Source organism: Bradyrhizobium sp. LB8.2, assembly GCF_040548035.1.
Taxonomy (GTDB): domain Bacteria; phylum Pseudomonadota; class Alphaproteobacteria; order Rhizobiales; family Xanthobacteraceae; genus Bradyrhizobium.
Window position 1 is genome coordinate 401996 of record NZ_JBEPQV010000002.1, and the last position, 41950, is coordinate 443945.

Genomic DNA, 41950 nt, shown 5'->3' on the forward strand with positions numbered 1-41950 from the left:
CTCATCAGGGGAAATGTCAAGGTCGTCGTCGTGCCGCTTTCGTTACTTTCCTGGTTGATAGCGCCTCCTATCTGCCTGGCAAGCGAGGCGATCAACTTGAGCCCAGACCCATTCTGGTGGGCGCCTTGGATCCCATGTCCGTCATCTGAGACCGTCAAGCGGGCCTCGCCGTACCCGACCCCTCCAACCAATCGGACCCTGATGGTGCCGCGGCTGGTGCCAAACGCATGCTTGATGCTGTTCATCGCAGTCTCGTTCAAGATAAGCCCGACCGGCAACGCCCGATCAATGCTCAATTCGAGTTCGTCGCATTCAACGTCGAGTTCAACCTGATCAACCTGCTGGCGGATCGCGCTGCAAAGAGCCCGAATGTATTGGCCAAGCCTGACAACCTGACCTTCCTGTCGAGGGGCGAGCTGATCGTGCGCGAGAGAAATTGCGGTGATGCGATTTGCAACTTGGTCGAGGGCCCGGCGGGCCTCGGGGTCATTGTAACGGCGCTTCTGGATAGATATCGAGGATAGAACGAGCTGGAAATTGTTCTTCACACGATGCTGCATCTCGTTAAGCAAGACCTCGCGATTTTGCGCTTCAGCGAGAGCCTCTATCAGCCTAGCCTCTTGATCCGGCCGAGCCGTATAACGCAAAACAATAGCTATCAATGCAGCCGCCGCCGTTAGAAACTCAGTTGTATCCTCGCTGAAGTCGCGCGGCGTCGTGCTGTCTACTTCCAACACCCCCCATGCCGCGCCATCAATCAGAATCGGCACGTTGCTCAAGGAGACGATGCCGTGTTCCTTTAGGAAATCGGAGCGGAGGTAGTCATTGTCCTCACCAAATTCCTTGATGCTGACCGGCTCTGCTGTTTGGTAGGCTCGCCCTGGCGCAGAACGCAGGCCGATCGAGAACGTAGCTGCGCCGACCGCACCGTCCTTCCATCCGACACCGGCGAGAAGGAGGAGATCGGACGTCTCAGGACGGTATCGAAGGATCTTGACGTGATGAATCTCGACCGCGCGGGCGATCTGGACAACGATTTGGCCTAAAAATCGGTCAAAGTCGCCGGTCTCACCCGAAAGTCGTCCAATGTCGACCAGAATACGAATGTGACGCCGGAGCTTCTCCAGTACCCACTCCCCGCCTTGTTCACCGGACGCGCCCTTCATGATCCCTCAACGCTTATATCGAGGAAGGGTGCCGAAGACACGATCGCGCTGTCGGCTTAATTTGAGCAGCGAAGTTCGAACGGCACAGGTCAAGTTCATCTTGTTGGAACTGACGTACCTACTGTCCGTTTCGCAGTGCCCCGCGCGCATTGCACACCGACGACCAGCGCGGACTGATCGGGAAGCTCCGCAAGCTGAATAGGCCGCATCTTAACTTGTGACATGGCCGATTCGGTGAAAAGCTGGCCTATGCTTGAGTCCGTGCACGATCGCGCCCAACTTGCCATCGACGAAGCCTGCCAGCTGAGAGATCAGCGGCAAGAGCTTGTGCAAACGGCCGAGGTCGTGCGGAGTGCTTGCCGACTAGCCATTCTCGAAAGCGCTAGCATGCGCGCAGAACTCAGAGCTTATCGGAACGACAACGAGTAAGGCCGGCTTTATCGGCGGCCTCCATTTTATTCCAGCGCTGGATTGAGCCCGGCTCGCGGGACGCTATTGCGCTCCCGTTTGCGGCTGTGGACCTACTGAACCAACGTCAGAAGCCGCCCAGCATTCAATGTCACCGCTGCGGCGCGAATCTTAGGCTCTTCCACAGACTTTTCGAGGCTCGGCAGGGGCGGCACGGCTTACGTCCACAAGGCACGGGCGCTGCCCGACGCACTACCGGAGGTGGCCGTAATCCTTCTCGCAAAACCTATTTGGCGTACCAGATGATAGGGCCCTACCCAGAAGGTGGAAAGCTTCTTCCGGGGAGTTTCGGACCATTGAGATCGGACCTGCCGCGACAGCGAAGATGGATGTGACGAAGGCGCAACGGGACTCAGGACTAACCTGGCTTGTCCGGTTATCTGGGTTGGCCGGCCAACCCAGGACCTGTGAAGGAGGAGTTCGGATGGCAGCATCCCTTGAGATCGCAATCCTTCTCTATCAGGGGGTGACGGCGCTCGATGCGGTCGGCCCCTGGGAAGTGCTGTCGCGCCTCCCCGGTGCGAAGGTGCGGTTCGTCGGCAAGGAAGTCGGACCTGTCGTCGCGGAAGGCGGCAGGCTTCTGCTCGGAGCCACCCACTCGATCGCGGAGACAACCGCTCCAGACGTGGTGGTTGTTCCCGGAGGCTCGACAACGCCGGGCCAGATGGTCGACGACGAGGTCCTCGAGTGGCTGCGTAAGGTGCACCGGAGGGCCAGGTGGACCGCCTCGGTCTGCACCGGGGCATTGATCCTTGGCGCGGCGGGAATCCTGAAAGGGCAGCCCGCGACCACGCATTGGTACAAGATGGGCGTGCTCCGGACCATGGGTGCGAAGCCCAGGCCCGACGAGCGCGTCGTGCGCTCCGGGAAGGTCGTTACGGCGGCCGGCGTGTCGGCCGGCATCGACCTGGCGCTATGGCTGGCCGGCGAGATCGCCGGGGCCGAACAGGCTGAGGCTATTCAACTGGTTATCGAATACGATCCGCGTCCGCCCTTCGATGCCGGTCACATGAGCAAGGCCTCCAAAGAGGTACAGCGCCTGGCCAAAAAAATGATGGACGACAGCATCCCCGCCGACCAGCGCCGGCTCGTTCCCACGATCGCTTGGAATCGGTTCATCGACCTCATCCGCACAGGGCGATAGTGCCCCGACCGGAGGTGCCGGCGGGAAGTGCCTTACCGACGTTCGTCCCTGCGTAGGTGCGTCTCGGGCCGACGATTGGCGAATTGACTGCTCCCAGCCCATCGGTGAAATCTGCACCAGCATTTCTCCTGATTTTTGCTTGGTGCGATCGCAAGAAAAAGTGAACGCTTCGTCCTTTCCTCCGTTGAGGCGGGTGGCCTACCCGTCGTGAACTGCGGATGCCGTTTTGATAAAGAATGCGATAGGATGCACCTGAGCAACTCTCCCGGCCCCGCAGAAAGATCGACCATTCTTCTGGTGGAGGACGAAGATCTTCTCCGCGAGATGCTGGAGGAGACCTTAGTCGAGGCAGGTTATGGCGTCCTAAGCGCCGCATCCGGCGAGGCGGCGGCCGATCTGCTAGTCGGAGCGCCTCTGCCGCGGGCACTCGTCACCGACGTCAACCTGGGTCGCGCTGGGATCGATGGGTGGGCGCTCGCCCGCCTCGCACGGGAACACGATCCAAGCTGCGCGATCCTCTACGTCTCTGGCGGCAGCGCTCATCGCTGGGCCTCCAACGGCGTGCCGCGCAGCATCATCCTGCCCAAGCCCTTCGCGCCGGCGCAGTTGGTCGAGGCTCTGTCGGATCTCCTGATCCGGAACTCCTGATCCCTGCCCGCCCGAAAAAGGGTTCCGCTCAAGTTGACGCTAGGCTTGTCAAAAGAATGATAATCGCCTGAAGCGAAGGAGAATCGGGTGTCAGTCGAATTCCGCAACAACGTGCAGGTCCGCGGCCGAGGCGAGCGGGCCATGATGTTCGCTCATGGATTCGGATGCGACCAGAACATGTGGCGCTTCGTGGCGCCGGCCTTCGAGTCGGATTTCAGCACGGTGCTGTTCGACCACGTCGGAGCGGGACGCTCGGACCTCACCGCTTATGATCGCCAGAGGTATTCCAAATTGTCCGGCTATGCCGAGGACGTCGTCGAGATTGGGCAAGCGCTGGGGCTGAAGGGCGCGGTCTTCGTAGGGCACTCCGTCAGCGCAATGATCGGGGTCTTGGCCGCGGTCAAGGACCCCACGTTGTTCGAAAGCCTCATCCTTGTGGGGCCTTCGGCGCGCTACATCGACGATGGCGACTATTTCGGTGGCTTCAGCGCCCAGCAGATCGAAGAGCTTCTTTCGTTTCTGGAGGAGAATCACATGGGGTGGTCGGCGCAGATGGCGCCTGCCATCATGGGCAACCCGGAGCGGCCCGAACTTGGCGAGGAACTGACTAACAGCTTCTGCCGTACAGATCCCGCGATCGCCAAGGAATTTGCCCGGGTTACGTTCCTCTCCGACAACCGCGCCGACCTGGCCAAGGTCAAAGCGCGCACACTGATCGTCCAGTGCAGCGAAGACATCATCGCCGGACAACAGGTGGGTGCGTACGTCCAGCGCAACATTCCGAACAGCAAAATGGTCGTGCTGAAGGCGACCGGCCATTGTCCCAACCTGAGCGCGCCCGACGAAGTCGTGGCCTCCATCCGAGAATTCGTCTGAGTGAACAACAATCATCCCGCCGACAGCGATTTCGAAGACCTCTACGAAAACGCACCCTGCGGCTACCTGTCCGTTCGTCCGGACGGTCGCATCGATCGCGCCAATCGGACTTTGGCGGACTGGATGGGCTACCCACCCGATGACCTTCCCGGGATGCGGCTGAGCGACTTGCTCACCATGGCGGGACGCATATTCCTCGAGACCCATGTCGCGCCGCTGCTGCGCATGCAGGGCTTCTTCGACGAGTTCGCGCTCGATCTCCTGACCAAAAACGGAACGCGGCTGCCTGCGATCGCCAACGCCCGCGAGCGGCGTACCGACACAGACGCGCTTCTGTTCACCCGCCTCACGATCATGCGCGCGGCGGACCGGCGTCGCTACGAGCGCGAGCTCATCGACGCCCGCAAGCAAAGCGATGAGCTCAAAACTGTGCTCGAAGAACGTCTGCGCCAGGAGCGCGAGAACGCGGAGCTGCGTGAGCAGTTCATCGCCGTGCTCGGTCACGACTTACGCAATCCTCTCGCATCGATCGCAGCCGGTGCACGGCTGATGCTCAAGGCCAAGACTCCGGAAGACGCGCTGCGGCTCGAGGCCATGATGCAGAGCAGCGTGGGCCGCATGGCCAAGATGATCGAAAGCGTCATGGATCTGGCGCGCGGCCGCCTCGGAGGAGGCATCTCGCTGTCTAAGGCCATCACCGCCGTCGAACCCGTGCTGGACCAGGTTGTGGCCGAGTTGGTCGCGGCCCATCCGGAGCGCCGCATCGAGACCAATTTCGAGGTCGAGAGGCCGGTCTTCTGCGATCCGGCCCGCATCGCCCAGTTGTTCTCGAACCTGCTCGGCAACGCGATCAGCCACGGCGCGCCAGACCGGCCCGTGCGGGTCGAAGCTACCGCCAAAGCAGAGATGTTCGAACTCTCGGTGGCTAATGGAGGCGCGGCTATTCCGGAGGAGGCTCGCAAGCGCCTGTTTCAGCCGTTCTACCGAGGAAAGGCGCACGGCCCTTCGCAAGGACTGGGACTTGGTCTGTACATCGCGTCCGAAATAGCGAAGGCACACGGAGGTTCAATCAACGTTGACTCGACCGACACAGAAACCAAGTTCACGTTGCGAATGCCCCTTGGAGGCGATGGCTCGCTCCCGCCGCATTCCGCGCCATAAAGCGAGCGGTCTTCGGCGGGCATCGTTCACAAAATGTGATCGAGGCAGGGCGGCGAATCCAAGGCAGCAATCGGCGTGCATCGAGCATTAGGAACGCGCGCGGGCTTCTCGGCATCTTCCATTGCCATTTCGTCGTCACTGCCGCCTTTCAAAAATGAACGAGCGATTGTCGTGACTGGTTCTCATTACCTCAGGATTTATCGGCGGCGGGCGTGCGGGACTTTCTACCGAAGCTGTCAGGAGGAGAGGCGGAGAACGGGCTTGCGCCTGCTCCGCGGCTGGCTCACTGCGCAGCAGCGCGCACAGTTCGATCGGAAAGGCTATTTCGAAGTGGTCGGGTGCGATACGGGTACGCGCTATCGCATCCGTCGGGGCACGTCGGCCAATGTCCGCGAGATTGATGCATCCGGCCGGCTGGGAATGGGATGGTGCTTTGTACCGGTTGGCGAGCTCGTCGAGGGAGACGTGATGCTCGTGCAAAAGATAGCCTTCGAGACGAGCGAACTTGAGACGCTGGCGATCGCCAAGAACTTCTATGGATGGTGATTGTCGGCGGTCTGAGACGCTCCGTTCACCAGCGTATCGCCGATGCGTGGCGCAACCACGTTCCGTGTTCACTTGTGCACAAAGTGTCTAATCGTTAAATCACGGTTGCTGTACCAACGATCGCGCTACCCGCCAACAGCAGGAGTTGCGCCGTGGCCTACAACAAACCTTTCAATATTGCCATCATCGGAGCTGGCGCAACAAAGCTGTCGGTGGTCGCTCTCGATCTGGAAAATGCGGATGAAGCGTGCGCGCTTGCGAAGCGGATGGCTGAGATGACTGGGCGAACTGTCACCGTTCGCGATGCACATGGCGAGGTCCTCGGCATTTTTCCGGAAGCCAAGAAGAACTAGGAACAGCCAACGGCAATCGGTGTACCTGATGCCGACGCTCTTTCGACTCCAGTAATGAGGGCGCGCCCGTCCGGACGGGCATGGTGATGCATTGAACGAAGTCGACAGGGGTGAACAGCATTCTTGACGTAAGCGAGCCAGAGAGCACGCAAGGCGACGTACTTAAAGAGTCTCCGATCAGCAGCAGAGCCGAACTTCAATCGCGGCACCTTGCCAGCTTGAAAGCATCAGCTTCATTCCTCTCGCTCCGATGATGGGAGCGGGAGTCGGATTCATCAGCTATTGAGGAACCGTACTACGCAGCGCGATGCTGAAGAAGCCATCCGTGAAGAGCGCCACGCTATCGAAGTCCTCAACCGTACTGGTTCGGCCTTTCTTGCCGGCGATGGCATCAGGATTCCGTGCCGCGCGGGGCGTGTACTCATGGCATGGATGTCCGCTTCTGACGGCCGATCGGAAACGTCACATTGAGTCAGACCCTCACCGTGACCCGCAACGGACATTGTTCTCACCCCATACTTGAAGGGACGCCAATCGGCATTTAAAGAAGGCCGACCGGTCATCCCGGCAAGGCCGTGCACGCCGTCAGGATGGAGAAGCGTTTCCATTCTGGTGCAGATAAGCTGCATCAAATCCGCCCTCAATGAGGACTTTCTCGACGTCGATGAGCCTGACCATCTTATTCTGCAAATCAAGAACGCCATCTGCGCGCAGACCCTGAAGAACGCGATTGACGTGGACTACGCTCAACCCAAGCGCCTCCCCTAATTCGGATTGCGTAACAGGAAACTCGAACTCGTCATCGCCGACGAGTCCGACCGCCGCCAAGCGTTCGCGCATTTCGGCGAGAAGATGCGCCATACGGGCCGGTGCTTGGCGCACCGCGACGTTGACGATCCACTCTCGGAAGATTGCGGCATCGATCAGCGTCTCGCACCAGAAAGCGCGCGCGACTGCGGGCCGTTGCTCGATCAGCGCCGAAAGAGCGGAATGCTCGACGAAGCCCAGTGTCGCCGCAGATATTGTAGCGAGATCATGGTCCATGACCTTGAGAAAAAGGCTCTGTAGGTCCGGAATGTCTCCCGGAATGTGGAAGGACAGGATCTGACGCTTGCCGTTCTCGGCAATCTTAGACCGGCAGAGGAAGCCACTCTGGACCAAACAGCTACGTTTCGGGCAGTCGCCTTCGCGAATGACGTAAGTGTCCGCTGTCAACCGCCTTACATCGACGGGCAGCGCCTCAATCGCGGAGGCGTCCTCGTCGGACAGCCGAGTGTTCGCACGCAATCGTCGGATCAGGATTTCTGTGGGATGCATGATGAGTCTCCTGATGGCCGAGGGCAAGACCATCCGTTGAGGTCGGTTCACAGATGCAAAGAACACCTAATCCAAGTTGCAGGGCCAGGTGCAATTCGGACGCTACGACGAAAAGCCGAATCTCTCCGGAGTAAGGAACGAGTAACAGGTCCGAGCGGTCCTCATATCCTCTTATTCAGTTTAAGGAGATGAACTGACCGTGCGATTGCTTCCTGGCTGTACGCGACGAGTTCGGTTGTTGTCGAAAGCGTCTCCTTCGTGTGTTGAATACGTTCGGATGTATTCGTCATGCAGCGCACAATTTCCCGCCTAAGGCAGTCCATGCGCGCGTAGAAAGCGCTATTTTTGGCAAGTTTGATCCGATGCCGGGATGAACTCTGCCCGAATCAGGCCGCCTTGACCGTCGATGGAGGGATTCAGTTGATCTTGGGTGAATCGCGCCATAGAGCGCACTATTGGACTAGGGCGCGAGCACGACACTAAACTAGATCAAGGTCACGATTGTGCAATTGAGGTACAGGAGGCACCAAAAGTGTCGTCCGGCGTTCTCCCCGCGGAGGAAACCCATGGACAGCCCGCTAATCAGGAAACTGGAGCAGTTCGCGCCGTTCAGTGACGAAGACCGTCAATTGCTGAACCGTATTAGCTGTGAGCGGCAGCGACAGTATGGTCCGGGACAGGACATCATAAGGGAGGGGGAGCATTCTTCTGATATCCACCTCGTCATCACCGGCTTGGCATGCCGCTACAAACACCTTGAAGATGGCGCCCGTCAGATTATGGCGTTCCTGGTGCCCGGCGATCCCTGCGATTCGGAAATCTTCATCCTCGATGAAATGGATCACAGTATCGGGACATTAACGCCGAGCCTCGTCGCATCCATCTCCGGCGAAATCATGAAGGATCTCCTTCTCAATCGACCAAGCATCGCGCTGGCGTTCTGGTGGAACACCTTGCAGGACGAAGGCGTCCTGCGTGAACGCATCATCGATGTGGGCCGTCGCGACGCATACGCGCGAATCGCGTTTCTGACCTACGAAATATTCCTTCGGATGCGCGCCTTCGGAGTGGTGGACGACCAAAAGTTCGAATTTCCCGTGACTCAGACGGATCTGGCCGACGCGACCGGCCTCACACCAGTGTATGTGAACCGAATGCTGGGACGCCTCCGTCAGGAGAATCTGATCAGCATTGAGGGAAATACCTGGACGGTGTGTGATCCTGCCGGGCTGCGCAATGCGGCACGTTTCGAAAGCAATTATCTGCACCTCGATCGGGCAAAACGGGAGCCTGACAGCGAACCCGCCAAGCGAATGCGTGGGCTGATCTGATGTCTACTTTTCTGGATGCGCGGTCGTCTCCCGCTGAGGGCACTCCGATCAACCTGACGGAGATCGCGTCAGGTATGAGCTGGAGGGAAGCGTGCGAAACCTTGCGCGTTTGCTACAGGTCCGAAGCGTCTTCTCTCAGCATCCTGCCTTTTGACCGCGTTGAAAGCGGAGCACCCGACGACGGTTCCGCTGATGCCATCTATATTATCGTTTCGGGCTATGGGAGTTTGCGCCTGGACGGCAAAGAGATGGAATGCACGGCCGGCGATTTGCTGTTCATCCCGCGGGGCCACCCGCATCGCTTTGAACGCACGGATGGAGAGATCCGGATTTGGAAGATCAGTCTCGCCCGAGATTCTGCTGACAAGTCCTAGCTCGGTCACACATAGCCGTCGCGCCGCCTGCAGAGCGCTCGGCCTATCGAGTTCCGGTAATGCGCATCGCATCGTCCGCGCGTGGAGATTCCGACGCTGCAGCGGGCCAGCCTCTCGACGGCCTGGCGGAGATTATAGATTATGATGTCGCGCACCCGGCGTGCAGCGACCCTAGCCGGTCCGGGGGCTCCTCGCTTCACATGGCGAGACCAAGGTTTGTGCTTCGCGAGCGCGGCCGAGAGATAAGCCGAGTATATTCGACGATCTCGTCAGCCTCCCGAGCAGGGTGAGCGGCGTATCGAGCCCAAGCGCTTGGGCGGCCTTGAGGTTGACGATCAATTTCGAGCTTGTCGGATCGTTGGACCGGCAGATCGGCCGGCTTTTCACCTTTGAGGGTCCGGCCAGCATAGATCCCCGATTTGTTTGGTGGCGAAGCCTCCCAGGAGGCTCATCGAGCGGCGCCGACGCGCTTACCGTCGGCGCGGGTCCGAACTCCGCAGCTCTAGATTTGCAGGAGCCCAACATTTTAGCCTTGCCCTTCATGTCACCTCATTTGATAGCACTTGCGTTCGCCCTCCAGTTGCGGTTGAGTTAGCGTTTCAGGATTACAGGTCCAAATGGCCATCCATTTGATTGTGGCAAAAATTCTCAGAGACGAAGTTGCATCGCTTGGCATCCAGTCATCCGCCAAAGACTCGGAGGCGATCGCCGCTCGTATCTTTGAACGGATCACCGATCTTGAGTTAGAGCTGGCCGCGCGCAACTTCAACATCATCACGAGCCGCGAGCCGACGTGACGCGTCGAAGGGCTACGTCTGCTTACGATCCGCTACGGCGGAAGCTGGGAAGCATGCGGGGGCAAGCTGTTCGGCTGACATTTCCCGAAATCGAAGAGATTCTTGGAAGGCCTACCTGCCTCCGCGTATAAGTTCAGCGCGTGGTGGGGAAATGAAAGCTCGCGAAAAGCTGGTCACACGCAAGCTTTGGCGTGGCTGGACGCTGGGTTCACGGCCAGGGTATCTCTGAAGCAGCGAGCGGTTGAATTTCGTCAAACTGGTCCTTGCGCGCGCCCACCAGTCACGGATTCTTAGCGCGGGAGGACTCGCAATGATGACAAAAGTTCTGCGTGATGACCGTGCAGCAGGATAACTGCTTGGCTTAGTGCCTTAGAATTCGGTGGAGCATACGCTAAGCTCCTAGCCCGCATCTACTCGACCATTGAGTAGTGCGGGCCGAATTTGGATGCAATCAGCTGATCATGAACCTCCCTCGCCGCTCATGATCTACCCAAAACGCTTCAGCTTCAGCCCTCAAATCGCATCACTGTTCTATTCGAGCGAAATCGTTCGGACCTGTTTTGATGCGGGTGCCTGGCGGATAGATTTTTTCGAATTGGCCCGTAACCTCGTGGCGCTTCTGCTGCTGCTCTTAGCGGTAGGCTCTCGTGGCCGCTCGGTTCTCTCAGTCTTTGTCATGCTGCTAGCTAACGAGGAGGAAGACATACTGAAATTCTCTCTGAGCAGGCCTCGGAACAACGCGCGAGCAACAGTGCGTCTGGGTGGAAAAGATCGGCCGCGTGTGAACAAGGGCGCGTAACGCATGAAGCACGGACGCCATGGAGGTCCGCTATGCCCCTGATAGCGGCGCAAAAGCGAACGTCGCAGACTTTCCGCGTTGGGCCATTAGCAGCGATCGGAGTAGCTCAAGGGACGTGGCAATCTTATCCTTACACCGGCTTTTCTCCCGACCGACGACGATCCTTGAGCTAACTCACTATCCTCGCGAGCTTCCAGCGTTTGACAAGGGTGGGTTTGTTAGCTTCATGGCAAAACACGAAAGACGCATCTGTCCGCCCAATCAATTGCACACTTCTCTCATGCGGCCATTAATTCCAGCAGAGTTGCTCGTCGAGGGGTCCGCAACGAGCTTGCATCCATGACTGACGGGTCGGCAGCCAGCTTGGTTGCAAAGCATTTGACCGGATGACTGCTGCTTCATGGGTGCCGTCTCATCCTTCTTCCGTTCCGTATCCCGCTTCTTGATCTGTTCGCGCGTCGCAGCCGGTTTCTTGTCCTGAACCTTCTCGCATTCGTTGTCGTCATTAAGGCGAGAACCCGCGCGGCAGGTGATCTTGACGCACTCGTCGCCGTCCGCCTTGAAGCCGCGCTCACAGATCAGCGGGCAAACCCGGATCGGCTTGGCCTTGATCGCGTCGAGCGCCTCAAAGCTGGCAGACTTGCTGTCGAGCTTTGTCCCGGCATACTTGTTGAACGATGTCAGGGAGCGCTGCGATGACGCATTCCAATCACCGTCGGCTGCCGCTGTCAGACATCCGACCCGTCGCAGTTCTGACTGAAGCTGCTTCGCCGTCTCCTGAGAGGACAGGTTGGGCTGTGATGCTGCCGGAGCGAGGGTTGCGATCTTTTGTTCGCTCTCCACCTGCACCTTCTTATCCGCGGCCTGTTTGGCGGCCAACTCGGCGGCCGCCTTTTCGCCAGCGATCTTATCGGCGAGCGCCTTCTCAGCTACCTGCTTCTCAGCGAAGGCTTTCGAGACCGCGGCTTCCGCTTCCTTGCGCCGCTGCTCGGCAGCGGTTGCTTTCGCTTCCTCGGCCTGCCTAGCCTTCTCTGCCGCGAGCTTTGCAGTCTCGGCGGTCTTGGCTGCGGCCGCCGCTTTGTCCTGCTCGGCCTTGTTGGCGCGCTCGGCCGCAAGACGAGCCTTTTCGTCCTCGGCCTTTTTGGCCTTGTCCACAGCGGCCTCCCGCGCCTCTTCAGCCGCAATTCTGCTCAGTTGCCCCTTGGCGAGGCTGGCGTAAAAGCCGTCGGGATATTGAGCTAGGAAGGCCGCCCAGACCTCGCGCGAGCCTAACTGGAGCGCCAGCTCGTAGTCGCGGCGGATCGCGTCTTGTGGATTCGCCTGCGGCCCGACGGCGGCCGGCTTGGCCGGAATCAAAGGGACATCATCGCCGCCAAGCGAGCCATAAACATAAGGCTCCTGCTTGTAACCGGTATTCTTGAGGACATCGTCGCGGACGAAGCCGAACGCCTTGCGTAAATCTAGCCCCGGCGTAGGGAGACGCTCAACGAGGGCGGCGGCGAATGGGCTATTCTTGGAATCGCCGTCCGAGGCTGTCGATCCCGCCTTCGCTGCGAACGCGATCATAGTGTTCGGGCTGGCCGGCTCGATCTTGGCGAGGCCACGACCGATCGCGCGCGAGGCAACGGTGCGCTTCATCGTCTTAGCAAAAGGGTTGTCTCGGCAGGCATCGAGGATCACAAGCCGTAACTGCTTGGCAGGCTCGACCGTCACCAGCACCCTGTCGAGTTGAAATGCTTCGTCATAGACGTCGGTATCAGTTTCCAGAACCGCATCCGTTGGAATGAGATAATTGTTCCCGTCCAGTTCGATGCCATGACCAGCGTAGTAGACGACGGCAACATCGGCATCGCGTGTACGACTGCCGAACTCACGTAGCGCCTTGCGCATCTCGACGACGCTAAGGTCCAACTTGACATCGACCAGGTCGAACCCGGCCTTCCTGAGCATGCCGCCAACCAACGCCGCATCGTTCGTCGGATTGGAAAGCCGGGGCACGCTCTTATAGGCGGAGTTTCCGATCACTAGCGCAACGCGGCGCTCGGCATGCGCCGAGCCGCAGGTCAGGATGAAAAAGAACAATGAAAACCAGCGAAACGCGCCCATCGTAGCCCCGAGCAATATGTGCGCAGCGTATGTACAGCCTGCCAAAACGCAAGCTTCTGTTTTGTGACGTTGATCACGCTTATGGTCTGGGTGGTTGTCCGAACGTCTGCAACGGGTCACAGGCTGGCTTCCGCACCGACTTCAGTTAAAGTCGGCTTATCTCCTGAAGGCAGATATACCGGCCCTGAAAAGCGAAGGTCGGCAACGGGGCACGAGCAGAAGTCGGATCTAAGGGGCCGCCAATGGGGCCCTTTATCATGCGATATTGCGCGTGGCGGGGACCCAGGTGATCCTGAGCGCCATGGAGAACGATGAACGCCGCGCCCGCGACGAGGCCAAAGAAGCTGTGCGGAAGATACGACTGGAGCCGGAACTGCTTAGGTCCGCCATCGCTGAGACGCGAAAGCGAATGGCGTTAATTCATCAGGCCCGGGAGCTCCGCTGTAGCTCGCGTTGATCGGCGGCATATTGCTCAGCGACTGGGCGAGCTTCAGCGGTACGTCGGACTTCCTCAGCGCTCCGCGCGAGATCGTCGTAGTTCTTAGCAACGGTGCGAAGAACATCCACGTTTCGGGATGGGCGCAGTTGTTTGCCTTGGCCCGCAATTCCTCGGCGCGGTCTCGCTAGTACTTCGGAGAGTGCATTTCCTCGATGCCCATGACCAATCCCCTAATTGAACCGGTCGTGCTATTAACGAATGTTAAGGTCAGCCTGTTCTGGACGCACGCCAAAATAGCGTAAAGGAAACTAGGCGACTGCTGAGCCGGCCTCAATCCGCGGACGGCAATACGGCCACGCAACGGGCGCGGTCCAAGATTTGAATAGGACGCCATCCACGTATTGCTTCGCTTGGGTAACGGCAGCGTCATCGTCTTCGCAATCGACGATAACCGGGGGGCCCTGAATGTGCCCATCTTTGTCAAACCGATAAAGGCGATATTCCGCCATAGCCGGGACTCATGCGCGCTGATGTGCGCATCCTCTACTCAGAGTTCCGTCCGAGGGGAATTCCTGTAGCCTGAATGAGAGGCCTGCAACGAAGGGGGCTTACTTCATTTTTCGAGACCCAATGCTGATGAAGTAGATCGGTTTGCCGGCTTCGTCCATTACCTCTAGCCTCCATTCTTCGCCCGGCCGAAACTTGCCATCGACGTCCCTGAACAGAGCGCCTGCGAAGGTCGTGGCCTCCCGCCATGCTGCTTCGTCATCCGGCAACTCTTCGCCTTGCTCGTCCTTGCTTGGCGCAACGTTGTGGACGTGGAAGAAATATCTCGGCATGCTCGAAGAATGCGAACCAGACGCGCCGGTTCCTATGGTGCCTCATGACGCCGGAAGAATACCTAAAACTGGCGGAGCGATACCGCGAGGCGTTTGAAACGGCCAAGAACGCCTTCACGCCACCACCTGGAAGCCATGGAACGTAGAACCTTGGCCGATCGCGAGCGGGCGTTGCTCAAGTCGGGCCGGCTTTCTGATGCCTTGGACAAGCTGGGCGATGGCGACAAAGCAAATAGGCCACTGCTGAAACCACGAGGCAACGTTAGAACTGATCGTCAACACGGAATTAGCGGGGTCATGGTCCGCTTTGGGTCTTTGTTGTGTAAAAACTGCATGACGCATACCGTCCTAGGCGAACTCAGGCTACCGCGGTCCGGTCAATTGGGCAATTTTTACGAGCCACTCGACCAGAACTCACCATGACGCAATGTCGAGGCTCCTTTTTAGGGCCCCCATGAACCGCAATGGGGCGCGCCAGCGCCCGTCACGCCCTCACCGCCGCCAGCAGCGGTTTCATCCCGACATTGTTCAGCACACTTGTCAGATTGTAGCCGATCACGCACAGCGCCGTCTCGGTCGCAACTTTCGGCAGCGTCATGCACAAGACGTGCGCCGCGCCCATGCGCATCTCCAGTGTGCCGAACGGATGCTCGACGGGTCTCGCGGCGTGCGCGCATGGCGTTTGGATTTTTGTCGAGCTGCGCCTGAGCGCGCTCGAGAACGTCGTCCTCATGCACCCATCGCCTGATACGGCGTTGCGGGCTCGGCGTGCACTTCGATTTGAGTGAACAGGTTTCAGAGGCGTTCGTCCAGAGTTGCGCGGCTTCTGGTCGTGTTCCTGGCTTGCGAGCAAGCCGATCTTGCGGCACACCTCGACGAAGAGCGCGCGGCCCCGCCGCTATGCCGAGCGGCGCTCGCGCGCAGTCCGCCGCCTTTTCCCGCGACGCCCCCCGCGATCATTGGTACGGAAGTTAGAGCCGGCAAGGGGTGGGAACTGGCTCGCCAGCGGTCGATCCATCAGATCATCAAGCGTGCGCCCCGGAACGGCAGCCGTCGGACGCTCCAAGGCGGCCAGGAAGGTTCTCCCCGCCTCCGTAATACGCCACGCGCCTGGCTCTCGCGTGACCAGCTTCTGGCCGAAGATGTTGATGGTTGATGGTGCCCGCTCTGCCAGAGCCTTCATCCGCTGCAACCACTCGGGGCCACTCGAATAGTACACGGCCAGATACTGCTTGACGGCATCGAGGCTGGCTTGACCGTCGGGCTGGCCGTCCAAAAGCTTGAGGATCGACACTGCTAAACTCACAGCACACCTGCCCCAACGCAACAACTTAAAATACTATACTAACTTACGCCGCATCCGAGAGCTGTCCAGAATCTTTAGCAAAGGCTCATTTCCCGCTGCGACCTCAACCGTGCCGGCTGGGTTTTTTCATCTGAATCAAAGGGGCCGCCTTTCGGCGACCCCTGCCGGTCGCAATCTTGTTCGGGATGAAATACCAGCCCCGGCATCCACATCATACCGGGCCAAGCCTAATGCGCTATCTCGGAGAACTACTGAGTGTAAGGCTGACCTATTTAAGGCCGCCAGCTTAAGTTTAATTCGGATTATTAGGATTTCGGTGCCGGACGCGTTTAGGCTTGGTGATGGGTCGACCTTGGTGCAAGCCAAGTAGATGCAGCAACGTTGTGCGCCCAGCGATCGCATCCGCAGAAGTGCGCCACGTCCCAACCAACGCGGTGTCGGCTGTGGGTTCGAAGGCGGCAGTCGGTACCGGAGGCGAGGACTTCTGCTCTACCCCCGACTCCAGACCTGCCGATGCACTCGCGCCAAGCGATCCCATCGTCCCGGCCTAACCGACGGCTGACCGCTCGCCGAGGAGTCGATGACATCGCGCGAGCGAGCGAATTGTCGGGGCAGGCGGCCAGGATATCAGCCGAAGTTGGAGCACTGTCCTAAGTCCCCTTTGCGAGACGAAAAGGGCCTTAGGCGGGCGGTGGCTAGGGCTTTCACGGGGAAGACAGTGCATTTCATGTCGGGACAGACGCGGGGATAAAAGGCGTCCTCGGATTCAAGATCCAAGCCGACTGTACTAATTTCGGAAAACGGTCGTTCGATTGGGACAGTACCGGGCAGCGGGTGCTGTTCCAATTGGGACACCCGAGAGATCGACAAGGACCGCGCACGTTCACATCGGCTAATGTTTGGCAATCAGGTCCACCCTTGAAAGCTGGCCTCTAAAGCCAGGTAATCGCAAACCTGCTTTGGTGTCCTGAAAAAGCCCCGGCCGCCCGGCCAGGAGACTTCTACCTATCGTCTTCCTCCGCAATATCCGTGAAGCTTCACCCGAGGCGTGAAGCTACGTTCAGCGATCTAGCGAGCTGCGAACCGGCTCGACGTCTTGAAACGAAAGGTCTGCCGCGCCGCCATGGCGCTTTGGTCATCAATACTCACGCAAAGTAGGCGAAACGGCGCGGCCGGTTTCGATGATATTTCCGGGCAATCACGGTTCCACGATACCGGTGTGACCCAGATGAACAATTCAATGTTAACAATTAATTCCTATCATTGAACAACTGTTTTTTTGACCATTAAGGCCCGCCAATGACGGCAATTTCTGCAGCCGATCTTATTGTCGAGTTGGATGCCACCATCGCTGGGAGCTCATCTGAACGTTGTGTTCGGATGCTTCGGCGCACCGTCGAGCTGCTTGTTGCCGGCAACGGCCGGTTGCAAGAGCCGCACCTTGACCTGCTCGACGACGTTCTTGTTCGTCTGATCGCTCGGATTGCCCCCTCCACACTTGTCGAGCTCAGTACAGCTCTTGCAGACCTGCGGACGGCTCCGAAAAAGACGTTGCGGCGGCTTGCCTCATGCGAAGACGCCGCGATCGCGGTTCCCGTTCTGCGCCAATCCCCGGCGCTGACGCCGGGGGATCTTATGGAGATCGCGGCGTCCAGCAGCGAGAGTCACCTCCTCGCCATTGCTGACAGGCACGAGATCGAAAATGCCGTGACCGACGTGCTGTTGCAGCGCGGCAGCAGCAAGGTTTGTCTGGCGATTATCGGAAATCCAGCGGCGGGATTTTCCGACGCCGGCTATTCCATCTTGATCGGCAAGGCCGAGCAGGATGACGAGATCACCAAGGCTCTGGCGTTGAGGCCAGGCACACCGGACATGGTTGTCCGCGCGCTGCTATCGGCATCTCCACGACCAGCAACCCTCACGAACGCCGACGCGCGTCCCTGCGCTTTTTCAGGGGCAACCACGTCCTCCGAAATGCCGGTGACGGTGAAGCGCCTTTGGGACACAGAGTACGCTGCTGCGAGGCCGGAGATCGTATCGCTGAACCGCGCCGGCAAGCTGAACGACTCGACCGTTAATCGGTTCGTGATCCGGAACGAGACCGCCAATCTGTACACTGCGCTGTCGGTGCTGTCCGGAGCACCCGTCGAGGTCGTCGAGCACGTAATGGCGGAGCCCGATTGCGAAGGCGTGGTGATGGCGTGTCGGGCGTCGCGCCTGAATTGGCAGACGACGCAGGCCATCCTCAACAATCGCGGCCCGCGCCTTTCACTGACCGAACGCGAACGAGCTCAGGAGCTGTTTGAAAAGCTTCATCTGTCGACCAGCCAATGGTCCGTTCGTTGGGGAGCAATCTCTGCGGGCGCCGACGATCGCACTGCAAAATCGAGAGCGGGCCGATGAAATTCGATGGTCGCAAGGCATCTCGGGTGCGGATGGACCACAGGCAGGCCGTCAACCTGATGGGCTCCGACGGCACTTGGCGGCGAAGCTGCGTCTTGCTCGACGTTTCGGACACCGGCGCCAAGATCGAGGTCGAAGGATCGCTCGACGTTCTCAAGGCCAAGGAGTTCTTCATGCTGCTGTCGTCCACGGGACTGGCCTATCGGCGCTGCGAGTTGGTCTGGATCGACGGAACCATCGCCGGGGTCCACTTCATCCACGCAGACGGCAAGAAAGTCCAAAAGACGACCAGCGACAGTGCCGCATCCAAATAGACTTGAGCCGAGCAGTCTCATCGAACTGTAATCTGATGCACTGATCGTGCAGACTCTGACGACAAGGCCCAATTCAGACCGGCACCCGGCAAATAGAGGCGCCTGCCATGTTGGTACATGTCCTGGCTGATACTTCCGATAAGCTCTTCGGGCTTTGCTCGGTCCTTGAAAGACAGTTCACTGTCGCGGGCGAGCGGCTCGACGTGGAAACAAAGCTACCGCACGCGCCTGCCGCCGTCGTGATCCGTGCCGACTTACGATTTGTCGAAAACATCGCCGCACTGAAAGCGAGAGCTCCGCGTCTCGCGAAGGCCGGCAAGCGGATCTTCCTCATCGAGCAAACCTCCCGCGTTTGCATCTCGCAGGCCTACGCGCTGGGCGCCACGCTCGTTTTGCCCGGCAAGATCGATCAGATCAAGCTCATGGCCGCGCTGTCCGATCCGGCGCGGAGCGCAACTAGTTCGACATGCGACATCTCGCAGCCTAATGATGCGGTCAAGGCCGCGGCCAACGCCATCACATCGTTGTTCACTTTAGTCACACTTGGAGAGCGGATTGACGTCGACGGCACCAAGGAGGCCGGCCGCATGATCACCAACCGGATTTCCGAGCACGGGCTATCCGAATGGCTGACCATGGTGCGGCGCCATCATGAGGGAACCTACCAACACTGCCTTCTCGTAACCGGCGTCGCGATCGATTTCGGCCTCAGTCTCGGCCTCCGCAAAAGCGACCTTGAACGGCTCTCTACCGCTGCGATGTTCCACGACATCGGAAAGGCCAGGATTCCCTTAGCGGTTCTGGACAAGCCGGGACGCCTTGATGACAACGAGCGCGCGCTGGTCGAGACCCATCCGGCAGCGGGTTATGACGTGCTGAAGGAGCACGGCTCTATCTCATCCGAAATACTCGACTCCGTCCGGCACCATCACGAGTATCTCGACGGCAGCGGCTATCCCGACGGCCTCTGCGCCGAGAACATCACGGACATTGTTCGCATCCTCACCATCTCGGATATTTTCGCGGCGCTGATCGAGCACCGGCAGTACAAGCCGACCATGCCCCGTAAGGCGGCCTACGACATTCTCTGCAGCATGAAAGGAAAGCTCGAGAAGGCGCTGGTCGTCTCGTTCAAGGAAGTTGCGCTAGCCAGATGAGATTGATGCACGGCGCGGTGGACCTCATCAGCTTCCCCGCAAATCACGAGAGAATCATAGCAAAGCGGCTTTCACTCTATCAGGGTCATTTGTTGAGCTAGGGTGAGCAAGAGCCAAGAGCCGAGGTCTGCTATGGGTCAATTGCGAACGCTAATCCATCGAATTGGACCTAAGTACGCCTCCACTCGTCCGAAAGCCGACGTAGGTTCAGAAGGTGACACGTTCGAAAGTGACCGGCCTCATCAACTGAGGAGGTCATCATGACCGCCGTCTCAAATGCCACAGAGAACGTCCAAAAGCGCGTCTCGTGGAACAAGGGTAAGATTGTTGACGCCAAGCCGCCACTCGGCCGAAGCACGTTTGCTCTATCCGGACGAAGCTCCAGGTTGAGGGACGATCCGCGATGTGGCGTCGTTCAACATCGCCATCGACAGCAAGCTTCGTGGCTGCGACGTGGTGGGTTTGAAAGTCGATGACGTGGCACCAAGCGGCTGCCGCCGATAGAGCAAGCGTCCTCCAAAAGAAAACTGGACGGCCGGTCAAGTTCGAACTTACAGAGTCTACCCGCCAAGCCATCGATGACTTCCTGAGGGCGACGGGCAAGAAGCCTGGCAACCGTCTGTTCACCGGCGTAGAGGCCTCGGGAGCAGCCTGCCCGCTCGGCAATATGTGCGGCTATTATTACCTGTCCGAAACGCATTCGCTTCGTCGAACAAAAGCGACCCTTATCTATCGGCGCACGGACAACCTGCGAGCCGTGCAGCTGCTTCTGGGGCACCAGAATCGAGAGCACCGTCCGATACCTAGGAATTGAAGTCGACGATGCGCTTGCAATAGCAGAGCAAGTCGACGTCTGAACTAACTGGGCAGAGCGGACATGCTCTGCCCTTTCTTGCAGCCGACTTCGGGCCACAAGCGGAAGACATGGGGCTGCACTTGATCGAACTCCACCGCATGCAGATAGTGGCTACATCGGTTCAATCTCTCCGGGGCGCCAAGTCTTGTTGAACCAAGGTTCAAGCGGACCGTAGAGGCGCAAGAGGGTGTTCCAGCCCTTCCCCGGGATGGTCTGCACCCAGTTTGATTCCTTGCCCGAGGGAGCCTTTGGTCCGAAATAAACGTCCACCGAACCATCCGTATTGACTAGCAATCCCTTGGTGAGACTGCCGACAGCCGGAGATTCTTGATCGGTTTGGAGCATCGAGCGTGTCTGGTTATCGTAGAGTGTGAACGACCAAAATCCTTGGCCGGAATGTTGGGCGGCATGTGCAGCCTGTACGTTTTGCTGCCGTCCAAGGGGTCGCCCTTTGTATCCACAAAAGCACCGGCGTACTGCGAACCCTCACCAACCATCTTCATCGTCATCGCCGGCGTCACGCCGGTGGCATAGAAGAAGAACATGTTTTTTGCGTCGAGATTGACCGCTCCGTCCTGTTCAAATTTATAGCTGCCGCCAACGAAAGGTGTCACCCACGCGCTGTTCGGATAGAAGTAGGCATCTTTCATCCGGGTTCTGTAAGTAACTGAGCGCGCTGTTGCGTCGCCCACCGCCGCTGCTTCGGTAAGTATCTTTTTTAGTCGGACATCGGGGGCGAATGGCTTACCCTTTTCGATGCCAATGGCAGCGAACAAGCCCAGCGTGTCGGGGTCCAACGCATCAATAGGTTCATCCTGAATGACGCGATTGACGAACTCGAACAGCGAATAATCGCCGGGACCAATCGTGTTGAAAGCCTTGCCAGAGATGTCCACGAACTTCATCGGAGGTGGGTTGGCCGCCTGGCTGAGGGAATAAACTTTCAGGTTCTTCTTTACGTTATCCACGCCGGGCTTGGGATCGCCGTCCCTCAAGAAGGTGCGGAAGAACAGCAGGTTTCCAATTGTGCGCGGACGCGCCACAAAATACCCATCAGGGACCGCGCCCGTGTAGCCGGGCGGCAGCAACAGGTACTTGCCTCCTTTACCTTTATCTGGACCAGTGATGCCAACATCGCTAACCCATCGGAACCAGGCGTCATCGATCGGGCCAAGTACCTCTGGCGGAATCTCCACGACCAGCGGACCATCCTTCGTGCTCAGATAGAGCAAAGTGTAGGGTGTGGTTGTATTGGCGGTCAGGAACAGCGACTTGGCGTTCAAAAGTTGCTCTGAGATCAAAACGGTCTGATTGACGGATCCAAACTCGGCGAAGCCTTTAAGAAACGCTTCAATCGAAACGGCGGGCAACGCAGCAAGGTATGCTTGAACGCCGCGTTGAAAATCGAGGTTGTCGTAGACCTTCGCCGCTGTAGCTTCGTCGGGGAAGCCGTCAGTAAATTTGAGCGTACCGATCCGCGTTTCGACCGTGTTCGGCGTTACGAGGTACGGAGGTGTTTCGGTGGTCATCTTCATCTTGGGCGACCGTGCGTGCGCCAGCGCAGCTGCGGACAAAAAAAGCAAAGTGACGGCTCCGAACTTCAACGCACTGCGAAAGTTCATGTTGGGCACTCCGCGAAGGTGAGATTTGCTACGACTAAGGCGCGATTTCCCACAAAACTGAAGTGGCGACCCCGGCGCCTCAATCAATGAGTGTAGCAAAGACGCGCGCTCGCACAATGCGATTTCGGCGGCGGCAATGTCCGGTTCGGGCCACGACCGGACCTTCCTTGCGGTAAATGACCGATCAACTGCTCGGTCATCGTCGCACGATCTGGATTACCAATTCGGACAAGGGCTTCGCCCCATCTAAAGGAGTTACAGGGGCGGAGCACGCGGCTTATTTGCCGTTGGTGGGAAATGTTGGGCCACCCGCGGGTTGTTAAGGCAGGAGATAACGACGGAGGAAGCGCATGAAGATATTATCGGCTGTAATCGTCGCCTCTGCCCTGGCCGCAGGCCCCGCCATGGCCCAGCAAGCGGTACCCAACCAGAATTTGCAAACCGAGACAGATAAGGGCGTAAAGACACACAACTCTGGCGCGTCTGGAAACGTCGGAAGTCAGGAGTCCCCTGGCGCCGCAGCGCACCCGCCTGGGCAACCTGGCCTAGGTGGTGCTGCAGCCGCCACTAGTGCGCACAACTCAGGCGCCGGCATCAGCGGTGCGCCCGGCGGTAAGAGCGGACCGCCCCCCGGGCAAGGCACTGTCGGCTCAGCGGGTGACCCTACTGTGCAACAGCAGGATCCGACTAACATCAAGGGACTTCCAGGAAACAAGAGCGGCCCGCCTGTGAAACGTTAAACAATCGCTTTGGCAAACTCAGGGCTTGGATCGAGCGCAGTACCGCCTTTGCCCTGAGTGATGTGCGCACCATGAACCGCCCCTGCCGCTCTGCTGATGAATGCTCTGCTGATGAATAGGGATGATGCGACGCGCGGCGGGCCTGAGCGACAGCAGCAGGCGACATGAGTAGTAGCCACACCTGGTCAGATCCTCGCCGCCGAGCGCAATGATATCGAAGGCCTAAAGGTGCACCTCCGCGTCGTGCTTGCATGAATGCAGCGCGTTGAATTCGGAGACGCCGTTTACGCCGAGCACCGCGGCCTCGCCGTCGATCACGAAGAGCTGCACGCGGTTCTTCAGGGGGCTTTTTGGAGCCCTCCGGCCTAGGGGATGTACTTATCAGCGGCTTGCCGCCTGCGGTCCGGTTTACCGCCAACAGCGGCCGAGGGCGGATAGGCTCCGAGGTCACAATGGGCCACGAGCAGAAGTGCGACAAAAGGGGCCGCCAACTAAAGCCCCTTTATCATGGGATATTGCGGGTGGCTGGTATCGACCTCATCCTGCGCGCATGGAAAACGATGACGCCGCGCTAGCGACGAGGAAGCTGTGCGGAAGATCTGGAGGCGGAACTGCTTAGGTCTGCCATCGCTGAAACGCGGGAGCGGATGGACGAAAGCCGCCGACTTCTCGCGCGGGCCTCGGAAGCACATTGACGAGGCGTTAATTCATCTGGCCGCGGAGCTTCCGTTCTAGCTCGCGCTGATCGTCGGCACATTCCTCAGCTACCAGGCGAGCTTCAGCGGTACGTCGGATTCCTCAGCGCTCCGCGCGAGACCGTCGTAGCTCTTAGAAACGATGCGAAGAGCATCCCGCGTTTCAGGATATGCGCAGTTGTTTGCCTTGGCGCGTAATTCCTCCGCGCGATCCCGCCAGTACTTCGGAGAGTGCATTCTCGCGATGCCCATGACCAATCCCCTTGATTGGATCGTTCATTTTCATTGATGGACGTTCAGGCCAGCTTGTTCCGGGACGCAAGCGAAAATAGCATAGAGCAAACTAGGCCGCTGCTGAATTAAGCTACGCCACCGCGCTCGGAAAGAGGCGAGTACCGGGGCAGCGAGTGAGAACAAGTCGGCAACGAGAACGGATTGCGAACCGCGGCTGCGCCACATCAAGATCCTCTTTGGTCAAAAAGCCGTCATCGACCTTGTATCGCCGGACGTTTAACCACGAAGCGGACGTTGATTGCGGACCGAAAGAGGCCGGTTACAGTAACTGGACGCCTCGCGAAATGCGGCCAGTTCGTGAGCAAATGTGAAGCGAAGCAAAACGCTCGCGGCGCCGTCGGTCGTCGATACTGATGAAAGGTGAGTGTCAATGACTGTTTTCTCCGGCTCGGTATTCGCGATGGACGTTGACGGCAAAGCTATCTTCGCGTTCGAGGCAAAGAATTTCCGGGAAGCCTTCGAGTTGTGCAAAGAGGAGTGGGTTCGTGATGACTTGACCACGATTACATCGAACGGCCTCCCGCTTTGCTCCTCGACGGCCAAGTTGACAGTTCGCAGAGCTGACGAAGCCGAGATTGTCATCTATCGAAATGCTGCTAACCAAGCTCAGACCGAAGACTTGGTCTTAGCATATCTTGTCGAGTTAGATCGAGCGTAGCGACCTTCCCTGTGTCGCGCCTTCTAAGAAGAGAGGGACATCCATCTGCTACTTCTGCTCTGGGTCAAAATGAGAAGAACTCAGGTTGAGCAAATCTGGCCTGCAATGGCGGTATGAGCGGACCTCCGCCAGACAAGGAGCAACTTCGCTGATGGGCCAAAAGGCCGCCATGCCCGCCAAATGCAGTTTGTCCTTTATCGACCCCGGGCGACGTCCGAGTCCGTATCGTGTCGTATCAGCGCCGATATCCTGATGCTAGATTTCACAACGGCAGGGAGCACCTGCTTCCTGCTTCATACCGAACAGGAGAACGACATTCCCGATAGCGTCTACAAGGTCATTGAACTGATCGGTACCAGCACCGACTCATGGGAGAAGGCGGCCGCCAATGCGGTCGAGCAAGCTGCAAAATCTCTCCGAGATCTTCGCATTGCAGAGGTCGTCAAGCTCGATATGCAACTGGATGACAAGGGAAAAGTCGAGGCCTATCGCGCCAAGCTCAACGTATCGTTCAAATTCGAGGGCTCCTGAGCCTCGGCACCTCGCCCCCACTTGCGGGGCGAGGATGGCTCATTGGAAAAGGGGCGTTGCGCGGTCCGCCCAACCGGACGCTGTGGCCCATCCCGGAAGTTGGCCCTAGTCCAACTGGGACCGATATGCTTTGATGCGAGCGGGCGTGTGGCGCGTGGTGGCCCCATGTACATGGTCATTCGCAAGTACACCAAGGTTCGTTCGGTAGCGGACGCCGCTCGTCGCGCCAAGAGCGGCGTCGGTGAGATCCTAAGGCAATCGCAGGGATTCAGATCTTACCATGTGCTGGATGCGGGCGACGGTGTCGGTATCGCCGTGATGATATTTGACGACCGCGAAAGCGCCAACGCAGCGAATGCCAAGATACTGGCGTTTGTTCAGGCGAGTCTACATGACCTTGATCTTGGGGTTCCCGAAGTTACCACCGGCGAGGTTTTGGTGAACATAGAGCTGGAGGGTCTTCAGGTATAAAGTAGCGGCAAACGTCACCACTGGCGTGGCGGGTGCCGCGCCTTGCTCTTGTAATCGACCTGATGTCACCCTCGCGTTTGCACGCTCGCGTCCTGGACATGCGCGTGCCGCCCGCCAGGAATATTCGACGGGCGTGCTTTTCGAGGAGCAGTAACGACATGAAGCAACACACCTCCGAAGCATTTTCCACCACAGCGATCGGCTGGACACCGCTCATGCTTGTGGGCACCGCGATGCCGCCCCGGGATCCCGATGAAGACGAGGAGGACGAAGACGAGGAGGACGAAGACGACGATGAGGAAGATGATGCTGACGAACCGGCGGTCGTGCGCGAGCCGGACGAAGACTAGACTAGCCCGTGTCTGGCAGTCGGCGCTATAGTATCTGCCATGGGCTGGGGATGCGAAAGACATAGCGCTTCTCAAAAAGCTCTGGTCCGCAGGACAGAGCGCGGCGCAGATTGCGCGCCGTCTCGGGTGCAGTCGTAACGCGGTCTGCGGCATGCTGACCCGACTGAGCCTGAAGCGCGGCCACAAGTCGCCCACAGCACGGCCCAAGATAAGGCCGGCCCCCAAGCTGAGACCGACGTCGTCGGCAGCCTGCGCCCGTTCAGTCGCACAGAAGGTGTCGTTGAGGACAGCAGAGAGGGAGCAGCCCAAGGAATTCACCAGGCAGCAGCTTTACGCCATTCTGGCTGAGGCGGTCAGAAACACTGGCTAAGAGCTCACCACGAACGTCCTTGCGCTCCCGTCAGTGTCTGGCCCAGTTCGAGGGGTTCGGCTGTTGTGTACCTTCCCAAGCCTTCGTCTACTTCGGGGCCACAAACGGACTCATGCACCGCAGGAAGAGCTATTCGATTACCTCGTCCGCGCGGACGAGGAGCGAGGGCGGCACAGTGAGCCCAAGCGCCTTCGCAGTCTTGATGTTGATGACCAATTCGAATTTGGTCGGCTGCTCCACCGGAAGGTCGGCAGGCTTCGCGCCATGGAAGATCCTGTCGACGAAGGCGGCGGACCGACGATAATAGTCTTCGGAACTGGCTCCGTAGGTTAGAAAGAAGCCCGCCTCCGCGTACTCTCTCTGGAGAGAGGCGGCTGGCAGCCGATTTTCAATGGCCATGTCCGCAATCTGGTCGCGATAGTTGAACAGCACAGTATCTCCCTGCATGACGAACGCCTGCGCGCGCTTCCTCACCATTAGTGCAAACGCTTGTTCAAATGCGTCCGGCCCGCTGGCTTCGGTAGGAATAATCGTCAACCCCAGCGCCTCGGCGGCCCCTCTAATCGCCGTCTGCCGGTTGCGAGTAGCCACAACGTCCGGATTGAACAGGATGCCCAGACGCGAGAGGTCGGGCAAAGCTTCCTTCAGCAACTCAAACCGTTTGCCCAAAATCTCGCCGCCCGCATCCGCGACGACGCCAGTGACGTTGCCGCCGGGGCGCGCCAGGCTGGCGACAAGCCCGGTAGCGACTGGATCGATAGCGCTGGTCATCACGATTGGAATGGCTGTGGTCGCCTTCATGGCCGCAACCACGCTCGGATTGCCTCCGGTGGCCATGATGATGTCCAAACCAAGCCCGACCAACTCCGCCGCAAACCCGGACAGACGTCCCATATCGCCGTTTGCGAAGCGATACTCGATGATGACATTCTCGCCGACGTGGTAGCCGAGGCTCCGCAGGCCTTGCTCGAACGCTTCAGTATAGCGGATCGTTCGCTCCCGAAACGAGATCGAGAGGTATCCCACCCGGTAGACCCGCCTTGCCGGTTGCTGCGCGCGCGGCAAGTGGCCACGTTGCTGCCGTGCCGCCGAATAGCGTGATGAACTCGCGCCGTCGCATGTATTCCCCCTTAGGGAAACCTCTTCGACGCCTCAATCCTAACACTTTGCGACGGGCGGCAGGTGAGAAACGACAGCCAAATCGATCGCAGACGCTGCGACCCAATGTCCGTTCCGGGTCCAAAAGCGGCCAATCGGCTATCCGTCGTGGCGCCCATTTTTGTTTGAAAAAACTTCGTTCGCCTCTTCAAAGCGGCGGACGGCGCGCTCAAGATCGAACCGTCCTTCAGGAGGGTTTCCGGATCCCACTCGCTTCTATGCGTGGGGTCGAGAATCGCCCCCATACACATGAATCGCGCCCGTCAGGCGGGAATGCCAATGTGTGCCGCCTTGGTATTGCATTTCGCCAAAGGCGCCTGAGTCGTCTCGTGACGAGCCGTTTCAGGTCATTTCCGCCGACCCAATCGATGCCGGCCCGGCCTGATGTCCGCGAAAGAAGCCTTATGCAAGCTCTGCCCGATTGCCGGAAAATTCAGTTCGGGTATGCTTTGCCGGTTAACCCGCGCCAGTTTGCTTTTCCCAGAATAAGTACGACACAGGAGGTAGCATGGGCCACAGATATCAAACCATCCTTGAGACGGTTGGCCATACACCCGTCGTGCGGATCAATCGTCTCGCTCCCACGGGAGTCAATTTGTTCGTGAAGGTTGAGGCCTTCAATCCGCTCGGCTCGGTCAAGGATCGGCTGGCTCTGGGCGTGATCGAAGCCGCAGAGAAATCCGGGGAGCTGAAACCTGGTCAAACCGTCATCGAGGCGACCAGCGGCAACACGGGAATCGGACTTGCGATGGTTTGCGCCGCCAAGGGGTACCCGCTGGTGGTCACAATGGCCGAGCCCTTCAGCATCGAGCGCCGCAAGCTCATGCGATTTCTGGGTGCGAAGGTCATCGTGACGCCTGCGGCCGATCGGGCCGTTGGAATGATCAACAAAACGATCGAGCTTGCCAAAACGCACGGCTGGTTCATGACGCGGCAATTCGAGAACGAAGCCAATCCCGACTTCCACTCCAAAACCACGGCGCTCGAGATTCTGGACGATTTCGCAGGAGAACGACTGGACTATTGGGTCACCGGTTACGGAACCGGCGGCACACTGAAGGGTGTTGCGCGGGTGCTCGCTAAGGAGCGCCCCGAAACCAAGATCATCGTCTGCGAGCCCGAAGAAGCACAGCTCTTGGGCAGCGGTATCGAGCAGCAGCGGAACCCGGATGGCACGCCGGCGGCGCCACATCCGGATTTCAAGCCGCATCCAATGCAGGGCTGGACACCTGATTTCATTCCGAAGCTGACCGGGGACGCCGTTATGATGAAGGTCATCAATCAGATTCTGCCGATTCCCGGCCCCGATGCTATTCGATGCAGCAAGGAGCTTGCGACCAAGGAAGGCATCTTTGTCGGCATCACCTCGGGCGCAACCATGGCGGGTGCGCTGAAGGTCGCAGCCCAAGCAGAGAAGGGCGCAAATATTCTTTGCATGCTGCCTGACACCGGTGAACGTTATCTTAGCACGCCACTCTTCGCGGATGTCTCTGCCGACATGAACGAGGAAGAGCTCAAGATATCGCGCTCCACGCCGACTGCTCAGTTCAAGCCATAGTTGTTCGGGACGCAATCCTGCACTGAATCAGCTGAAAGTGGACATCACCGCATGACTTGGTTGGATCAAAAGCCGCCGTAGTACGGTGTCTGCGACATGTCCGGTGTACTGCTGATCGCGACTGAATGGCGGAGATCGTAGGACGTCTTAAATGGGCCAAACGCAGACGTTTCGTGCTTTTCTCGCACAGATTGCTATCATGACACGGCGCCAGACCTTCGGTATCGTCCCTTAGCGAGAAACCTTGAAATTTCGGAGGGTGAGAGGATGCCATCTTTCCGAAACCCCGCCGTTCAGTGAGTTCATTGATGCTGGCGACCACGATCTCGTCGGCTCGCTTTAAGTCGTCCATGCGAGCGGGTCGGCACACGACAGCCATTTTCGAGTCCTCCTTCGGGATCAGCACGCCAGACCAACTATAGAACCGGGCCGCAGCGTAGCGGCCTTCCACTGACATCCTGAACCAAGATGAGAGGGACGAAATGCCCTCACCTGGATCAGGCCAGCGGCCGGATGTTCTGATTCATGCGGAAGAAATTGTTCGGATCATACTTAGCCTTGATCTGCTGCAGACGCCGGTAGTTCGGTCCATATGCGGCAGCGACGGGATCGCCCACCTCGTCATCGTCGAGATAGTTGACATACCGACCGGAGGAGAAGAAGGGTCGCATGCCTTCGTAGATTTCGCGTGCCCAGGAGATGCATTGCCTCGTATCGTCCGGCTGCATCCATTGCGCGAGCACCAGGAAGTTGTAGCCTTCTTGCCGATGCGGAAACGCCGTATCCCTTGCATCGACACGGGCCGCCGCGCCGTGGATGTGCTCGAGAAGCAGCTGCCCCATGGGTGTCGGGCAGCGCGCGAAACATTCGATCATGGTCGCAATCGCACCATCACTCAGCTCACTGAGGAAATTGGACTTCCAATAGTTGAGGGCGCCTCTGGGGTAGTTGGCATCGAGCATGCTGTTGAGCTGGCAATAGGGCATCGGCCCGATTGCGTCCAAGATCGGAGCCCCGAATTGTTTCAGCGGCTGCACGGCTCGTTCGGCTTCCGCTGCCGGACCGCAATGGCTGGTGACCAAGGCAGCTACCTCTGCGCCGGACCCGTCGGGCGCATGCGTCAGGGTTGCGAACAGCGTGTGCTCGTCCGGTAGCGATCGCGTGCTGGCCCGGAAGAATTCGAGCACGTCACGGGAGCGATCGATAGAGTAGACGATGGGGCCGCCGGTAATGATTGGCCCTACTGCATGAAGGTCGTATTCGAGACTGGTGGCAATCCCGAAGTTTCCGCCGCCGCCGCGGATGGCCCAGAACAGATCGGGTTCCTCTTGCTTGCTGACCTGCAAGACCTTGCCATCGGCGGTGACGAGTTCGACAGCGCGCAAATTATCCAATGCCAGGCCGTACTTGCCCATCAGCCAGCCGAGTCCTCCGCCGAGGGTCAATCCGGCGATACCCGTGGTCGAGACCACACCTCCGGTGACCGCGAGGCCGTGAAGTTGCGTCTCGCGATTGACATCGCCCCAAGTCGCCCCGCCCTGCGCGCGTACGGTTTTGCCGACAGCATCGACATGGACGCCCCTCATTGGGGACAGGTCGATCATTATCCCGCCGTCGATGGTCGCGCGTCCCGCGACGTTATGGCCGCCGCCACGAACCGCGACCTTGAGGCCGAGCTTGATCACAAGAGCGACGGCGTCTACGACGTCGGCCACACTGCGGCATCTGGCAATCAACGCTGGCCGTTTGTCGACCAACCCGTTGTGGACCTTTCTCGCCTCCTCGTAGCCCTCGTCCGTTGGCTTGAGCAGTTGTCCTCCGAAGGAGGCGCTAAGGTCGGCGGCGGCGCTCGCGACAGATGTGATGGACGACATGACACGGTCTCCTCAATTCAACCGGCTATATCTTCAATCGGCGGCCCTCTCGGAGCAAACCCGAAGAATTCAGGTGAAGATGAATTGGTTTCATCTAGACTAGCCGCATGCACAAGCTGCCGCCCCTGGTCGAGCTCCGCGCTTTTGAAGCTGCCGCCCGCCATCTGAGCTTCAAGAAGGCCGCGGCAGAACTCGGCGTGACGCCAACCGCGATCAGCCATCAAATCGTGCTGCTTGAGCAGTATTGTGGCCGCGCTCTGTTTCGCCGCAGACCGCGACCTCTTTCGCTCACCGATGCCGGAGCGCGGCTGTTTCCCGCCATTCGCGGCGGCCTTGAGGTGTTTGCCGCCGCAATCGCGGCCGTCAGGCGGGATACCGACCAACAGCCTCTTCGGGTGACGACAACGAATGCTTTCGCCAGCCGCTGGCTCGTGCCCCGCCTGCCCGCGTGGCGGAAGTTGCATCCCGATGTGCCGCTGGAAGTCATCGGCACGGACACCGTGCTCGATCTGCACGCCGGCGATGGCGATGTCGCCATTCGTTATGCGACTAGCCGAGTATGATCTCTTCAGCGATACATTCTGGCCCGTCTGCAATCCGCGTTTGCTTTCAACGGGACGCCTGAAGAGACCAGTCGACCTCGCAAACCACGTTCTGATTCACTCCTATTGGTCGCCGGCCGATCGTGAGCCGCCCACATGGCAGAGATGGTTTGCCGTGGCCCAGCGCAGGTGGCGCGAAGTGCCCCAATTCAAGGATATGCAGCACTTGAGTTTCCGGGAGGAACTGCACGCCATCGAGGCGGTGATCGCAGGGCAGGGAGTCGGGATTTTCAGTGATGTGCTCGTCGCAAACGAACTCGCCGCCGGTACGCTCGTGAAAGCGTTCAAGTTGAGCTTGTCTGGCTATAGTTTCCATGTGGTCAGTAGGCCAAGCCATCCGCGCGCGAAGACCATCCGAACCTTCTCAGAGTGGTTGCAGTCAAATGCTTAATCCGCTTCTTCTGCGCCTTCGAAATGTTTGCTCGGCGTCAGAATGCGAAGAACTCAGCGTGGGCAAATCTCGTCCGCTGTGCCCGGCTAAGCGGACCTCGATAAGGCGTGCGCCGACTTCGCTTCCGGGTTCATAAGCAGTCATTGCGAGTTTGGATCGGTGTTTGAATGCACCGACCCGCACTGAATGAAACGGTGCGAGCGAGAGCAAGTGCGGTGCGCGAGAACCCGGTTGTGCGTTGGACCCGGGGTAGCCTGGATGACCCACATTGGCGCGGAGTCGTGGCGGCGCCAGCGTGGACCGGCGATGCGCAGATGCGGAGGAACAAATGTGAGCCGGCGAGGAGCTGAACAAACTGCATCACTTCAACCGATCGAGGAGCGCCTTTGCGTCTTTCAGGTCCGAAGTACCTAACCCCTCGGTGAACCAATTGTAAATTGGCGCGAGAATATCGCGTGCCTTCCGTTCATGGTGTTCGGCTATTACCCGGGCTAACGCTGTGGCGGAACGGAGCTCAAAAAGTCTAGCTTCCTGCTGGCGGGCCATTTCTATGGCCTTGGCCAGGCATTCTTCTACCATGTCAGTAGGTGCGCCCTCGCACTGAAGCAACAAAGCGTCCAGCCGATCCATTTCCGCCGCGAGATAGTTTTCGCCAAAACTCGCGCAATGCGCTCGCGCGGCTGACAAATAGGACCGCGCCGCCACGGCGTGACCTTGCAGGAGAAAACTCTCCGCCAAGCAGATCTCGGCGTGGGTGGTGTGCAGGACGGCTCCGGTTTCGTACCATCGCCTCACGCCCTGTCGCAGGAGATTCAGGCCGCCCTCGAAATCGCCGAGCTGATGAATTGCCCAGCCTTTGCATCGCTCACCGAGAGCCAGCCATTGGGGCATGCGGTGCTCGCGCGCCGTCTCAATGGCTTCCGATGCGAAGCGGGCCGTTGCCGCAGGCTCGTGCTGCGACTGAGAAACGTGCGCGGCAACGCCGAGCGCCCAGGCAAGGCTGTGCGCGTTATTTTGCTGGCGCCCATGCGCTACGGCCGCCTCAATCAGCCTCATCCCGGATTCGGGGAAACCCATCAAGATTTTTACCTGCCCGCCATAGGCTCGGCAAACCATGCTTGGATGCTCGCCATAAATCGCGAATTCGCCCTCCGGAATTGTGTCGGCGATAGTCGCTCCCTGAGCAAGCGTTTCGGCGGCCTCTCGGAATTCGCCTGCAATAAGTAGCGAGTAGCCTGATGCCCGATGCGCCACGGCGAGTTTTGCCGGATTCCCGTCTTCTTCTGCCAAGCCGACCAAGTCTCTTGCCAAAGCCGCCGTCCTCGGAAGCGGCTGGCGCATAAGGCTGGAATTCCATGCGATCCGTTGCGCGGCGAAGCGACTCTGCGACTCGTCGAGCTTGTCCGAAAGTTCCTTGGCCCGAACAGCACACTCCTCCAAACGTATCGACCCAAAGCCGTGGACCGCGATCAGGGATACCGCGAGAGCAAGCATCAGACCCAGCTCACGCTCATCGCGCTGATGGCTCGGCGGCAGCTTTCCCACTAAATCGAGCGCGCATCCGAAATGACCGACCGCCTCGTGATGAGCAGATCGGTCTGCGCTGCGCGCTCCGGCGCGTCTCCAAAACTCGATCGCGAGATCGACCAGGCCTGCCTGCGAGTAGTGATGAGCTAAAGTCTCTGGCTGCGCCCCGATCGTCTCCTGGAATTCTTGTTCGAGCACCTTGGCGATACGGGCATGCAACTCCTGGCGTTGACTGCGTAGAAGAGTGCCATAAGCCGTGTCCTGCACCAGGGCATGCTTGAACAGGTAGGTCGCACGCGGCGGCGCGCCCTGCCGGAACAGCAAGCCAGCCGCAATGAGACGGTCCAACGCCGATCCCAGCTCTGGTTCGCGCTGGCGCACCACCGAAGCCAGCAGGGCGTAGGAGAACTGGCGCCCGATCGCCGCCCCGACCTGCGCCACCTCCTTGGCCGCGCCGAGCCGGTCGAGCCGCGCCATAAGCGACGCGTGCAGGCTTGCGGGGACCGCCAGCGCCGGGGGCGGAACCGCGCTGGCTGTCCGCCGCGCTTCGCCCTCGCCGTCCGACTCCATCACCGCCTTGGTCATTTCCTCCACGAAAAGGGGGATGCCGTCGGTGCGCTCGATGATATCCTGCCGGATGCTTGCCGGCAGACCCTTGTTGCCGACAAGATGCTCGATTATGGCATCGATGTCGCGCTGACCTAGCCGATTGATGGTGAGGGCGGTCACGTAAGACCGGCCGATCCAGGGTGGATTGAATTCCGGCCGAAACGTCACGCTCAGCAACACGCGCAAGGTCGGAATCTGGTCCACCACCCGACCAAGCACTTCCAGACTCGTCGGGTCGATCCAGTGCACATCCTCGAAGATCATTAGCACCGGATTCGCTCGCACTAGCGTCTCTAGTTGGGCGGCGAGTGCTTCCAGCGTTCGTTGCCGGCGTTGCTGCGGTGTCAGCTCGATCACCGGATAGCGGTCATCGTTCGCGAGCGACAGCATCTCGGCAAAGAGTGCCGCGTCCTGGGCTGACGTCGAAGTCTGCGCGAGCAGTGCGTCGAGTTTGTCGAGCTTCGCTTGCGGGGAGTCGTCGTACGCGAGTCCGGCGGCACGTTCCATCTGGTGGATGAAGGGATAGAGCGCGCTGTCGGTATGCTGTGGAGAACAGAAATAGCGCAGGCGCGTGTGCGGCTCGCCGGCAAGGCGTTCCAAAAGCGCAGCCGTGAGCCGCGATTTGCCAATGCCGGGCTCGCCCGAAAGCAACACGACTTGGCCTTCGCCGGCTTTTGTCTTCGACCAGCGCCGTAGCAGCAGTTCGAGTTCTTCTTCCCGCCCGATAAGTTCCGTCAGCCCGGTCGCGTGAAAAGCCTCGAAGCGGCTTTCAACTGAAGCCGGTCGCAGTGCCGCCCAGGCATTGGCAGGCACCGGTATGCCCTTCAGATCCTTTACTCCGAGGTCCTCAAGCTCGAATAGATTGCCGAGCAGCTTGCGGGTATTTTCGGCAATAACGACCGTGTTCGGTTCTGCAATGCCCTGCAAGCGTGCCGCATGGTTCGGCGTCTCGCCAACGATTGCCTGCTCCTGAGCAGAGCCCGACCCGATCAGGTCGCCGACCACTACTAGCCCGGTGGCAATGCCGACCCGCGTCTGCAGTACCGCCCGGGTCTTTTGATTACTTACGGCACTCACCAACTCCAGCCCCGCGCGTACCGCTCGCTCTGCGTCATCTTCGTGAGCCTGCGGGTAGCCGAAGTAGATCAGCACGCCGTCGCCCATGTACTTCGCCACGAACCCGCCGAAGCGGCTCACAGTTTCGGCGACGCAGTTCTGATATGCCGAAATTACCTCGCGCAGGTCCTCCGCGTCCATGCGGGCGGAGAGCGCCGTCGAACCCACAAGGTCCGAGAACATCACTGTGACTTGGCGGAACTCGGCGGTATCGTTCGGTTGAAGAGTTGCAGCAGTAGGCTTGGGTGTTCCGTTGTCGACGCCATCCAGTTCGGCTATCGCACGTAGCATCTTGCGGCGATGGCCGAGCAAGACCCCGAGGTCCTTAAGATCCTGATCCGTCAAATCGCGGAGCACGCTGAGCTCGACACCGTTTTCGGCAAAGCGTTCGGCGTACTCGGACATGCCGAGCTTTTTAAGCCAGTCCGCAACTTGCTGCATGGCGGCCTCGCGCGGATTGTTTGCCCGACCCAGCTTCCCGGACCGGGGCGACAGTTGGCGTGTCAATCTCGCAAACACGCGCGGCCAGTTTACCGCCCAGGATGGCCGGCATTCAATCTACCAATGGAGCCATCAGGGGCCGAAATGACAAATCGGGTCGAACTGAGAAGAACTCGGTGCGAGCACCACGTTGTCGGCTTTGCCGATGAACGCGGAAGTTTTACCTAGCCGGCGGCATGTCTCAGAAGGGCCACAGGCTGACTTCCGCGCCGACTTGACCTGGTGTCGGCTTATCTCCTGAAGGCAGACATAGCGGCTGTGTAAGTGGAGGTCGGCAACTTCACATGAGCTGAAGTTGCTGGTTCGACGGGATGAAAGCGGCACTCCCATTGCTATTGCTCAACCGAAACTCGTTGATGCCCGGAGAACTACGGACGCGGAACTCCTAAATTTGATCTTGCGTTCATCAGGCCAATCCTACATCTGCGGTCGATCACGGCATGTAGGTGAGGAATATGTCCTTCGACCCAATGGCCGCTGCGGTTGATTGGCTCGACGCCTACCGCGCTGGCGATATTGAAACGATCCTTGGAATGTATGCTGAGGATGCGACATTCCAATGCGGCTGTGGCGGCATGAACGCCATCATTGGCCGAGAGGGCCTCCACGCCTATTGGATGGACCGGGTTTGGCAATTTCCAGCCTCGGAGCTGGACAACCTGCAGCCATCGGATGATGGAGTTCTAATCTCCTACGTCGCGAGAAACGGGATCGTCAGTGTAGTCCTGACGTTTGATGCTCTCGGTCAAATCGTAACCCATAGCTGCGGTCCATCTAATTAGGACGCACAGAGTCGCTTCGGCTTAGGGCAGAACGGCTTCAGAAATGAAAGTCTTGTAAGTGATCCCGATGTCGAAACTGAAACCTTCGCTTGGGAACTTGCGGATGACGTATGCCGCTTCATTCTGTTTCACCAAGTTGCTGGAGAAGCGCGGGCGGCTTAGCGGTGACCGACGAAGAACTTGCCACGGCTATCCGCGAGAGCTTCACGCAAGTCGGTTTGTGTGGTGGTCTAATCGAAGGTAGATTTCAGATCGAATGCGTGAGCGACATACGCGGGCGCGCATAGCCGCGCTTCTACGGGAGCGCCAGAATCGTCCGCAATTGCTCCTTCAATTGATCGATGGAGAACGGCTTGCCGATTGCGGGCGCATCGCTGAACTCCTCCTCAAGCGGCGGTCCGCCATAACCGGTGCTGAACAGGAACGGAATTTTCCGGCCTCGCAAGATGCGCGCTACCGGGAAGACACGTTCACCTGCCAGGTTCACGTCAAGGAGCGCCAGATCGAACGATGCCCTTGTGGCAAGTTCGCACGCCCTTGGCACGTGGGCAGCCGAGGCGACCACCTTTAATCCCAATTCTTCGAGCATGTCTTCGATCATGAGGGCCACCAAGCCCTCATCTTCGACCAGGAGAACCCTGGCGCCGGACAGCTCAACCATTGGACGCTGCAAGCGTAATGGGAAACACGATGCGGCAGCGGGTGCCCTCCGGCTCGAACACCAAATCGAACTCCCCAGCGAGGTCATGCTCTAAGCAACGCTCCATCAGTCGCGTGCCGAAGCCACGCCGCTTAGGTGGCGAAACCAGTGGCCCGCCGCGTTCGCGCCACTCGCATTCCACCGCGCTTTGCGACAGTTTGTTGGGGCCAAGCCGCCAAGTGAAGGACACAGTCCCATCGGGCACCGAGAGTGCGCCGTACTTCGCGGCGTTGGTCAGAAGCTCGTTCAGCACCATGGTGATGCTCAGTGCGGTGCGCGCGTCCAGATCAACGTGAGGCCCTTCTGCCAAAACCCGTCCGGCTGACACCGGAGCCACGATATCGTGGACCAGCTGTCCGAAAGGTGCGTCCTGCCAGCTTCGCCTGGTGAGCAGGTCGTGCGCGCGGGCCAGCGCAAGCAACCGTCCAGTGAACGTCGGCAGGAATTCCGGCAGGTCGGCCGCGTGGCGGGCTGTCTGGTTCGCGAGCGACTGCACGGTGGCCAGAGTGTTCTTCACACGATGGTTGAGTTCGTCAATTAAGACCTTTTGGGCGTTCTCCGCGCGCTTGCGCTCGCTGATATCGACCAGCATGTTGATGGCGCCGATCAAATTGCCTGCCGCGTCACGCAGCGGCGTCGGATAAGGAATGAACGGCACGCGTCTGCCGTCCGGGCGTTCGGCCACGGCTTCGGCACCGCGAACCGGCCGGTTTTCGCGCAGCGCGACGGCCATCGGGCATTCGCTGTGTGGCAACGGCGTGCCATCGGGCCAATAGAGCTTCCAGGTCACACACCACTCGTCGCCCGGCTGCGGCGTTCTGCCCGCCATCTCGACCGCCGCCCGATTGAAGAAATTGATGCGGCCCTCGGCATCCGTCGTGTAAATGGCTGCCGGCAGCGCCTCGAGGAGATCGCGCATGCGCTGCTCGCCGTCGCGCAGGCGGTCCTCCAGCTGCTTGGTGGTGGTGACATCCTGGGCGACGCGCACGCCATAAAGGAAGCGCCCTGCCGAATCTCGCACCGACGAGCTGAAAATGTCGAGATGGCGCACGGACCCGTCAGGCCGCAGTGCGCGCTTGCGAATCGTGTAGTTGTCGATGTCGCCACGGACCTGCCGCGCGTAGAACTCAGCGTCCTCGGTCTGGTCGTCGGGATGGGTGTAGTCGAAGAAGGTCATCCGCAACAGCTCGTCGCGCGAGCGCGCAGAGATGCGGCAGAGGGAATCATTCACCCGCAAGAAGCGCCCGTTCTCGTCGGTTTCGGAGATGCCGACGCTGGCGGCCTCATAAGTTGCCGCGAGCCTGGCTTCACTGGCGTTCCGTGCCTCTTCGGCAACACGGAGTTCGGTGACATTTGTGGTGAAGCAGCGTGTGTTGACGAACTTGCCATCCACAATGCGGCTGTTCGACGTAATCAGCACATGCCTGATGGAGCCGTCACTTGCCCGCAGCCGCGCAGGAAAACGATCGAGCGGCTCGCCGCATGAAAGGCGCTGAAGGATATGGCCAATGACCGGAGCGTCGGCATGAAACTCGGCAACGTGGCGGCCGATGTACTCCTCCGGCTCGTAACCAAGCAGATCCAATTCGGCTTTATTGGCGCGAAGGATAATCCCTTCTCCGCTGACAATATGAAGACCAACCGCGCTGTTGTCGAAAAAGTCCTCCAACTCCTGCGTCTTCCGGCGGACTTCCTCCTCTACCTGCTTGCGTCCCGTGATGTCCTGGAAGCAATTGATGGCACCTTGGATGCAGCCAGAATGATCGCGCAACGCCCGGATGTTGACCAGGGCCGAGAAGCGGGAGCCATCCGGCCGGGCCATTATGACTTCGGCATTGCGCGTAGGCGTTCCCAGACGAACCGCGGCGGCCATGGGACAGTCGGCATGGGCCAGCGGAGTTCCATCGGGCAGGTAGAGCTGATGCGAACCGCAGAAGCGCTCCTTCTTGGCAGGGTCAGGTGTTCGCCCCCACGATTCCACGGCCTCGGTGTTGTAGGCGACGAGCAGTCCTTCCGCGTCACAAAGATAGACAGCGCCGGGAATGGCATCGAGCGCGGCGTGGCCGGCCGCGACCAGCGCTTCGAACTCCGTGGGCCTTTGGCGGGCGGACAGCGGGAATTCTTCGACGTTTGACATGAGGCGCTCGGCTCTCGGGGCGAGAGGCGCGACGGCCCGATACGGGCCTCGCTTATTTGAAATGAACATGGGCGGACGCCCCTGCGGTCCGCCGAATCCACCCTAACGTATGGCGCGCCATTTGGTTCCGCAGTACGGGCGGCAAGTCACCGCCACATCTGAGAAAAAGCGGCCTGCAAACTGAGGCTGCCTCAATCTACGGACGGCAATACGGCTACTCGACGGGCGCGGTCCCATACTTGTATTGCGACGCCGTCCACATATTGCTTGGCTTGGACAATGGCAGCGTCATCATCTTCGCACTCGACGATCACGGGGGGCCCCTGAATGTGGCCTTCTTTATCAAAGCGATAGAGGCGATACTGCGCCATAGCCAGCACTCATGGGCGCTACTCTGATGCACAATAATTTACCCACTGTTCCAACCAGTGCAACCAATTTTTGCAGGGCTGAATTAGGTCCGAGCTCAAATCAAAGCGAGGACTGAGTTCGGCAGGCCAGCACCGGGCGCACAAGAACAACTCGGCGACAGATCCAGAGCGGATCACGAACCGCGGCTGCGCGAACATCACCTCTTCGGGTCCCAGGCTGATTTCCACAGCAACTTGACTTGGGTCGGCTTATCTCCTGAACGCGGACATGGCGGCTCTGTAAGCGAAGGCGGCAACGGGCCAAGAGCGCAGAGCCCGCCAAGCTGAGGCGGCCTTAATTCATCCGGCCGCGGAGCTTCTGCCGTAGCTGCCGTTGACCCCGAGCATTCCCCGACTGCTAGGCGAGCTTCGGCGGTACGTCGGATTTGCTCGGCACTCTCCAGGTCAATGAGGTCGCAACAGGCCAATACCCCAGTAACCGGTGCTCGCCTCTTCCCAAGTCAGTGGAACAAAATTAACATTTGTTAGTTATGGCCGGTAGCAGGCCTCGACGCTTATGTGCAACAGATGTCTTCAACTGGATGAGAAGCTCCGGCATTTCAGGAGGATCGCCGCGCGGGTAAATGACAGACTAACGAATGACGCCCTCGACGTTCTGGCTCTGGAACATCAAACTCAGAAGCTGGCGCTCCATCCGGAAGCAGATAAGTAAGGCCGCCTCAGTTGGCGGCCTCTTTCTTTGGTCCTTCAACCCGAAGATTAAGCTTCGCGAACGTATTCTCCCGCGAGAACCTGGCCCTCCGCGTCGACATGGGCTGCACGGAATTGCACGACCGCATCTCCGGCAGAGCAGCGCCGGATTGGCAGCGCGCTATTTCTTTTCAGCAGGATCGCGTTGTTTGCCCTCGGGCTCTGGGACTTTGCCGACTTCGTCACTCTCGGGGCCGGATCCGGGTATTTTGTTTGAGATGGGATCTTGCGCGCGATACTTATCGACTAGCTGTTCTTGATGTTTTTTGTCCAGAGCAATTCCGTGACGTGTTTTTGCCATGCCGCGTCTCCGGGTTGGCAGCGAAACAGATACTGCATACGAACTCCTGAGGTTACGCATGGGTTCATACGGCGGTAGATACACTAGACCTCAATTGCCTGCAGTTACCCCGTTTTCATACAACGGCTTGATGCAATCGGATCAGCCGCACGAACCCCAAGGCCGAAGGGCACCTCGGCCGCTGCTAACTGCCGCCAAATCGTCCTCTCAGCCGTCGGCTACAACTTCCGCCGCATCCTCGCTTGGCTACAGAGAACCCTCGTCCATATTCCGGGTCCAGCTATGGCTAGCCGCTGTCCAGCCACGCTCAAATCGGCTTTCTATGAAGCGGCGGCGGTTCCGGACCGAGCGGCCTCACAATGTCAACGGGAGGCACTTAGCATCGCCATCCGCACGCGGCCCAGAATTCGGGAGTAGCGATACGGCGCTCAACGACCAAGTTGATTAGTTGCAGTAGGGCGTAAGCCGTACCGGTATCTTCTTTGAGCGCCAATTCGCCGGGGGTGGACTGCGTTAGTCTTCTTTCTGAATTGTTACCATTTCGGCAAACTTCCAGAACCGCCCGGTTGTCTAATTTTTACGGCCCTTGACTACTTTCCCGGCGGAGGAGCTAGTCATGAAGCCATCAGAGATCTACCAGGAGAACGCCGATAACTGCGCCATGCTCGCAGAAGGAGAGCCCTCCAGGGATAGCCCGGCTTACAAGCGGTACCGGCGCATGGAACAGGCGTGGCGGTCTTTGGCCGAAGAGCAGGAATGGCTGGATGGGGAAGTACCACCGGTTCGGACGGATCGCGCCGATTTATCCAAAAAGCCGCCTGGTTAAGATGGCTTTTTCTTTCGTTAGAAACTTGCGGCGTTGCCGATGTGGCCGCGGACCTGCTTATCTCCTGTTCTTTGGAGACGTCTGCGGCTGTCGATTGAAACTGGTGGACCTCACGCAATTGATGGCGGAAATTTGGGCTATCCTAAGAAACGTCCTAACAGTCTGCTGAAAAACCTTGAAATGGAGAATTTTCATTTTTCCGCCGGTCGTTTTGGGAGCGGCGCGGTAGAGTTGGATGTAATTTCTAGCTTGTTATTGAGTGTGCCCCGGCGCGGGGTGGCTATGCGGCGAGCAGTTTTGGAATTCGGATCAGGTTATAGGCGATCAGATTAAGCAGGAAGTCGGCGGCGACGCGAGCGATGCCCCGATGTTTGGTCTTGCGCATGGTGCCATGCTGCTTGCCCCATCCGAAAATGCACTCGACCATCGCCCGGCGTGATTGCGACATGCCGTATCCCGGATGCCGCGTGGTTCGTTCGTCGATCGCGCTGTTACGGTTCTTGCCGGTTTTGGTGATGGCCTGGTTCTGTGTCACATGCGGCGTCACGCCGATGGCGCGAAGATTGGCGACATGATCGGCCGTATCGTACGCCTTGTCCTCACCAGCCGTGATGCG

39 protein-coding genes and 1 pseudogene (1 of these 40 only partly in view) are annotated in these 41950 nt (G+C 59.1%); 24 read left to right on the forward strand and 16 right to left on the reverse strand.

Going from position 1 to position 41950, the window contains the following annotated elements; translation table 11 throughout:
* On the reverse strand, positions 1–1166 hold the 5' portion of the coding sequence (locus ABIB06_RS04235; RefSeq protein WP_354044545.1) for a sensor histidine kinase. Its footprint begins 4 nt before the window's first position; 1166 of the gene's 1170 nt are visible here — the first part of the coding sequence; the start codon lies at positions 1164–1166; the stop codon falls past the left edge of the window.
* 892 nt (positions 1167–2058) lie between these two features.
* On the opposite strand from ABIB06_RS04235, the gene ABIB06_RS04240 reads away from it, so the two are divergent.
* The 6 genes from ABIB06_RS04240 (at position 2059) to ABIB06_RS04265 (ending at position 6362) form a co-directional block, all read left to right on the forward strand.
* Positions 2059–2778, forward strand: a complete 720-nt coding sequence (locus ABIB06_RS04240; protein WP_247341677.1) for a DJ-1/PfpI family protein — start codon at positions 2059–2061, stop codon at positions 2776–2778.
* Between the two features lie 246 nt (positions 2779–3024).
* Positions 3025–3426, forward strand: a complete 402-nt coding sequence (locus ABIB06_RS04245) for a response regulator (RefSeq protein ID WP_354044546.1) — start codon at positions 3025–3027, stop codon at positions 3424–3426.
* An 87-nt stretch (positions 3427–3513) separates the two neighbouring features.
* Positions 3514–4302: an alpha/beta fold hydrolase gene (locus ABIB06_RS04250; RefSeq protein WP_354044547.1), complete on the forward strand. Its 789-nt coding sequence runs from the start codon at positions 3514–3516 to the stop codon at positions 4300–4302.
* On the forward strand, positions 4303–5463 hold the full coding sequence (locus ABIB06_RS04255) for a PAS domain-containing sensor histidine kinase (protein ID WP_354044548.1): 1161 nt from the start codon (positions 4303–4305) through the stop codon (positions 5461–5463).
* 261 nt (positions 5464–5724) lie between these two features.
* A complete protein-coding gene (locus ABIB06_RS04260) occupies positions 5725–6009 on the forward strand; it encodes a hypothetical protein (protein ID WP_354044549.1) in 285 nt (94 codons plus the stop codon).
* Positions 6010–6161: 152 nt separating this feature from the next.
* Positions 6162–6362, forward strand: coding sequence for a hypothetical protein (locus tag ABIB06_RS04265; RefSeq protein ID WP_247447815.1), 201 nt, complete (start codon positions 6162–6164; stop codon positions 6360–6362).
* A gap of 585 nt (positions 6363–6947) precedes the next feature.
* Here ABIB06_RS04265 and ABIB06_RS04270 read toward each other — a convergent pair.
* Complete coding sequence (locus ABIB06_RS04270; protein WP_354044550.1) at positions 6948–7679, reverse strand: Crp/Fnr family transcriptional regulator; 732 nt, start codon at positions 7677–7679, stop codon at positions 6948–6950.
* 566 nt (positions 7680–8245) lie between these two features.
* On the opposite strand from ABIB06_RS04270, the gene ABIB06_RS04275 reads away from it, so the two are divergent.
* The 4 genes from ABIB06_RS04275 to ABIB06_RS38860 all read left to right on the forward strand — a co-directional run bounded on the left by ABIB06_RS04275 (position 8246) and on the right by ABIB06_RS38860 (position 10475).
* Positions 8246–9010, forward strand: coding sequence for a Crp/Fnr family transcriptional regulator (locus ABIB06_RS04275; protein ID WP_247342604.1), 765 nt, complete (start codon positions 8246–8248; stop codon positions 9008–9010).
* Positions 9010–9384 carry a cupin domain-containing protein gene (locus ABIB06_RS04280; RefSeq protein WP_247342606.1) on the forward strand — a complete coding sequence of 125 codons (375 nt, stop codon included), beginning with the start codon at positions 9010–9012 and terminating at the stop codon, positions 9382–9384. The genes ABIB06_RS04275 and ABIB06_RS04280 overlap by 1 nt, the downstream gene beginning before the upstream one ends.
* A gap of 617 nt (positions 9385–10001) precedes the next feature.
* The gene (locus tag ABIB06_RS04285; protein WP_247342609.1) at positions 10002–10181 is read left to right on the forward strand and encodes a hypothetical protein; all 180 of its coding nucleotides are present in this window, start codon (positions 10002–10004) and stop codon (positions 10179–10181) included.
* Positions 10182–10283: 102 nt separating this feature from the next.
* The gene (locus tag ABIB06_RS38860; protein WP_502916510.1) at positions 10284–10475 is read left to right on the forward strand and encodes a DUF7662 domain-containing protein; all 192 of its coding nucleotides are present in this window, start codon (positions 10284–10286) and stop codon (positions 10473–10475) included.
* 766 nt (positions 10476–11241) lie between these two features.
* Here the strand turns inward: ABIB06_RS38860 and ABIB06_RS04290 are convergent.
* The 4 genes from ABIB06_RS04290 to ABIB06_RS04300 all read right to left on the reverse strand — a co-directional run bounded on the left by ABIB06_RS04290 (position 11242) and on the right by ABIB06_RS04300 (position 15658).
* The gene (locus tag ABIB06_RS04290; RefSeq protein ID WP_354044551.1) at positions 11242–13086 is read right to left on the reverse strand and encodes a caspase family protein; all 1845 of its coding nucleotides are present in this window, start codon (positions 13084–13086) and stop codon (positions 11242–11244) included.
* 1047 nt (positions 13087–14133) lie between these two features.
* Positions 14134–14364, reverse strand: coding sequence for a DUF6894 family protein (locus ABIB06_RS38865; protein ID WP_502916509.1), 231 nt, complete (start codon positions 14362–14364; stop codon positions 14134–14136).
* 484 nt (positions 14365–14848) lie between these two features.
* The gene (locus ABIB06_RS04295) at positions 14849–15097 is read right to left on the reverse strand and encodes a hypothetical protein (RefSeq protein ID WP_247447819.1); all 249 of its coding nucleotides are present in this window, start codon (positions 15095–15097) and stop codon (positions 14849–14851) included.
* A gap of 165 nt (positions 15098–15262) precedes the next feature.
* On the reverse strand, positions 15263–15658 hold the full coding sequence (locus tag ABIB06_RS04300) for a hypothetical protein (RefSeq protein WP_354044552.1): 396 nt from the start codon (positions 15656–15658) through the stop codon (positions 15263–15265).
* Positions 15659–16969: 1311 nt separating this feature from the next.
* Here ABIB06_RS04300 and ABIB06_RS04305 point away from each other — a divergent pair.
* From ABIB06_RS04305 to ABIB06_RS04320, 4 genes and pseudogenes are all read left to right on the forward strand, one after another.
* Positions 16970–18073 (forward strand): DUF2336 domain-containing protein, encoded by a 1104-nt coding sequence (locus tag ABIB06_RS04305; RefSeq protein WP_354044553.1) that lies wholly within the window; start codon positions 16970–16972, stop codon positions 18071–18073.
* Positions 18070–18387 carry a PilZ domain-containing protein gene (locus ABIB06_RS04310; protein WP_247342624.1) on the forward strand — a complete coding sequence of 106 codons (318 nt, stop codon included), beginning with the start codon at positions 18070–18072 and terminating at the stop codon, positions 18385–18387. The genes ABIB06_RS04305 and ABIB06_RS04310 overlap by 4 nt, the downstream gene beginning before the upstream one ends.
* 107 nt (positions 18388–18494) lie before the next feature.
* On the forward strand, positions 18495–19544 hold the full coding sequence (locus ABIB06_RS04315; protein WP_354044554.1) for an HD-GYP domain-containing protein: 1050 nt from the start codon (positions 18495–18497) through the stop codon (positions 19542–19544).
* 260 nt (positions 19545–19804) lie between these two features.
* A pseudogene (locus tag ABIB06_RS04320) lies at positions 19805–20401 on the forward strand (tyrosine-type recombinase/integrase).
* Positions 20402–20511: 110 nt separating this feature from the next.
* On the opposite strand, the gene ABIB06_RS04325 reads toward ABIB06_RS04320, so the two are convergent.
* Together ABIB06_RS04325 and ABIB06_RS04330 are read right to left on the reverse strand one after the other, a co-directional pair.
* Entirely contained in the window at positions 20512–20745 is a 234-nt protein-coding gene (locus tag ABIB06_RS04325; protein WP_354044555.1) for a DUF1214 domain-containing protein, read from the reverse strand.
* Positions 20688–22022, reverse strand: coding sequence for a DUF1254 domain-containing protein (locus ABIB06_RS04330; protein ID WP_354044556.1), 1335 nt, complete (start codon positions 22020–22022; stop codon positions 20688–20690). Before ABIB06_RS04330 ends, ABIB06_RS04325 begins: the two co-directional genes overlap by 58 nt.
* Positions 22023–24121: 2099 nt before the next feature.
* Between ABIB06_RS04330 and ABIB06_RS04335 the strand changes: the two genes are divergently transcribed.
* The 5 genes from ABIB06_RS04335 to ABIB06_RS04355 all read left to right on the forward strand — a co-directional run bounded on the left by ABIB06_RS04335 (position 24122) and on the right by ABIB06_RS04355 (position 26131).
* Complete coding sequence (locus tag ABIB06_RS04335; protein WP_354044557.1) at positions 24122–24409, forward strand: hypothetical protein; 288 nt, start codon at positions 24122–24124, stop codon at positions 24407–24409.
* A gap of 180 nt (positions 24410–24589) precedes the next feature.
* Positions 24590–24940: a dodecin family protein gene (locus tag ABIB06_RS04340; RefSeq protein ID WP_276577003.1), complete on the forward strand. Its 351-nt coding sequence runs from the start codon at positions 24590–24592 to the stop codon at positions 24938–24940.
* 171 nt (positions 24941–25111) lie between these two features.
* Positions 25112–25411: a hypothetical protein gene (locus tag ABIB06_RS04345; RefSeq protein WP_502916512.1), complete on the forward strand. Its 300-nt coding sequence runs from the start codon at positions 25112–25114 to the stop codon at positions 25409–25411.
* 158 nt (positions 25412–25569) lie between these two features.
* Positions 25570–25761, forward strand: coding sequence for a hypothetical protein (locus tag ABIB06_RS04350; protein WP_354044559.1), 192 nt, complete (start codon positions 25570–25572; stop codon positions 25759–25761).
* Between the two features lie 61 nt (positions 25762–25822).
* On the forward strand, positions 25823–26131 hold the full coding sequence (locus ABIB06_RS04355; RefSeq protein WP_354044578.1) for a GcrA family cell cycle regulator: 309 nt from the start codon (positions 25823–25825) through the stop codon (positions 26129–26131).
* Between the two features lie 129 nt (positions 26132–26260).
* Here ABIB06_RS04355 and ABIB06_RS04360 read toward each other — a convergent pair whose 3' ends face one another.
* Complete coding sequence (locus ABIB06_RS04360) at positions 26261–27196, reverse strand: ABC transporter substrate-binding protein (RefSeq protein WP_354044560.1); 936 nt, start codon at positions 27194–27196, stop codon at positions 26261–26263.
* A 601-nt stretch (positions 27197–27797) separates the two neighbouring features.
* Between ABIB06_RS04360 and cysK the strand changes: the two genes are divergently transcribed.
* Entirely contained in the window at positions 27798–28847 is a 1050-nt protein-coding gene (gene cysK, locus ABIB06_RS04365; protein ID WP_354044561.1) for a cysteine synthase A, read from the forward strand.
* A 497-nt stretch (positions 28848–29344) separates the two neighbouring features.
* On the opposite strand, the gene ABIB06_RS04370 is transcribed toward cysK, so the two are convergent.
* Positions 29345–30721 (reverse strand): FAD-binding oxidoreductase, encoded by a 1377-nt coding sequence (locus ABIB06_RS04370; protein ID WP_354044562.1) that lies wholly within the window; start codon positions 30719–30721, stop codon positions 29345–29347.
* Between the two features lie 107 nt (positions 30722–30828).
* Here ABIB06_RS04370 and ABIB06_RS04375 point away from each other — a divergent pair, with 107 nt between their 5' ends.
* Both ABIB06_RS04375 and ABIB06_RS04380 read left to right on the forward strand, forming a co-directional pair.
* The gene (locus ABIB06_RS04375) at positions 30829–31284 is read left to right on the forward strand and encodes a LysR family transcriptional regulator (RefSeq protein WP_354044563.1); all 456 of its coding nucleotides are present in this window, start codon (positions 30829–30831) and stop codon (positions 31282–31284) included.
* Positions 31265–31714 (forward strand): LysR substrate-binding domain-containing protein, encoded by a 450-nt coding sequence (locus ABIB06_RS04380; RefSeq protein ID WP_354044579.1) that lies wholly within the window; start codon positions 31265–31267, stop codon positions 31712–31714. Before ABIB06_RS04375 ends, ABIB06_RS04380 begins: the two co-directional genes overlap by 20 nt.
* Before the next feature lie 360 nt (positions 31715–32074).
* Here the strand turns inward: ABIB06_RS04380 and ABIB06_RS04385 are convergent, their stop codons facing one another.
* The gene (locus ABIB06_RS04385; protein WP_354044564.1) at positions 32075–35407 is read right to left on the reverse strand and encodes an AAA family ATPase; all 3333 of its coding nucleotides are present in this window, start codon (positions 35405–35407) and stop codon (positions 32075–32077) included.
* A 515-nt stretch (positions 35408–35922) separates the two neighbouring features.
* On the opposite strand from ABIB06_RS04385, the gene ABIB06_RS04390 reads away from it, so the two are divergent.
* Positions 35923–36249, forward strand: a complete 327-nt coding sequence (locus ABIB06_RS04390) for a nuclear transport factor 2 family protein (RefSeq protein WP_247348983.1) — start codon at positions 35923–35925, stop codon at positions 36247–36249.
* Between the two features lie 295 nt (positions 36250–36544).
* Here ABIB06_RS04390 and ABIB06_RS04395 read toward each other — a convergent pair whose 3' ends face one another.
* From ABIB06_RS04395 to ABIB06_RS04410, 4 genes are all read right to left on the reverse strand, one after another.
* Positions 36545–36910 carry a response regulator gene (locus tag ABIB06_RS04395; RefSeq protein WP_247441796.1) on the reverse strand — a complete coding sequence of 122 codons (366 nt, stop codon included), beginning with the start codon at positions 36908–36910 and terminating at the stop codon, positions 36545–36547.
* Positions 36903–39086 (reverse strand): PAS domain-containing sensor histidine kinase, encoded by a 2184-nt coding sequence (locus tag ABIB06_RS04400; RefSeq protein WP_354044565.1) that lies wholly within the window; start codon positions 39084–39086, stop codon positions 36903–36905. Before ABIB06_RS04400 ends, ABIB06_RS04395 begins: the two co-directional genes overlap by 8 nt.
* 191 nt (positions 39087–39277) lie before the next feature.
* Complete coding sequence (locus tag ABIB06_RS04405; RefSeq protein ID WP_247441800.1) at positions 39278–39457, reverse strand: hypothetical protein; 180 nt, start codon at positions 39455–39457, stop codon at positions 39278–39280.
* 871 nt (positions 39458–40328) lie between these two features.
* Positions 40329–40508, reverse strand: coding sequence for a hypothetical protein (locus tag ABIB06_RS04410; protein ID WP_354044566.1), 180 nt, complete (start codon positions 40506–40508; stop codon positions 40329–40331).
* Between the two features lie 616 nt (positions 40509–41124).
* Here ABIB06_RS04410 and ABIB06_RS04415 point away from each other — a divergent pair.
* On the forward strand, positions 41125–41334 hold the full coding sequence (locus ABIB06_RS04415) for a hypothetical protein (protein ID WP_354044567.1): 210 nt from the start codon (positions 41125–41127) through the stop codon (positions 41332–41334).
* A gap of 280 nt (positions 41335–41614) precedes the next feature.
* On the opposite strand, the gene ABIB06_RS04420 is transcribed toward ABIB06_RS04415, so the two are convergent.
* Positions 41615–41950 (reverse strand): transposase (locus ABIB06_RS04420; RefSeq protein ID WP_354125569.1); only part of this gene is annotated, 336 nt, incomplete at its 5' end.

Excerpts from the sequence above, each read along its gene's own strand:
- ABIB06_RS04240 (WP_247341677.1), top strand. The coding sequence starts at position 2,059 with ATGGCAGCATCCCTTGAGATCGCAATCCTTCTCTATCAGGGGGTGACG.
- ABIB06_RS04245 (WP_354044546.1), top strand. The coding sequence starts at position 3,025 with ATGCACCTGAGCAACTCTCCCGGCCCCGCAGAAAGATCGACCATTCTT.
- ABIB06_RS04270 (WP_354044550.1), bottom strand. The coding sequence starts at position 7,679 with ATGCATCCCACAGAAATCCTGATCCGACGATTGCGTGCGAACACTCGG.
- ABIB06_RS04275 (WP_247342604.1), top strand. The coding sequence starts at position 8,246 with ATGGACAGCCCGCTAATCAGGAAACTGGAGCAGTTCGCGCCGTTCAGT.
- ABIB06_RS04280 (WP_247342606.1), top strand. The coding sequence starts at position 9,010 with ATGTCTACTTTTCTGGATGCGCGGTCGTCTCCCGCTGAGGGCACTCCG.
- ABIB06_RS04285 (WP_247342609.1), top strand. The coding sequence starts at position 10,002 with ATGGCCATCCATTTGATTGTGGCAAAAATTCTCAGAGACGAAGTTGCA.
- ABIB06_RS04290 (WP_354044551.1), bottom strand. The coding sequence starts at position 13,086 with ATGGGCGCGTTTCGCTGGTTTTCATTGTTCTTTTTCATCCTGACCTGC.
- ABIB06_RS38865 (WP_502916509.1), bottom strand. The coding sequence starts at position 14,364 with ATGCCGAGATATTTCTTCCACGTCCACAACGTTGCGCCAAGCAAGGAC.
- ABIB06_RS04295 (WP_247447819.1), bottom strand. The coding sequence starts at position 15,097 with ATGAGGACGACGTTCTCGAGCGCGCTCAGGCGCAGCTCGACAAAAATC.
- ABIB06_RS04305 (WP_354044553.1), top strand. The coding sequence starts at position 16,970 with ATGACGGCAATTTCTGCAGCCGATCTTATTGTCGAGTTGGATGCCACC.
- ABIB06_RS04310 (WP_247342624.1), top strand. The coding sequence starts at position 18,070 with ATGAAATTCGATGGTCGCAAGGCATCTCGGGTGCGGATGGACCACAGG.
- ABIB06_RS04315 (WP_354044554.1), top strand. The coding sequence starts at position 18,495 with ATGTTGGTACATGTCCTGGCTGATACTTCCGATAAGCTCTTCGGGCTT.
- ABIB06_RS04325 (WP_354044555.1), bottom strand. The coding sequence starts at position 20,745 with ATGCTCCAAACCGATCAAGAATCTCCGGCTGTCGGCAGTCTCACCAAG.
- ABIB06_RS04330 (WP_354044556.1), bottom strand. The coding sequence starts at position 22,022 with ATGAACTTTCGCAGTGCGTTGAAGTTCGGAGCCGTCACTTTGCTTTTT.
- ABIB06_RS04335 (WP_354044557.1), top strand. The coding sequence starts at position 24,122 with ATGACTGTTTTCTCCGGCTCGGTATTCGCGATGGACGTTGACGGCAAA.
- ABIB06_RS04340 (WP_276577003.1), top strand. The coding sequence starts at position 24,590 with ATGCAGTTTGTCCTTTATCGACCCCGGGCGACGTCCGAGTCCGTATCG.
- ABIB06_RS04345 (WP_502916512.1), top strand. The coding sequence starts at position 25,112 with ATGGTCATTCGCAAGTACACCAAGGTTCGTTCGGTAGCGGACGCCGCT.
- ABIB06_RS04350 (WP_354044559.1), top strand. The coding sequence starts at position 25,570 with ATGAAGCAACACACCTCCGAAGCATTTTCCACCACAGCGATCGGCTGG.
- cysK (WP_354044561.1), top strand. The coding sequence starts at position 27,798 with ATGGGCCACAGATATCAAACCATCCTTGAGACGGTTGGCCATACACCC.
- ABIB06_RS04370 (WP_354044562.1), bottom strand. The coding sequence starts at position 30,721 with ATGTCGTCCATCACATCTGTCGCGAGCGCCGCCGCCGACCTTAGCGCC.
- ABIB06_RS04375 (WP_354044563.1), top strand. The coding sequence starts at position 30,829 with ATGCACAAGCTGCCGCCCCTGGTCGAGCTCCGCGCTTTTGAAGCTGCC.
- ABIB06_RS04380 (WP_354044579.1), top strand. The coding sequence starts at position 31,265 with ATGCGACTAGCCGAGTATGATCTCTTCAGCGATACATTCTGGCCCGTC.
- ABIB06_RS04385 (WP_354044564.1), bottom strand. The coding sequence starts at position 35,407 with ATGCAGCAAGTTGCGGACTGGCTTAAAAAGCTCGGCATGTCCGAGTAC.
- ABIB06_RS04390 (WP_247348983.1), top strand. The coding sequence starts at position 35,923 with ATGTCCTTCGACCCAATGGCCGCTGCGGTTGATTGGCTCGACGCCTAC.
- ABIB06_RS04395 (WP_247441796.1), bottom strand. The coding sequence starts at position 36,910 with ATGGTTGAGCTGTCCGGCGCCAGGGTTCTCCTGGTCGAAGATGAGGGC.
- ABIB06_RS04400 (WP_354044565.1), bottom strand. The coding sequence starts at position 39,086 with ATGTCAAACGTCGAAGAATTCCCGCTGTCCGCCCGCCAAAGGCCCACG.
- ABIB06_RS04405 (WP_247441800.1), bottom strand. The coding sequence starts at position 39,457 with ATGGCGCAGTATCGCCTCTATCGCTTTGATAAAGAAGGCCACATTCAG.
- ABIB06_RS04410 (WP_354044566.1), bottom strand. The coding sequence starts at position 40,508 with ATGGCAAAAACACGTCACGGAATTGCTCTGGACAAAAAACATCAAGAA.
- ABIB06_RS04415 (WP_354044567.1), top strand. The coding sequence starts at position 41,125 with ATGAAGCCATCAGAGATCTACCAGGAGAACGCCGATAACTGCGCCATG.